Origin of the sequence: Megasphaera elsdenii DSM 20460 (assembly GCF_003010495.1) — a bacterium.
GTDB classification, from domain to species: domain Bacteria; phylum Bacillota; class Negativicutes; order Veillonellales; family Megasphaeraceae; genus Megasphaera; species Megasphaera elsdenii.
Genome location: NZ_CP027570.1, coordinates 575831 through 633501, shown reverse-complemented (window position 1 = coordinate 633501; position 57671 = coordinate 575831). Strand labels below are relative to the sequence as shown.

Here is a 57671-nt window from a genome sequence, read left to right as displayed (position 1 = left end):
CTCCCTGGGCAAAAAAGAACAGATATTCTTGTTCACCTGCTCCGACGCCACCTTGAAACTGGCCGAAGAAGTCCAAAAACAACTGGCCGGAGAAACAGACACGATCCACCTCTTCGAAATCGAAAAGGGGACCATCAAAGAACTCGCCAATCGTTTGTAGTTCATCGTTCATCGTGATGGGTTGATATTAAAACCATCCCCATCAACATCAAATTTTCAACTTAAATTCCGGCTATGCACAGGATTCACGGCGGTACGCCTTTTAGGCATCCCCTACGGAATCGCATATAGGCGACGAAAAATAAACGCAAGCCGCAATTCGCAGGTGGCCGGTCGCTGTAGTCCTGCAGACTGCAAAAAAATACACGGCCTGTGGCCTTGTGCGTAGGGGCTGTCCCAAAGGGCAGCCCGCTGAGAAATTCCATCACCGCCCATTCTGGTATAATGGCAGGCTTTTACGAACTACGAACCACGGCCATTTCCACGAGCCGAGGGCTTTTAAAGTTAAAACCATCCGCTAACCCCTAATCACTAGCCACTAACAACTCAAAAAGGGCCTGTCGTCATGCGACAAGCCCTTTTTTTACGCCCAGACGAATCCGGTCATAGCCATGGATCCCAAGGTGCAGGTATTATTGAATGGCGTAGCTTTGTCCGTTCCGGCTGCGCCCAGGCAATAGAGCAGGGGCAGGTAGTGTTCCGGTGTCGGCACGGCGTAGGCTGCGTGTTCGTGGTTTTCGTAGTGGATGACAGCGTCGAGGTTGCCCTTTGTGACGTTATCGACGATGTCTTGGTTGAAATGTTTGGCCGCTTCAGAGCCGCCGCGCTTGTTCCATTCGACGCGGCGCAAGTTGTGGACGATGTTGCCGCTGGCCCAGATGAGATAGCCTTCTTCACGGAGCGGGGCGAGTTTCTGGCCGAGTGCGAAGCATTGGTCCGGCGTAAACAGGCTGTTTACGGAAAGCTGGACGACTGGGATGGGCGCGTTAGGAAACATATGGACCATAACACTCCATGTTCCGTGGTCGATGCCCCAGGAATCGTCGATGGAAACGGCGTTGCCCAAAAGCTGGCAGACGTCCTGGGTCAGTTTCGGGCAGCCCTTGGCCGGGTATTGGAGCTGATAGAGTTCTTCCGGAAAGCCGTACATGTCGTAGATTTGCCGCGGCTTTTTGGCACTTTGGATGTACGTGCCCGGGACATACCAGTGGGCCGAGATGGCCAGGATGGCTTTGGGCTTGTCTTCGCTGGTTAGAACGTCTGCGCCGACGCGCTGCATTTCACGCGTCAAATCGTTTTCATCGATAGCCAGCATCGGACTGCCGTGACCGGTGAAGATAACAGGCGTTTTTTTCATTATGATGAATCCCCCTTTGCATAGAACCATAAAGATAAAACCATCTTTAGTATATCATGAAGTTACTTTACGTCAACAAACTTCCATTTTTCACATATTTAATAAATCATGGGGGAGCTGCAAAAATTTACGAATGTTATAGTGTTGGATTCCATCGTGACTAAAGTCGAGTTCATCCATAGAAACGACGTATTTGGGGTAATTGTCCTTTATGTCTTTATTACGGTATCGTTAGAAACTTTTCGATGTTCACTCTTCAAGTATTTTGTGATGTTAGAAGCACTGAAAACGTGGCCGATACTGCTAAGGGCATATCCGATAATGCGTTCTATTCCATAATTTCAACTAGTATAGTAGTAGGATTTTCCGTTTACTTGTGAGGATACGCTTCTTTTGTTATAATGGACGGGTAACGTACAGGTTACGGACTTGAGTTTTTAGAGATAACGACTGTGCGTCCTTTTGGGCGCCTTCGTTATCTCTTTTTTGTTGGGAGGAATTAGCATGGAAGTTCGTCATTATCATTGGAAAGATGGAAAATCGCTGACCGTTGGGGAACGGACGCTGGTCATGGGCGTCCTCAATTATACGCCCGATTCTTTTTCGGATGGCGGGAAATGGAATAACGTCGATGTGGCCTTGAAGCATATGGAAGAGATGGTAGCTGACGGCGCCGATATCATCGACATCGGTGCTGAATCGGCACGTCCCGGCTTTACGCCGATTTCGGCAGCTGAAGAAATCGCCCGGCTGGAAACGATTTTGCCGCGCCTGGTCGCAGCCTGCCCAGTGCCCATTTCTGTCGATACGTACAAGGCGGAAACGGCTGAATATGCCATGAGTACGGGCGCCCATATCATGAATGATATCTGGGGCCTCCAATACGCGCCGGAACCGGGGAAGATGGCTGCTGTCGCCGCCAAATACGGCGTCCCTGTCGTCGTCATGCATAACCAGGAGGGTACGGAATACGACGATATCATCGAAGATATGAAACGCTTTTTCATCCGCTCGGCCATCATTGCTGACCAGGCAGGCATGAGCCAGGACCAGATCATCACTGACCCGGGCATCGGCTTTGGCAAGGATTTTGACCAGAATGTCTACGTTATGAAACATTTGCAGGAACTGACGGCCCTGCCTTATCCCATGCTCCTGGGAACGAGCCGGAAAGGCTTCATCGGCAAGATCCTGGACCTGCCGGTGACGGAACGGATGGAAGGGACTGAGACGACCTGTGTAGCCGGCGTTTTGGCAGGCTGCACCATTGTCCGGGTCCACGATGTCAAACCCATCGTCCGCATGTGCAAGATGGCCGACGCCCTGCGTCCGGAAAAGTAGTTGAGTAAAACCTTTTACCGTATAAATATGACGAAACTTCCTTGACCACCGTGGCCTGGCGGCGGTATAATAGCCCCAATATGTAAAGGGTTATGGGGAGGTTTTCATATGGAAAATAAGAGTCTGCGCGGCCTCGTCGTGTGCCGCAATTTTTTAAATGATTCCGTCATCAAGGCACTGCTGGCGGTCCAGGAACAGGGGGATAATCCCTTTGGCAAGCATGAAGCAGCGGCTGTCCTTTTGGAACGGGCTGAACAGCTGGGCCTCAGCGGCAACATCCTGCGCCAGTATTTCCTCTACCTCTTGGGGGAAGGCAATACCGTCGCTGCCGAAGCCATCGAACGGTCGGGGAAGGCCGGCACGGGCATGACCAAGGCCCTGCTGCTGGACATGACCTTACTCTGGCCGTATCTGCAACAGTCCGCTTCGGATTTCCTCGATGTCGATTTCCTCGACAACTATGAGCCGGCTGTCCCCAAAGTCTATGGCTATGTCCAGACTTTGGAAACGGCTCTCATGACGGCATCGACACCGGAAGAAGCGACCAAGGCTTTACTGCATCATTATGCAGTCTATGGTCGGGGCAAACTGGCTCAGTTCATGGCCTTCCGTATCGGCGACGACGGCAACCTCATCGGCATCGAAAACTTCCCGCATCTCGAATGGGATGACCTCATCGGCTATGCGGCCCAGAAGGAAAAGCTCCTGGCCAATACGACGGCCTTTTTGGCCAACCGGTCAGCCAATAACGTCCTCCTGACGGGCTCCCGCGGGACGGGCAAGTCGACGGCGGTCAAGGCCCTGGTCTGCCGCTATCACGAACAGGGACTGCGCCTCATCCAGGTCCAGCGCGGCCAGCTCCATAACCTGCAGCAGCTCATGGAACGGCTCGGTGACATCGGCAGCAAGAAGTTCATCCTCTTCCTCGACGACCTGTCCTTTGATGAAAATGAAAAAGAGTATAAATATCTCAAATCGGCCATCGACGGCGGCGTCACACCGCAGCCGAAGAACGTCCTCATCTATGCGACGTCCAACCGCCGCCACCTCTTGAAGGAAACGTGGCGTGACCGCAATGATGAACTGGATGAAGTCTATCGCGACGACAGCACGAACGAATCCATTTCCCTGTCGGACCGCTTCGGCCTCATCCTCCATTACTCGGCACCGACACAGGACGAATACTTGCAGATCATCGCCCATGAATTGAAAAAAGTCGGGATTACCTTGGATCCGGAAGAACTGCGCGTCGAAGGCGTCCGCTGGGAAATGGAACACTCCGGCCGCAATGGCCGCATTGCCCAGCAGTTTGTGAAATGGTATCTTGGCAATCGTCGGGCTTAATGATTTTAGGTAGAAAAACGTTTAACCAAACTTTTTTCGGAAAATTTCCCCAAAGCCATTGACAAACGGCGCAGGTTTTTGTAGAATGTGTTCAAGCTTTTCAAACGGGCCGCAACGATAACGGCTCGCAAAAGCATATAGTGAAATCTGATGACGGGAAAGAGTAGTTCGTCCGGACATTCCCAGAGAACCGGCGGCTGGTGCGAGCCGGTAATGAATGGCGATTGAAAATCATCCCCGAAGAGAAGTGCTGAAGCAAGATTAAGCACTGACGATTTTTCCACGTTATAGGAAACGCGTATGTTGGTACGTTGTAGAGAGCCTGGTTGCAGCAATGCACCGGGAATCAGGGTGGTATCGCGGAATAGTACTCCGTCCCTCAGTGAGGGGCGGAGTTTTTTTTGTTGGCCTCTTTCGACGAATCTCTAAATCCCAACGAGATAAATTATTTTATACTCAAGGAGAGATGTTATTATGGCAAAAGTATTTTATGATCAGGACGTAAATTGGGACGTTATGAAAGGCAAAAAAGTGGCTGTCGTTGGTTATGGCAGCCAGGGTCATGCTCATGCCTTGAACCTCAAAGACAGCGGCGTCGACGTTGTCGTTGGCTTGTATGAAGGCAGCAAATCGGCAGCTAAAGCCAGAGAAGCCGGCCTCGAAGTCAAGACCGTTGCCGAAGCTGTCAAAGATGCTGACGTCACGATGGTCCTCATTCCGGACGAAAAACAGGCTGACGTATATGCAACGGAAATCGCTCCGAACTTGAAATCCGGCAGTGCCCTCGCTTTTGCACACGGCTTCAACGTTCACTTCAAACAGATTGTTCCGCCGGCTGATGTCGACGTCTTCATGGTTGCTCCGAAGGGTCCGGGCCATCTCGTCCGCCGTACGTTCGTAGAAGGCGGCGGCGTCCCCGACGTATTCGCTGTTGAACAGGATGCTTCCGGAAAATGTTTCGACCTCGCCCTGGCTTATGCCCGCGGTATCGGCGGTACGCGTGCCGGCGTCATCCAGACGACCTTCCAGGAAGAAACGGAAACGGACCTCTTCGGTGAACAGGCAGTCCTCTGCGGCGGTATCTGCCAGCTCATCACCAACGGTTTCGAAACCCTCTGCGAAGCTGGTTATCAGCCGGAAATCGCTTACTTTGAAACCTTCCATGAAATGAAATTGATTGTCGACCTCATGTATGAAGGCGGAATGGCTAAGATGCGCAAATCCATCAGCGACACCGCTGAATATGGCGATTACACCGCTGGTCCGCGTGTCGTAACCCAGGAATCGAAAAAAGCCATGAAAGAAGTCTTGAACGACATCCAGTCCGGCGCCTTCGCCAAAGATTGGCTCCTCGAAAACAAAGCCGGTGGCCGCGCTCACTTCCTCGCTATGCGCCGTCAGCACGCTGAACATCCGCTCGAACAGGTCGGCGAAAAACTCCGTGCTATGATGCCGTGGCTCCATAACAACGACCAGAACGACTAAAAGATAGTTTTAAGTTTGATGTTTGGTGTTTGAAGTTGGAGATAACTTTTAACATCAAACATCAGACATCAAACCCAAGAAGCGGGTTGAGTGAAGAATAGCTTCTTTGTAAGTATGCGTTATGTTTTATGATGAGGTGAATGAGATGAAAATGACCGGAGCACAAGCAGTGATCGAATGCTTGAAACGTGAACAGGTACAAGTCGTCTTCGGCTATCCCGGCGGGGCTGTCCTGACGTTATATGATGAATTATATAAAGCCAAATTTCCCCATATCCTGACAGGACACGAACAGGGAGCTGTCCACGCCGCTGACGGCTATGCCCGTGCCACGGGTAAGCCCGGTGTCTGCTTTGCTACGTCCGGACCTGGCGTCTGCAACATGGTTACCGGCATTGCCACGGCCAACATGGATTCCATTCCTCTCGTCGTCATCAGCGGCCAGGTGGCTACGCCTCTCATCGGGCGCGACTCCTTCCAGGAAGCTGATATTTCCGGTATTACCACACCGATTACGAAACACAACTATTTAGTAAAGAACGTCAAGGAATTGCCCCGGGTCTTGAAAGAAGCCTTTTACATCGCAACTACAGGCCGGCCCGGGCCGGTCCTTGTCGATATTGCCAAGGATGTATTCGATACACCTTTTGAATTTGAATATCCCGAAGAAGTTCATCTGCGCGGCTATCAAGGTTGTCACGTCGGCCGTGAAGCCGATGTCGACCGCGCTGTCGAAGCCATTGAAAAGGCCAAGCGCCCGGTCATCCTTACCGGTGGCGGCGTCGTCCTTTCCAACATGTCGGATCGGTTGAAACACATTGTCCAGCAAATGCATGTCCCTGTCGTGACGACGCTCATGGGCAAGGGCTGCGTCCCCGACACGTATGACGCCCACTTGGGCATGGTCGGCATGCACGGCTCCTATGCGGCCAACATGGCTGTTACCAAATGCGACCTCTTAGTCGCTATCGGCGCCCGTTTCGACGACCGTGTCACAGGCGACGTCGAAAATTTCGCACCGAACGCGCAGATCGTTCACTTCGATATCGATAAAGTAGAAATCAACAAGATTGTCCACGCTGACATCAGCGTCAACGGTGACCTCCGCTGGTCCCTGCCGCTCCTCGACGAAAAGCTGGCGGCCCATGAAACGCACCTGGCTGACCGCTACGAAGCATGGCGGATTTTCGTCCTCGATATGAAGGCCGCTCATCCCTTCGCCACGCGGGACCTTGCCGATGCCGTTTCGCCGCAGAAGCTCTTTGAAGAAGTCCAGAAATGGACTGATGATGACACGATTGTCGTCACCGACGTCGGCCAGCACCAGATGTGGGCGGCTCAGTTCTTTGACCTGAACAAGCCCCGCCGCTTCGTCACCTCTGGCGGCTTAGGCACCATGGGCTATGGCCTGCCGGCTGCTATGGGAGCTAAATTAGGCTGTCCCAAGTCGAAAGTCGTCTTATTCACTGGTGATGGCAGTATCATGATGAACTGCCAGGAATTTGCAACCCTCCATAAATATGGCGTCGATGTCAAGACCATCGTCCTCCACAACAATGTCCTGGGCATGGTCAATCAGTGGCAGCGCATGTTCTACAACGGCCACTGTGCCGAATCCGTCATCAACGATAATCCCGATTTGACGGCCGTATCGGCATCCATGGGGGTCCCCGGGACAGCCGTCCATAAGCCGGAAGACCTGGCCAAAGCCGTAGAAAACTTGTTCCAGACAGAAGGTCCGGCACTGCTCGATGTCTTCATTCCGGCCGATGAAAATGTCTATCCCATGGTTCCCGGCGGTAAGCGCCTGGACCAGATGGTGTTGGGAGGTGAAGGGAAATGATGAGACAACATATCGCCATTCTCTGCGACAACAAACCGGGCGTACTGACCCACGTATCCGGCCTGATCAGCCGCAGAGCCATCAATATTGAATGTATCAACGCCGGCTATACTGAAGAAGCCGACGTCACGCGGATCAATATCGTCGTTTCCGTCGAAAACCGCTGGGAACTCGACCAGGCTGTCAACCAGCTGGCCAAGCTCATCGACGTCATCAAAGTCGTCAATCTCGACGACGCGCCTTTCGTCAGCTACGAACTGGCCATGATCAAAGTCAAGAGCCCGACGCCCCAGACCCGCGAAGAATTGACAAATATCGCTCAGCTGTTCAACGCCAAGATTGTCGACGTCCAGCGCCGTTCCCTGGTCCTGCGCCTGACGGGCCGGGAAGACCATATCGAGGCCCTTCTGGAAATGCTGAAAGATTATGATATTATTGAAATTGCCCGGACCGGCCAGATTTCCCTGTCTCGCGGCGAAGAAGCTGTTAAAGATATGTAAGAGAAAGGATGAATACCATGCGCAGTGATGTTGTTAAAAAGGGCGTTACCCGAACCGCCCATCGTACTTTGTTCCACGCTATGGGCTATAGTGACGAAGATTTACAGAAGCCGTTGATCGGCATCTGCAATGCCTTCAATGAAATCATTCCCGGCCATATCCATTTACGCGATATTGCCGAAGCTGTCAAACTCGGCGTAGCCGCTGCCGGCGGTACACCGATTGAATTTCCGTCCATCGGCGTCTGCGACGGCATCGCCATGGGGCATCGCGGCATGAGCTTCTCCCTTTCGAGCCGCGAACTGATCTGCGACTCCATCGAAGCCGTTGCCACAGCTCATGCTTTCGACGGCCTGGTCCTCATCCCGAACTGCGATAAAATCGTACCGGCCATGCTCATGGCTGCCGGCCGTCTCAATATCCCGACCGTCGTCGTCAGTGGCGGTCCTATGCTCGCCGGCCGCCACAACGGCAAGAACATCAGCGTCAGCACCATGTTCGAAGCCGCTGGTAAAGTGGAATCGGGCCAGATGACGCCGGAAGAAATGCACCAGATGGAATTTCAGGCCTGCCCGGGCTGCGGTTCCTGCTCCGGTCTGTTCACGGCCAACACCATGAACTGTATGACCGAAGTCCTCGGCATGGGCCTTCCCGGCAACGGCACCATTCCGGCTGCCTACACGGGCTTGCGCCGCATGCTGGCTAAGAAAGCCGGCCAGGTCGTCATGGATTTGGTCCGCAAGGATATCAAACCGCGCGACATCATGACTCTCGAAGCTTTTGAAAATGCCATTGCCGTTGACATGGCTATCGGTGGTTCGACCAATACGGCCCTTCATTTACCGGCTATTGCCCATGAAGCCGGCGTCGACCTCTCGCTCGACGAATTTGACGAAATCAGCCGTAAGGCCGCCTATATCTGCAAGATGAGCCCTGGCGGCACCTACCATATGCAGGACCTCGATGAAGCCGGCGGCATCTGCGCCGTCATGAAAGAAGTCTCTAAATTAGGCCTCATCCATACCGATGCCCAGACCATTACCGGTACGGTCGGCGACCGCATCAAAGACGCGAAGATCCTCAACCACGAAGTCATTCATTCCGTCGAAGATGCTTATATGCATAAAGGTGGCATTGCCGTCCTCAAAGGCAACCTGGCTCCCCTCGGTTCGGTCATCAAAGAAAGTGCCGTCGAACCGGACCTTTTGGTCTACAAGGGCACGGCTAAATGCTATGATTCGGAAGAAGCTGCTATTGCCGCTATCATCGGCGGTGAAATCAAAGAAGGCCACGTCGTCGTCATCCGCTACGAAGGCCCGAAAGGCGGTCCGGGCATGCGCGAAATGCTAAACCCGACAGCTGTCATCACCGGTATGGGCTTGAAAGTCGCTCTCCTGACAGACGGCCGCTTCAGCGGTGCCAGCCGTGGCGCCTGCATCGGCCATATCTCGCCGGAAGCCATGGAAGGCGGTCCGCTGGCCCTGGTACACGACGGGGATACTATCTCCATCGATATCCCCAATCGTAAGCTGGAATTGGAAGTCAGCGACGAAGAATTGGCAAAACGCAAGGCTGAATGGAAACAGCCGGAACCGAAAGTCAAGACAGGCTATCTGTCCCGCTACGCCAAACTCGTCACGTCTGCCAACACTGGCGCTGTCATGAAATAAACCGTCTTTGATTTCACCTCTTGCCCCGGCAGGGCTTCTTCGGAACTTCGGAGAATTCCCTTCTGGGGCAGGAGGTTTCTTTTTCTGCATTTATAAACATACTGTGTTAAAAGAGGTATTCATTATGAAAAAAGTCTGTGCCCTCATCGGCAAATATTTCGGCGTCCTCGCCGTCATCTTCCTCATCATCGGCATGACCCTGCCGACGAGCTTTTCCTGGGTCCTCGGAAAAGTCGGCGGTGTTTCCGTCCTCTCTGTCCTTCTCGGCATCATCATGTTCGGTATGGGCATGACCATGAGCGTCCACGATTTCGCCTTGGTCCTCAAGCGGCCGAAAGATGTCTTTTTTGGCGCCTGTGCCCAGTATCTCGTTATGCCTTTCCTGGCGTACGTCCTTTCGACGCTGTTCCATCTCGACCCGGCGCTGACCGTCGGCGTCGTCCTCGTCGGCACCTGCCCGGGCGGTACGTCGTCCAATGTCATCACCTTCATGAGTAAAGGAGATGTCCCCCTGTCGGTTACGATGACCAGTGTGTCGACGCTCATTTCGCCGATCATGACGCCGCTCTTGACGTACCTTATCATCGGTCAGCGTATTTCTTTTGACCCTGTGGGCATGTTCTTATCTATCTTGCAGATCGTCATTGTCCCCATTGCCCTGGGCCTCGTCGTCAAGAGCTTCCTGCCGAAGCTGGCTGATACGGCGACGGACTACTTGCCGGCCGTTTCGTCTCTGGCTATTTCCTTCCTCATTGCCGGCATCATCGGCGCCAGCCGCGATGCTATCCTCAACAGTTCGGGTATCATCCTGCTGGTCGTCATCCTGCACAACTGCCTGGGCTATGCCCTGGGATTCTTCATCGGCCATCTCTGCGGCATGAGCTGGAAGAAAATGGTCGCCTTGTCCATCGAAGTCGGCATGCAGAACTCCGGTTTGGCTACGGGCCTGGCAAAAGCTCACTTTGCCTCGCTGCCCATGGCTGGTGTCCCCGGGGCTGTCTTCAGTGCATGGCATAACATTTCCGGCGCCGTCCTGGCTTATCTTTACGTCAACTATCTGAACAAACGCTTTGATTCTAACTACGAAGCCGACCAGAAAGCCGCTGCCGTATCACCCACAGCAGCCCATTAAATTCGATTATCCACATCAAACTTTCAACTTCAAACTTCAAACTCAAAAAGGGCTTGTCGCACATGCGGCAAGCCCTTTTTTCTGCTATAATAAATATAAATTCACTTGTCAGGAGGAAATTTACATGTTTGCTGTCATCGTCAATGCCGTGACGTCTTCTTTGGGAGCGTTACTGGGATTTTTTTTGAAGCGCGGCATACCGGAGCGCTTTACCAAAGCTATTTTTGGCGTCATTTCGCTGTGTGTGGCCATCATGGGGATACAAGGGGCCGTCCAGAGTCAGAACCTGCTCCTGGTCCTGGCCAGCATGGTCATCGGGACCCTCGTCGGGACGCTCATCGGCATCGAAGATGGCATGAACCGCTTCGGCGAATTTCTCAAGAAACGAATGGGCCGCGGAGATGACTCGCGCTTCGTCCGGGGCTTCGTCACCTTATCCATCATGCAGGTCATCGGCGCCATGGCCATTATCGGTCCAGTCCAGGCAGCGCTGGGAAGTAACGACCTTTTGTATTTCAAGAGCGCCCTCGATTTTACATCGTCCTTTATTTTCGGGACTCTTTATGGCTTAGGCGTCGTCCCCGTCGGCATCGTCCTCTTCCTCTATCAGGGATTTTTCTACCTCTTGGCGACCTTCGTCATGCCCCTCATGACACCGGATGTCGTCCGTGAACTCAATGCCGTCGGCAGCGTCATGATTCTGGGCATCGCTCTCAACATGTTCCAGCTGACGAAATTGAAAGTAGCCGACTTCCTGCCGGCCCTGTTCATACCTATCATATACTATCATTTAATCGTATGATGAGGGTATTGCGATTATGTGCCCCCTCATCATACATGCTTTGGCCATTTACAGGATTGCACGCGGGACGCCCTTTGGGCGTCCCCTACGAAATCGCATACAGGCGATGAAAAATAATGCGGCTATATGCCGCCTGCGTAGGGGCCGTCCCGGCCAGGGCGGCCCGCTGTGATATTCCACCACAGCCTATCCGTGTATCAAGCGGGACGCCCTTTGGGCGTCCCCTATGGCATCGCATATAGGCGATGAAAAATAATGCGGCTATATGCCGCCTGCGTAGGGGCCGTCCCGGCCAGGACGGCCCGTTGTGATGATTGACCACAGCCTATTCGTGTATTATGGTAAGCTTTTTACCCTTTAGGAGGCGTTTTATGCATTTGCAGGAGATCATTGATCAATTAAAAACGGACGAACGGAACGCGGCGTATACGGCCCGCGGTATCGGTCCGATTTTTCAGATTCACGAGGAAGCGAAAATCCTGATTATCGGCCAGGCTCCGGGCAAAAAGGTCGAAGAATCGGGTATTCCTTTCCATGATAAATCCGGCGAAAAGCTGATGACCTGGATGGGCATCGACAGTCAGATTTTCTATTCGCCGGCCATCTCCATCATGCCCATGGATTTCTACTATCCCGGCAAAGCCAAAACGGGCGACAAACCGCCGAGACGGTTCATCGCCCAGGAATACCATCGTGAAATTCTGCAGCTCATGCCGGACCTGAAACTTACTATCCTCGTCGGCAAGTACGCCATCGACTATTATCTAAAAGGCCGGAAAGAGCGCAATTTGACGGAAACCGTGCGGAATTATCAGGCCTATCTGCCGGACTATTTTCCCATCGTCCATCCCAGTCCGCTCAACTTCCGCTGGCAGGCCAGGAATCCCTGGTTCGAGGCCGACGTCGTGCCGGAATTACAAAAACGAGTCCATGAAATATTGTAAAATTTTAAGATTAAACCTTTAACTTAATCGGTGTAACGTATAACGAACCTAAAATCTTATTGACAATTCAGAGGTGACGCGATATAATAAGCACCAACAAATACAAAACAGTGTTGAATGGAAGTAGTAAGGTTTGGGAAACTATGACAGAGACCTGCTGGTGGCTGAGAGGCAGGATGGGATCCCGGCGTGAAGTCGTCCAGGAGCTGCTGCCCGAACGCATTTTGTTAGTAGACGCAGCCGGCAGGCAACCGTTACCTTGCCAGGCATTACATGGGCTGTCCCGGAGATGCTGGAAAAGTGGTCGTTACGACAATGAGAGTGGTACCGCAGAGTGAATACTTTGTCTCTTTTTAGAGGCAAAGTTTTTTTTTGCTCCATCAAAACCGTTTGCGTATTTGTATTTATCAGGTCTTATTTTGGAAAGGATGTGCATGACTATGATGGATTTCATTGGAAAGTTAAGCGGTTTTGTTGGGAAAAATTTGACGTATATCGTCTTTCTCGTCGTCATCTGGGCGTATTTCATGCCCAATGCCTTTCTCTGGGCCGTTCCGCATACGGTCTTGTTGCTAGGCGTCATCATGTTCGGTATGGGCATGACGCTCCACGCCCGGGATTTCAAGTTGATCGTCCAGCGGCCGAAGGAAGTCCTCATCGGCTGTACGGCTCATTATACGATTATGCCGCTGCTGGCGTATGCCCTGGTCCTGGCTTTTGAAATGCCGCCGGAAATCGCCGTCGGCATGATCCTCCTCGGTTCTTGTCCCAGTGGGACGGCGTCGAACGTCATGGGGTTCCTGGCCAAGGCGGATGTCCCCTTGTCCGTTTCCATTACGACTTGTTCGACGTTGTTGGCGCCCATTATGATGCCTTTCATCGTCTGGGGCCTGGCCGGCCAGTGGGTCGAAGTTTCCTTTATGGCTATGGCCATGACGGTCATGAAAGTCATCCTGGTTCCCCTGGTCCTCGGCTTGTTGACGCACCGCCTGATGGGGGAAAAGCATATTGCCTCCCTGTCGAAGGTACTGGTCCTCGTATCCGCTTTTGGTGTCCTGGTCATCGTCGGCGGCGTTATTGCCATCAATGGGGCTAAGATCCTGGACATGGGCATCTTTATCATTCTCATGGTCCTCCTGCACAATCTCGGTGGTTTCCTCATCGGTTATTTTGTTACGGGGAAATTGGGCTTAGGGAAAAAGCAGCAACATTCGGTTACACTGGAAGTCGGCATGCAGAACGACGCCCTGGCCATTTCGCTGGTTTCGGTCTTCTTTGCGCCTGCCGTCGCCATTCCTGCCGCTGTCGGTGCCGCTATCCATCAGGTAACCGGCTCTATCCTGGCGGGTATCTTTGCCCGTCACATGGAAGCCCATGAAGCCAAGGAACGGGCTGCTGAAGCGAAGCCCCTTATCGAAGCGGTACCAGGAAATCATTAAGTTCATTACATGAGCCCTTGCAAGCCCCCATTTGTTTTGATACGATAAGTATATACAATTGGGGGCTTTTGCATGAAATTTATCATATATTTACAAAAATATATCCAGCAGCTGTTCCAAAGGACGCTAGGGGATTTTCAAGATATCCAGGCTATTTTATCGGACCCGGAATTTAAAAAACGGAAAATCCGGGATAATCTCTATGCTTGCAGCTTTGTTGCCTGTTTATTGTGTATCATTTCCATGACCGGTTTTGTTGGAACCTATGCGCCAAGGGCAGTAGGCGCCGTTTTGACGACTATTAATTCGACGACTGTCTATTTGGTGATTTTTGGCATCAATCTCGTCTTTTTGGCCTGTTTCTATCAATGTCTTCGGGAAGTCGTAAAAGATGAGGAACTGTTAGATGACTTGGTCTACGTTTTTTTGCTCATCGATTCGTCGCTGGCGTGTCTTTCCTTTTTTACGACCCAGAACGGGAGCAGTTTCTTCTTTGAATACCTGCTCATACTCATCCTGGTCTATTTACTGCCTATTTATGATAATATCAAGGTCTTGATTCCCATCATCGCCGTCAATCTGGTCACGACGTTCGCTGTCATCGATGTGACGGGGCATGAAGTGCCCTGGCAGGATCAATATGATATCGTCTTATTTTACCTGGTCTGTCTGGTCATCATCTTTTCCAGGCGTCATCTGGCTTTATCTTTTGCTCAGGTCCGCATGACTCTCCGGTCCCGCAATGAAGAGTTCTATCAGCGTAGCCGGACCGACGAGCTCACGGGCCTTCTGAACCGCGAAGCACTGCGGGAAGATTTTGAACAGTATTTTGGCAAGGCCCTTTGCGTCATGATCTGTGATATCGACCAATTCAAATTCTACAATGATACCTATGGTCATATCCGGGGCGATGAGATTTTATCCGTTGTCAGCCGGCTCTTTCAAAAGCACTTTGGCTATACCGGCGTCTACCGCTATGGCGGCGACGAATTTCTCATTATCTCCTTTATGCCCCATGACGGCTTCCAGCATTATGTCGAAATCTTCCAGAATCAGCTGTGTAAGCAGCCCTTCGAGGCCGTGCAGCGCCATCCCACCGTCAGCGGCGGTTATACCTGGGGATACTGTGAAGGAGCTGTTTCTTTGCGGACGATGTTCGCCCGGGCCGACCAATTGCTCTATAAAGCCAAAGCTGCCGGGCGGAACCGCGTCTTTGGTGAGCCCTTCGATATGGAAAAAGCCGAAGCCGGCCTGCACGAAATGGCAACATGGATCAATAAAAGTTCGTAAAAAAAGAGGCTGTCGCACGTGCGACAGCCTCTTTTTTTACGAGCCACGAGCCACTAATCCCTAACCTCAAATGGCCTGCGGGAAGGTGTTGGTCAGGATTTTTGCTCCGCCTTCGGTGGTCCGGGTCTGCAATGTCGTGCCACCGGCAGCGATGTCTTCGATGTCCGTCGGGATGCGCTTATAGGGCAGCTTCTTCATAATGCGGTCCATCGATTCCGTCAGGATTTCGTTGGGGTCGTTCAGAATCGATGCCGATTCGACTTCACGGCCTTTGTCGCTATAGCTCCTGAAAGTATCGCTCCGCTTATCGTAGGCATATACCGTCAGGTGATAGAGACATTCCGTGATGATTTCGTCGTCATCATAGCGCCAGAATCCGGCCATGTGCTGCCGCCAGTACCAGGTCTGGACGACCGGGACCAGGACGACGTCGGCTTTATACTGAGCCGCCAGGGTGCGCAGCGTATCGATATTGACGTCGGACGGCGACAGGGCGGTATCCGTTTCGATGCGGTCCCAGTAGGGGATGCGGAAGGGCTGTTTCAGCCGGCTTTTCATGAAACGGGCCGCATAGCTGTCCTGGGTCGTATCGGCGATGACGACGGTCCGCATGTTATCGAAGCGCGGGCTGTCAGCCAGGGCCGTCGTGACCGACAGGAAACAGAGAAGGAGCAGGAGACAGAGTTTTTTCATGAGGCAACACCTCCAGCAAAAAATCAGAAATTGCCGTTATCGTTGAGTAGTGGCAGCGTGTCATCGACTTGCGGGATGTAGCGTTCCAAGGCGGCCAGCATCTTTTCCTTGTCCATCGGCAGGGTGCCGCCGACAGGCAGGAGATTGGAAACGTGGTTGCTGCGGAAGATACAGGGCTTGGTCATTTCCGTATGGCGCAGGATCATGTCCAGTTCCTTGAGGAAACCCCGTGCCGTCAAGGGCGTGAACGTCCCTTCGACGACATCCTGATAGAGCGGGACTTCGTGAGGAATGATGAGCGACAAGGCGCTGAGCATGGTCGGATTGATGGCCGATACGACTTGGGCCGTATGCAGGGCGTGTTCTTTCGTCCGTTCCTGACCGCCCAGGCCGAGGAGGATCATCGTCGACAGTTTCATGCCGGCAGCCAGGGCTTTTTTCCCGGCTTCGATGGTGAGGGCCGCTGTCGTCCCCTTATCGACGAGTTTCAGGACGTCATCGTCGCCGCTTTCGATGCCCATGTAGACGATGGCCAGACCGGCTTCGCGAAGACGTTTCAATTCTTCCGGGGTCTTGCGGACCAGGTCGGCCGGCGTCGCATAGGCGCCGATGCGGTTCAGGTTGGGGAATTTTTCGTAGCACTTCTTCATGATAGCGATGAGCTTGTCCGTTGGCAGGACCAGGGCGTCGCCATCGGCCAGAAAGATACGGCGGATAAAGGGCATGGCATAAGCGCCGCGCTCGATGATCCCTTCGATTTCCTCCATGGGACGGATGCGGAACTTAGAAGCTTTGTACATATCGCAGAAACGGCAAGTATTGTGAGAACAGCCGATAGTAACGCGCAGAATGAAGCTGCGGGCTTCACTAGGCGGGCGGAAGACAAGGCCGCCAGCATCATCAATAATCATAAGTAACACACCTTTCTTCAAAGATGAAAAAAACATTAGTCGTTCATCTCTTATTATACACGAAAAGTACGTATTACGAAATAGCTGGTTTCTTCTGCAAGATGATGATGAAGACCGTCGCGATGATGCAGGCATAACCGATGAGTTCAACCGTATGGAAGGTCGTGCCCAAGGCGATAGCCGAAACTACGGAAGCGATGACCGGTTCCAGCGTTCCCAGGAGCGTCGCTTTCATCGGTCCGATTTCGCTGATGCCTGTGACGAAAGCCGTAAAGGACAAGGCCGTGCCGATGATGATGATAAAAGCGACGGCCAGCCAGCCCGTCAGGTCCAAAACAGGCCAGAGTGTCCAGACCTGACAAGATACGCTCAGGAACAGCCCGCCGATCATCATGCCTAACCCGTTGGCGACAGCGGCGCCCCAATTCGCGGCCAGCCCTTGAGACAAGACGGGATAGGTGACACAGGCAACGGCGCCAATAAGCCCCCAAGTCAGTCCTAAAGGGGAAATGACCATTGCCGATGGAGTCCCATCTGTTGCGGCTAGATAGACGCCGCCAAAGGCCAGGAAGACCGATATGATTTCCCTGGCTGTGGGCCGTTTGTGAAAACGGACGGCTAAATAAAGAGACATGAAAACGACACTTAATGTTTGCAAGACCGTCGCCGTGCCGGCATTCGAGTTCTTTATGGCTGATAAATAAGAAAACTGGCTCAAAATAAGACCGAAGAGGGCAAAAAGAATTAATTGGCGCAGGCTGATCGGGTCATGAAGCATAAGACGTATTTCGGCCTTCTTTGTCGGCCAAATCATGAGGGTCAGGAACAGGCCGGCCAGGCACATGCGTATCGACGCCAGCCACGACGGTTCTACGGTATAATGAGAAAGCAGGAACTGGCTGACGACCCCATTGAAACCCCATGATGTCGCCCCGATGACACAAGCTATGATACCATGCTGCGTTTTTGTCATACTAAGACCTCCTCTGCCTGCGGCTACCTATTTGTCCCTATAGTATACACGAGGGAAAGGAGGGGTGCAAGGGCTTATCCCACCAGGCTAAGTGGTCGTTAACTGATAGCTGGTGTTGATGAGCTCCCCAATCTTTTCATCCGCTAAGGTTTCATCCAGGACCACAGAAATCCATGTCTTGTGATTCATGTGGTAAGCGGGATAGATGCCGGGGGTTTTCCGTAGCTCTTCTCCCTGTGCTGGGGAAATCTTTACATTTAGGATATCGATGGGAGACGTGTTTCCATCTTTATTCAGCACATCTCTTGTTACATTCATGATGAGGGCAAACCATTTCCGGTTGGACCTATGGCGAAAGGCTCCGTATGACTGATACCGGGCGGAATGTTCCCAGGGAAAATCCGGTTTGACCTGGAAATGGTCCAAGATGGCCTGGGTCAGCCGGTTGGCCTGAGATGAAGCAAACAGGACGTCGCTGCAGCAGGAATCTGCAATATCCGTGAGCAGGGAGCGATAGGCAGAACGGACCCGGTTCACATAAGGCCCAGTAGCCGTTTCCTGTCGCAGCTGATAGTACTCATCCTGGGTCATCGAATCGATGACCTTGCCCGTCACCTGTCCTTTGGGGGTAACGGAAAGGACGGTTTTGAAATCTCCGTCAAGAAATGGTTTTTCAAGAATATAAGTTTTGTTTGCTTTATGAAAGCCATAGGCGAGCATTTTACTTTCTATCCACCGTTTGCGGGAAAAGACAGTTTCCTCGATGGGAATCATCGGGCCAGCACCTCTTTTTCTAAATACTATCTCCCAAAAATGAAGCAGCAAACTCAAAGAGAATTTGTTGTTTCATTAATTATATATCAGAAAAATCCTTATATCAATTTATTATTAGTATAGCAAATCAAGTCGGATGCCTGGCCCCTGGCTGGTGACATTGCGGGAACGACCTCGGCCTGCACGGTCATTATGGACCGTGTAGGATGCCGTGCGTGCTATTTGCGTCCGGCGTGCTGCTTTGTTTGAGCGTAGCGAGTTTCAGCACGCCAGAAAATGGCACTCTCGGCAAGAGGAGTGGAGCACGCGAACCAGCCAGGGGCCAGGCGGCCGACGGTAACCTCTCCAGAAGAACCTCTCAGACCGCCGTTGGCGGCCAGCTCCCCTAGTATGGGAGCCTTTTGTATTCCTGCACTTTATCCCGAACAACGAACAATTTAAAAAGAATGTCACACGAAGGTTTGGCCATCCGCTAACCCCTAGTCACTAGCTGCTAACCACTAAAAAGGCGCTGTCGCATCGCGACAGCGCCTTTTTTTTATTTCTTTCCGTTCTTTCCGTGTTTCTTTTCGAATGCAATCATGTGTGCTTCTTGGTCGGTATGGCCTTCGGCTTCCGCCTGGGCGATGAGGGCGACCATTTCTTCATAGGCTTCGGGGATGACTTTGGTCAGGTGAGTGACGGTGTCGTCCCAGTTTTCTAAGAGGATATGGCCCAAGTTGCTGTCCGTGTATTTGACGTGTTTTTCCAACATCGTCTTGACGGCCGCTTTTTCATCGTCATCCGTGAGCGGTTCCAGTTTGACCAGGTCTTTATTGCATTTGTTCGGATCCAGGTCATAGACGTAGGCGATACCGCCGGACATGCCGGCAGCAAAGTTGCGCCCTGTCTGGCCGAGGATGAGGACCCGGCCGCCGGTCATGTATTCGCAGCCGTGGTTGCCGACGCCTTCGACGACGGCGCTGATGCCGCTGTTGCGGACGCAGAAGCGTTCACCGGCCGTGCCGTTGATGTAAGCTTCGCCGCTGGTCGCGCCGTAGAAGGCGACGTTGCCGATGATGATGTTGTCTTCCGCCGGGAAGACCGATTCCCGCGGCGGCGATACGATGATCTTGCCACCCGACAGGCCTTTGCCGAGGTAATCGTTGGCATCGCCTTCCAGGGTCAGTGTCAGGCCATGGGGGATGAAGGCGCCGAAACTCTGGCCGGCCGAACCGACGAAGGACAAGATGATCGTGTCTTCGGCCAGGCCTTTTTCGCCATAGCGTTTGGTGATTTCACTGCCCAGGATGGTCCCGGTGACGCGGTCCGTATTCTTGATGCGCAGGCGGGCGCGGATATGTTTCTGTTCTTCCAGGGCCGGACGGCACATGCGGACCAGTTTGGACATATCCAGGGTCGTGTTGATCTTGTGGTCCTGAGGTGTTGTGAAGTGCTGGCCGACGGAAGCGTCGGTGTACGGACGGTACAGGAGGTTCTTCAGGTTGACCGTCTTGGCTTTCCAGTTGCCGAAGTGATCGCGCTGTTTCAGGCAATCGTAGCGGCCGACCATTTCGTCGATGGTATGGAAGCCCAGGCGGGCCATGATTTCCCGCAGGTCCTGTGCGACGAAGCGCATGAAGTTGATGATGTATTCCGGTTTGCCCTTGAAGCGTTTGCGCAGTTTTTCGTCCTGTGTGCAGACGCCGTACGGGCAGGTGTTGAGGTGGCAGACACGCAGCATATGGCAGCCGATGGCCAGGAGCGGCGCCGTACCGAAACCGAAGACTTCAGCGCCGAAGAGGGCGGCGATGGCGACGTCGCGGCCGGTGAGCAGTTTGCCGTCGACTTCCAGGGTGACGCGGTCGCGCAGGCGGTTGAGGAGCAGTGTCTGCTGGACTTCGGACAGGCCGATTTCCCAGGGCAGGCCGGCATGGCGCAGGCTGGTACGCGGCGAAGCGCCGGTCCCGCCGTCATAGCCGCTGACGACGATGTCGTCGGCTTTTGCTTTGACGACACCGGCTGCAATCGTGCCGATGCCGGCGCCGGACGTCAATTTGACGCCGATCGTAGCCTTGCGGTTGGCGTTCTTGAGGTCGAAGATAAGTTCGGCCAGGTCTTCGATGGAGTAGATATCGTGATGAGGCGGAGGTGAAATGAGGGCGACACCGGTCGTAGCATGACGGGTCTTGGCGATGTCCGGGTAGACTTTATTGCCCGGCAGATGGCCGCCTTCACCCGGTTTTGCCCCCTGCGAGCATTTAATCTGCAGTTCGTCGGCGTGGATGAGGTAATCGCTGGTGACGCCGAAACGGGCCGAGGCGACCTGTTTGATGCGGTCGTTCGTTTCCGTATTGAAGCGGGCCGAGTCTTCGCCGCCTTCACCGGTGTTGCTCATGCCGCCTAAGCGATTCATGGCCGTAGCGACACATTCATGGGCTTCCTTGCTGAGGGCGCCGTAACTCATGGCACCAGTGCGGAAGCGCTTGACGATGGAGTCGACCGGTTCGACTTCTTCGATAGGGATGCTGCTGCCGGCAGGATATTCGAAATCCAAGAGGTCGCGCAGGCGGAAGATAGTCTGGCGGTTGACGTGGTCGGCGTATTTCTTATACGTCGCATAGTCGTCGTTCTGGACGGCCTTCTGCAGGAGCTGGACCGTTTCCGGGTCGATGATGTGCGGCTGGCCGCCTTTATGGTACTGATAGAAGTCGCCCCGTTCCAATTTATCGCCTGTGCTGTACGCTTCTTCGTGGCGCAGGGCGTTTTCTTTGGCGATTTCGGCAATGCCCAGGCCTTCGATGCGGGACGGCGTGTTGCAGAAATATTTGTCGATCAAGTCCTGCTTGATGCCGACGGCTTCAAAAATCTGTGCGCCGTGGTAGCTGTGGACTGTAGAAATGCCCATCTTGGACATGACGGCCAGGATGCCTTTGACGGCGGCGTCGATGTAGTTCTGTTTGGCCGTTTCATAATCGATTTTCTGGAGCTTCTTGTTGGCAATGAGTTCCTTGATCGATTCCAGGGCGATGTACGGGTTGATGGCCGTAATGCCGTAGCCGATGAGGGTGCAGAAGTGATGGACTTCGCGCGGTTCGCCCGATTCCAGGATGAGGCCGACGTCGGAACGGACGGCCTTGTCGATGAGGTAATGGTGCAGGGCTGCCGAGGCCAGGAGGGCCGGGATGGCGGCCATGCGGGAGTTGACGCCGCGGTCGGACAGGACGAGGATGTTGGCGCCGTTCTTGATGGCCTTCAAGGCGTCGATGCACAGCGATTCGATGGCCGTTTCCATGCCTTCGGCACCGCTGTTGACGGGATAGAGCATGGACAGCGTGGCTGCACGCAGTTTCGGCGTCATGAGGGACTTGATGACCGACATCTGTTCGTTGGTCAGGATCGGTCCTTTGAGGTATAAGGCTGCCGTCGATGCTTCGTTCGGTTCCATGATGTTGGCGACGTTGCCGGCCATGACTGCCGACGACATGACCGTCTTTTCGCGGACGCCGTCGATAGCCGGGTTGGTGACCTGGGCAAAGTTTTCTTTGAAATAATCATAGAGGAGCTGCGGACGGTCGTTGAGGACGGCCAAAGGTACGTCGACGCCCATGGAGTCGATGGCGTGCTGGGCATCGCGGGCCATGGGCAGGATGACTTTGTCCATGTCTTCCTGGGTATAGCCGAAGACCTTTTCCTGTTCCTTCAGGTCATAGGGGATGATGGCATCGCTGTTGGCGATGTTCTGGCCCGTCATGAGATCGTCGAGGTTGACGATATGTTCTTTGTACCATTCATGGTAGGGGTGTTCCGTGGCGATTTCATGCTTGATTTCGTCGTCGTCGATGATGCGCTGTTTATTCGTATCGACGAGGAGCATCTTGCCCGGTTCCAGGCGGCCTTTATAGAGGACGTCTTCCGGCGGGATGTTGACGACGCCGACTTCGGAACTTACGATGACCCGGTCGTCGCGGGTGACATAGTAGCGGGCCGGGCGCAGGCCGTTGCGGTCGAGCATGCCGCCGATGACCGTGCCGTCGCAGAAGCCGATAGCTGCCGGGCCGTCCCACTGTTCGAGCATGAAGTTATGGTAGCGGTAGAAATCACGTTTTTCATCGCTCATGAGGGGATCCCGTTCCCAAGGTTCCGGAATCATCATCATCATGGCGTGGGGCAGGGAGTGGCCTGTCATGTACAAGTATTCCAGGCAGTTGTCGAACATGGACGAGTCGCTGCCCGTATCGTCGACGACGGGGAAGACTTTTTCCATATCCGGGAAGAAGTCCGATTTCGACTTGCCTTCACGGGCGTTGAGCCAGTTGATATTGCCCTGGATAGTGTTGATTTCCCCATTGTGGACGATATAACGGTTCGGATGGGCCCGGGCCCAGCTGGGGAAGGTATTGGTACTGAAACGGGAATGGATGAGAGCCATGGATGTGACGAAATCCAGGTCCGACAGGTCGAGGAAGAAGTGGCGCAGCTGCATAGACGTCAGCATGCCCTTGTAGACGATGGTCTTCGACGACAGGCTGGCGATGTAGAAGTCCGTGCCGTTCTTCTGGCTTTCCGGGACGATGGCTTTTTCGGCCAGTTTGCGGATGACGTACAGTTTCCGTTCAAAGTCCATTTGGGTCTTCATGGTCGGGTCTTTGCGGATGAAGACCTGCAGGAAATGGGGACACGTCTGTTTGGCGATATTGCCGATCAGGCTTTCATCGACCGGGACGTCGCGCCAGCCGAGGATGGACAGGCCTTCGGAGCGGACGATGTCTTCAAAGGCTTCCATCTGTTTCTTGCGGAACGTTTCATAGCGGTGGGCAAAAATCATGCCGACGCCGTATTCGCCTTCGTCGGGCAGGGAAAAGCCCAGGACTTCACATTCGCGTTTAAAGAACTGGTGTGGAATCTGGACCAGGATGCCGGCGCCGTCGCCGCTGTTGGCGTCGGCCCCTTCGGCACCGCGGTGACGGAGGTTTTCCAGGATGGTCAGGGCATCGTCGATGATGCCGTAGGACTTCTTCCCTTTTATATTGGCAACGATACCGATGCCACAGGCATCGTGTTCATATGACGGATCGTACAGGCCCTGCGGGCTCGGCAGATCGCGCATTTCTTTATTCATACGTAATCCCCCTTTGGGTATACAAAAACGAGCCGTCACTGTATGAGAGAGAAGGCTCGTATATACTGTGGTGTACCTATGATTATAAACAATTTGTGAAGTCGATGCAATGATTTTCTTGCATGTTTTCGTAAAAACGCTGATAAATTTAATGTAAAAATCAAATTTAACCGATTTTTTAAAGGAATTATTGGGAAAAACGTGCGAACTGTTCCCGGAAGAGGCTGGCACCACCGTTTGCCGGATGGCGCATGGCCAGGGCCGGGAAGCCGGCATTTTGCAGGGTTTCTGCCGATTTCCTGCCGATGGCGGCCAGGCGGATATCGGGACGGCAGTACTGCAGCAGGGCTTTGGCGTATACGAGGCCTTCGGCCAGCTCGCTGTCCGTCGGCGTGCGGTTGGAAAAAGGCGAAGCCTTATAAGGATGGAAGGGAAAGATGTTCCATAACAGGACGTCGCGCGGATCCAGGCCGTTATCGACAACGGCACCCCAGACATAGGTGTCCGTCGGTTCATTCATGCCTTTTTCCCGCTGGGGCCGGCTGGTCATGTAAGGGCTGTCGGGCCGGCTCGTGCGCTGGCCGCGATGGCCCAGGATGATGGCGGAGCCTATCTGTTTATGCTGGTCCAGGAGCATGCGTTCGCAGGTGATGGGGATGCCTGTGAAGCGGCAGCCCTGGTAGCCAGCGGCTTCGGCGACGAGGACGATGCGGGCCTTGGACAGGCGCGGCGCCAGGTAGTCACGCAGCTGCTGGCAGCGGATGGCCGGGGCGTCCGGACCGAGGTCACAGGATTCGTCGTATTCGGACCAGGGATTGAAGACGCCTGGGCGATGATAGGTGCAGAGTTTTTGGATGAGTTCTTCCATGGGAAATCCTCCTGTCCTAAGGAATGGGCTTGAAAACGTGGTATGGGCCGGATTGGCCGGTTTCATGGGTCAGATTGAAAAATTTCGAGGCTTTATAATCCTTATATTTCCCTTCCGGGACGACGATCGTCAGGGACTGATGCTGGGTCAGTCTGGTCAAGACCTGAGCTTCTGCCTCTGTCGGGTAGACGTGTTTCTTGGCCCAGACGGCATCGCGCTGGAGCCGGGCGCTTTCATCGTAGTCCGCCGGTGCCGTCCAGTATGCCGGCTGTCCCGTATAATAGGGATAGGACGTGCGGTATTCTTCAAAGAAATAGACCGGGCCCTGATTGGCCAGGCTCGTCAAGGTCTGGGCCGACCGGTACTGATAGAAGGGCACCAAGACCTGGAAGGTCACGATGAGGTAAGTGACGGCTGTCGCCGTGACGAGGAAAAAGGGCAGGGCCAGATAAGCTTTCTGCCACCAGGCCAGCCAGGTCAGGATGGCCATGATGATCAGGAAGACAGTCAACAAGAGCAGGCTCGGGACCGGAAAAGGAGTTTTTCCCGTAAAGGCCGTCAGCGAAGCGAAGAGCAGGCCGTAAAGGGAAGCCGGGATGAGGGCTGCCAGCCAGGCATAGCGGGCGTCTTCGTCGAGCCAGTCCTGCATCGTGCAGGCGCCGAGATATAAGAGGGGCCAGTTGGCGATGTACGCGTATGTCGGGTATTTCGTCGCCATGAGGCTGTAGAACAAAATCGTCCCCAAGGCCCAGAGTGCCATGAAGACGTATTCATCGTGATGGCTGCGCCGCCGCCACAGGCCGTACAGGCAGGGACCGGTCCATGGCAGGAGGCTGACCGGGACGAGGACGATATAATAATACCAGACATCGTATTCGGGATGTTCCGATACGGTGGCCCGGACGACGTTGTTGAAGCCCAGCAGGCCGTCGATGAAGTCCATGCCATGGCGGTTGTACATGGGACCGTACCAGCTCAGGCAGAGGAGGAGAAAGAGGACGATGCCGACTGGCGGGAAAAGTCTTTTAAGATAATCGGACCGGCGCTGGATGGCGATAAAGAGCAGCAGGAACAGGCCGGGCAGGACCAGGCCGACCGGGCCTTTGGTCAGGACGGCGCCGGCTGCCATGACATAAGCTGCCGTGACGTAGCTTTTCTTTCCTTCGGTCAGGCCGATGTAGGCGAAGAACAAGGTAGCGCCACTGAAGAAATACAAGGGCTGATCGGTGATGACAGAACGGCTGATGAACCAGCCGATGAGGGACGTGCCTGTCATGGCGGCGAAGAGGATGGCTGTCAGGCGGCGTCCTGTCTGGCGCAGGGCGAACCAGGCCGCCAGGGTGCATGAAGCTGCGCCGAAGAGGACGGCCGGCAGGCGGGCAGCCAGGTCGGTCGTACCTAAAAGACTGTAGGACAGGCTCAGGAGCCAGTACAGGAAAATGGGCTTATCATACCAGTAGGTGCCGTAAATCTGCGGAGAGAGCCAGTCGCCGCTGCGGACCATTTCTAAAGCCGTCAGGGCGTAATTCGATTCGACCGGGTCGGTGACGGCCAGCTGGGAGATGCCGGCGGCCAGGAAGAGGAAAGCCGCCATGAAGATGACGGCCAGGAAGGTGCGCTGTTTCATGGGATACCTCCTAGGGATGATTGATGAGGATGACCTGCGTCGGCGTTTCGGCGGCGATACCGAAGCGGTCGATCAAGTGTTGGGACTTGGCCAGTTTGTGGAACGTCGATTTCGACATGATGAGGAAAATCTTATCCTTTGTCTGTAATAAGGCTTCCAGGTCCGGGTCCTTGACGGGGTCCCACTCGCGCCCGTACATACCGCTGTAATAGGAGATACCCGGGCGCAGGAACTTTTCGATATAGAGCATGGAATGGCCGTCGTAGACGTCCGGCAGGATCTGGGCCGTGTCATAGGAGGTGACATGGTCTTTGAACTGGGGAATGATGAAGCCGAAAACGGCCCAGGAGAAAGCGGTCATGGTCACGATGCCGGCGATGAAAGCGGCCCGATAATAATGGCGCCATAAGCAGACCGCCGGCAGGAACAAGGCCGCTGCCAGCAGGCAGGAACCCCAGAGGATGGCCGGACGGAAAAAGGACGCTTCCTCGTGGAGGGGGATGGCATTACAGGCTAGGACGGCCAGCCCCAGGAGATATAAGGTCAGGAGCAGGGGCCGTGAGAATTTTCGTTCGATATAGCAGCGGTAGCCGTACCAGCCCAGCAGGTAAGCCGTCGGCGGAAACATGGGGGCAATGTACGTGACCAGCTGGGTCTTGGAGAAGGAGAAGAAGAGGAAGATGAACGCGGCCCAGACCAGGCAGTACTGCAGCGTATCCCGGAAGGGGTCCCGTTTTTTGAACAGTCGCCAGAGCGTCGGGAACAAGGCCGCTGTCCAGGGCATCATAGCGGCGAAGAGGATGGGGATGAAGAAGAAAATACTGTTCTGGCCCGGATGTTCCGGCGCGGCGAAGCGGGTGATGTTGTGATAGCCGATGAAGGTGTCCAGGAAGACTTCGCCGTGGACCTTATACATCAGGAAGTACCAGGGCAGGCCGACGGCAAAAGCCAGCAGGATGCCCTGGGGGATCTTCATGTGTTTCATGAGCGTCCACTGCCGTGTCCAGGCCAGGTAGATGAGCATGATCAGGGCCGGGAAGGCATAGCCGACGGGGCCTTTGGCCAGGAGTGACAGGCCGCAGAAAATATAGGCTATATAATACTTTTTACGGTAAAAGGAAATCATCGTCACCGTCAGGGTGAACATGAGGGTCATGTCGGTGACGGCGGCCTTGCCGATATACATGAAGCCCGCACTGGTCACCAGGAGCAGGGCTGAGAGGAAGGCGATGGGTTTATTGAATAATTCTTTCCCCTGGACATAGACGTACAGTGTCGTGGCCAGGGCCATGATGACGCTGGGCAGGCGGGACGAGATGTCGGAAATGCCGAAGAAGCTGTATGACAGCATTTCAAGCCAGTAGAAGAGTGGTGGTTTATCGTACCAATATTGGCCGAAAATGCGCGGCGACAGCCAATCCCCGGCCAACAGCATTTCCCGCGCCGTTTCGCCGTAGACCGGTTCGTCCGGGTCCATGAGGGGCGCAGCACCTAAAAATGGCAGCAAGATGATTGCTGCCACTAAGGCGACGGTCAAGCCGTACCGATTTTTTAAGAACCATTGTTTCATGCTACATTTCTCCGGCGGCGTTTATGCCATACGAATACGACGGCGGCGACGACACAGAGGGCAGCGACGGCCATGAGGAAGATGTGGTTGTACTGGATGAGGTCGCGCCAATGGCTGCCCAAGAGAGAGCCGGCCCATACGAGGAGCAGCGTCCAGGGGATGGTACCGATGATGGTGAAAATGACGAAGCGCCAGAAAGGATAGCGGGCTACGCCGGCCGGGAAGGAAATGAACGTGCGCACGCCGGGCAGGCAGCGGCAGATAATGACGGCGATGCCGCCGTACTTGTTGAACAGGTCTTCGGCCATGCGGAATTTGCGTTCATTGAAGAAGATGTATTTGCCATACTTTAACAGTAACGGCCGGCCACCGTAAGAGCCGAGCCAGTAGCTGATGATCGAGCCGACGACACCGGCGATGCAGGCTACGGCAAAGGTCGTCCAGAATGAAAAAATCTGCTGGGAAATGAGGAAACCGGCGAACCCGAGTACGACTTCGCTGGGAATGGGGATATTGGCATTTTCCAATGCCATAGCCACGAACATAGCGATATAGCCATACGATTCCATGAGTTGTAATAATGTATCCAAGTAGGCACACTCCTTATCCATAATGTAAAGAAACAAACTTGCTATCTATCATAGCACAGATGGCTTGCCGGGGCTAGTATTTCGGACCATTATCCCTTGCTTTTAAAGCATGGGATGTGGAGCAGGGCATAGCGGCAGAGCAGGTAGCCATAAATCGCCAGGACGAGGGCCGTAATGACGATTTTCAGCCATAGGGCGACGGCCAGAGGCTGTAAGAACCACATCGAATGGATGATGATCGGTTCGCTGACGAAGAACAGGCCGTAGGAAATGCGGTGCAGCGTGTGGGACCAGGCCGTATGCGCGTTGAACTGCTGGCGGAAGCAGGCCGACAGGCCCAGGACAGAAGCGATGAGCAATAACGTCGGTGTCAGCGCCGTCAGGATCGTCGCGCCTTTGCCGGGCATCCAGGCCGCGTAGACGCCGACCATGATGGCAAAGCCCAGGAGCCCGTTGCCCTTGGGCTGATAGCCGGACGGCGTGAACCAGCGATGGCGGAAGGCATAGACGCCTAAGCCAAAGGAGAAGAAAGACAGGACCAGCCAGTCCGGACGGACTTGGGCGATATAGGGGATAGCCAGGGACTGGGGCAGGCAGGCCTGGCAGAAGAAGAGGGCCGCTGCCAGGATGACGATGAAAGCCAGCAGGAACGGGACGGAGGGCTTCGAGGCGATGCGATGCTGCAAGATGTTATGGTTGAGCTGTTTGACCAGGGCTAATCCGGCAAAGAGCAGGAAGAGCCAGGGCAGGACCCATGACGTGACCGGCAGGCTGGCAGTCACCAGTTGTTCCTCCATGCCCAGGAGCAGCAGGACCAGGCCCGGCCAGCCCAGGCGTTTCCCTTTATTCTTGAGGAAGAAGGATATCGTGCGGATGCGCAGGGCCGAGGCTCCGAAGTAGGCACTGATGAAAAAGACGATGGAAATGGCGATGACCGCACTTTCCTCATAGAAAGCGTGCCAAGGCTGAAGCAATAACGCGGCCAGCGTCAATACGACGGCGGCACTGCGCAGATTATCGAAATAAATGAAGCGGTTCATGGGAATGACCTTCTTTCTTTGAGGCGGAGAAAACATTTTGCTTGTTCTTTCCTTCCTCTCTATACTATAATATCATTATAACGTTTTCTTAACGGATGTAAAAAATATTTTGAAAGAAGTTGAGCCTATTATGATTTCTACGGAAGACAGCATCATCCGCCTGATTATAGCCCTTATCCTGGGCGGACTCATCGGTTATGAACGGCAGGCCCAAAGCAAGTCTGCCGGCCTTCGGACGCATACCCTGGTCTGCGTCGGTTCCTGCTTGTGTATGATTATATCCATCAACATCGCCATGGATTACTATTTCACCTTCGGCTACAACAATTCCGACCCCGAACGGATTGCGGCCCAAGTCGTATCCGGTGTCGGTTTCATCGGTGCCGGTACGATCCTGGCCAATCAGAAGGACCGCAGCGTCCGCGGCTTGACGACGGCTGCCGGCCTCTGGGCTGTTTCGGCCATCGGCCTCGTCGTCGGTGCAGGCTATCTCACCATTGCCTGTGTGGCGACGGCCCTGATTTTCCTGGTCCTGACGGTCTTCGTCCGCCTCGATGCCCGCCTGGAAGGGCGCTTCCACAAGAAGTATGTCATGCACCTAGTCATGAAGAACAATATCGGCCAGGCCCGGAAATTATCGACGTTCATCCACGATCATCATATGCATATCAAAACGTTCCATTCGCATAATGATGATGACGCGCCTTTGGCAGATATCGACATCGAATTGAAGGCGGCCCATCACATGGATGAGACGGAAATCATCAGTCAGCTCCTGGCGATGAAGGGCATCAAACAGGCGACGTTCCATGTCGATGACGGTAGTCAGGGACAGGAAAATCATGGACACTGAATTTTGTATACAAGATACTTTTTGTGTATACAGTATTTTATGCTTTTCGCTATATAAAAACTCTTTTCATAGTGCTATAATGTAGGACGTCAGGACATTTGGGGAGAACAAGTGTCCACGGAGTAAACACTACATGCAGAGAGGGGTTTTTCATTATGACGATTATGGCAGCATCGAGCCGAGAAGGCAAGACTTTACGTGACGTGGTATTCGCCGCTGGAGCGGCAGCCCGGGAGGCGGCAGCGCGGTATGGAGAAGAGAAAGTTATCAACGCGACTGTTGGCTGTTATGCCGGTGAAGATGAAAAACTGGCTTGTCTGCCTGTCGTCGAACAGTTATACCGCTCTTTGCCGATGAGCGATTTCATCACTTATGCGCCGCCCATGGGGCTGGAAGGCTACCGGAAAGCCGTCATCGATGAAACCTTTGAAGGCTGTCGGCCCGACGGCTATGTCGATGCCGTAGCTACGTCAGGCGGCACCGGTGCCATCCACATTGCCATTGCCAACTATTCGGAAGTCGGCGATGCCGTCTTGACGACGGACTGGCGCTGGAACATCTATGACTGCCTGTGCCAGGAAATCGGCCGCGATCTGCATACGTTCTCGATGATGGATGACCAGGGCCATTTCAATACGGCCGCGTTCTCGGCAGCTGTTTCCCATATCCTGCACCGCCAGGATTCGCTGCTCATCATCCTCAATACGCCGGCCAACAACCCAACGGGCTTTGCTCTGTCCGATGCAGAATGGGCCGATGTCCTCGAAGTCTGCCGCCTTCATGAAAAGAACGGCAAGCGCATCAGTATCCTCGTCGATATCGCCTATATTGCCTATGCCGGCGAAAAGAACCGCGTCCGCTCGTTCATGACCCAGTTCGCAGGCCTTCCGGAACATATCTTTACCATGTTTGCTTTCAGCATGTCCAAAGGCTATACGATGTACGGCCAGCGCGCTGGGGCCCTCGTCGGCTTGTCGTCGAGCCAAGCTGTCATCGAAGAATTTGCCAATCTGGGCAAATATTCCGCCCGCACGGCCTGGTCGAACATCAACCGCGCAGCCATGACGCTCCTGACCCGGATACGCAGCGACCGCGACCTCATGGCCCAGCTCGATCTGGAACGCCTGGCCTTCGCCAAGAGCCTGCTCCGCCGTGCCGATATCTTTACATATGAAGCCGACCGTTGCGGTCTCTCTTATGTGCCTTATAAAGGGGGCTTCTTCATTTCCATCCCGACCCAGAAATCAGCTGCCGTCTGCCAGGCCCTGGAAGACGACCTGGTCTTTGCCGGCCCCCTGGCTCAGGGCGTCCGCCTCGGCGTCTGCTCCATCCCGGAAATCAAGATGCAAGGCCTGGCCGCTATCGTAAAGAAAGCCATGGACCGCGTAGAAGGAAAGACCGATCTCCTCGTAGCCGGAAAATAAATGTTAGTAGTTCGTAGGGGCCGTCCCAAAGGGCGGCCCGTTTTTTTTATTTGCAAATTCCTATCGCAACCTGTATAATGGATATATAAACTTTTTATTATATACTACTTGAACGAAAATGTAAAATTTTTTTCGAGAAAAAGAAAAGCAGGATTACGGATAGGAGGATGCTACATGGATGGGCTAGATCGGTTTATGGGTTGCATGTTTGGTGGCGCTGTAGGTGACGCTTTGGGTTTCGTCATTGAATGTGATGATTTGAAGACGATTCATAAGAAATATGGTCCTTATGGATTGCGTACTGTTTTAAAATCGGCTAAAAATGGCAATAAGAGCCTGATTTCGGACGATACGCAGCTGGCTTTGTTCACGGCTGACGGCATGCTGTGGGCTGACCACGACGGACTGGAACCTTCAGATGGACTGTATCGGTCGTACATGCGCTGGTACTATACGCAGACAGAACGCATCATTCATCCGGAACAGGAAAAATGGATGAAGCGCCAGCCCCATGAAGTCGATTGCGACTACGACATCATGGGAGAAGAAGAACTCTTTGCCCGCCGCTCGCCGGGAAAGACCTGCCTGACATCCCTGGCCTCAGGGAAAAAGTTGTCCCGTCAGGAACCGATGAACCACAGCTGTGGCAGCAGCACGGTCATGCGGGCGGCGCCCATTGGCTTGTTTTACGCCGGTGACCCGGAAAAGGCCTTTGCCGTCGGCTGCCAGGCTGCCAGCCTGACCCACGGCGGTCCGGAAGCGTATTTGCCGACGGCGACACTGGGTGCCATGATCGCTTTCCTGGCGGCAGGAAAGGATATCAGCACGGCCCTGGGAGGCGCCTTGCGCATCTTACAGGGGGACCCGGAAGGGACGCCGCTCATGAAGACCATCCTGCGGGCTGTTGACGAAGCCGTGACCGACCGCAACCCGGTTCACTCCATGAAGAAGCTGGGACTGGGCAAGAAAGGCGATGAAGCCTTGGCCCTGTCCGTGTACTGCGTCCTCAAGACGGGGCATCTGAAAGATGCTGTCCTCATGGCCTGCAATCAGGATGGTGACAGCGATACGTGCGGCGCCATCTGCGGGAATATCATGGGCGCTCAGGATGGAGTCCAGGCCATTCCGAAGAGCTGGCGCGGCCATTTGGAATGTGAAGCGTTGATCCGCAAGCTGTCACAGTGCCTGTACGACCATAGCCAGGCTTCCCGGGAGGCCTGCCATTGATGGGTTTCAGGAGACTGCCTGGCCTTCCCTCTTGACATTATAGGAGTATTCCCTATAATAAGTATATTATTTCTTGGCGTCGTGAAGATGCCGGATCGGGGGAACGAGGATGATTGAATCGATTGACCGGGCCCTGGCCGTTTTACAGCTCTTTTTAAAAGAAGAAAGGCCCCTCAGTGTGACCAGTATCAGCAAGATGATGGAACTTCATAAGAGTACGGTCAGCCGTACTATGGATACGCTGGAACGGCGCGGATTCGTCCAAAAAGACAACGAAACGGGGAAATACTGGCTGGGGCTCCAGGTCTATGCCCTGGGGATGCTGTTCCGGGAAAAGGATAAATTCCCCAAAGTCGCCTATCCCTATGCCAAGGCCTTGTCCCTGCAATGCAACGAAGGCGTCCACATCACGACGTTTGCCCATAACGGAGCGCCTTATCCGCAGCACATCATTTTAGAAAAGATAAAGTCGCCCAGGACGATTGATACGGCACCACCTGTCGGTGCCGTCCGTCCGGCGTATTGTTCGGCGTCGGGCAAGTGCCTGCTCGCTTTTTCACCGGAATACCTGCACACCTACACGGGATGTACGCTACAGAAGTTTACTGAGTATACCGTGACCGACTGGGGCGATTTGCTCCAGGAACTGGAAAAAATCCGCCGCCGGGGCTATGCCGTAGAACGGGAAGAAGTGGAACTCGGCATGGCCTGCATTGCGGCGCCTATTTTTTATGGCGGCCATATCACGGCAGCTATCAGTCTATCCGGACCGGCGGAACGACTGGCTGGGGAAGAACGGAACATGGCCATTGAGGCCGTCAAAAAGACGGCAGCTGACATCAGCAAGGCCCTCGATTGAAGGAAAAAACAATAAAAAAATAATAAAATTAAATATTTCCCTATATGAATTGTTTTTATATGAAAATTATGCAAAAGGGGAATATAGAATATGCATTTGCAGAACTGGACTTTTATGGTACAATAACCGTGGATACTACATTCGGGTCACAAGATTGTCTGCTGTAAGATGAAAAAATATTTTCCTTTTCGTCGGCAGCAGTGTGGGAACAGCTTGGGATCTTATCCACGATTCGAGGCGAAAGAAGAATGAAAACAACAATCAGCATGGCCGCAACGACTGTACCGCGTGTGGTCCACCCGTATAAGACACGGAATGGCGGAGCTACCGTCACGGTTTTCGTGCCTTACAACTGTCACAATCATTGTCCGTTCTGCATCAACAAGGCAGAATATGAAGACATGACTGGTTTTTCCGAAGAGGCTATCTGCCGGAGCATCCGCCTGATGGATAGCATTACGCCGTTCTGTGACTTTGTCTTCACTGGCGGCGAACCTTTTGCCAATATGGAATCGCTGCAGCGTATGCTGGACTGTATTCCTGTGACACATAAGGTATACATCAATACGACCTTGCCGGTCTTTGAAAACCAATCGGAAGACGACATCGTCGCCTTTACGGAACGCAACCGCCATAAGATTACCTGCATCAACGTATCGCGCCATATGCAGCATTATGTACAGGAATCGAATGACGCTCTCTTGAGCCGTCTGGCTGTTCCTTTCCGTATCAACTGTGTATTGTATAAGAAATATCCGGCTGACCAGCTCAAGCCGTACCTGGAACGGTTCCGCCACATCGACGGGGCATCGATCCAGTTCCGTTTCGACTATACGGAAACGACGCCGGACAATCTCTATGAAGAAGGTCACGACCATATCCTTCACGACTTGAAGAAAATCGCCGATTATACCGGTCTTGATGGCTGCCGCATGCGTTGTGGCTTCCATTTCGACTACAAAGGCATGGAACTGACCTATCATAAGACCCTGCCGTACAGCACGGTCATCGAACGGGATAGACGGGATGACAAAGAATACGACATCCTCTACGATATCCTCATCAAACAGACCGGGGACATCCATTCTGACTGGGATGGCACGCCCTTGGATATCGAAGCCTATAAGCGCGTCGTCTTTGAACCGTATGACCTCAAGTGGATCCAGCGGTCGCGGACGGGCCTGAGCAAACGCCTGCCCTTCCTCAAGACGGCCTGCGCCATCTTCCATTGATTTTTGCCGCGTGAAGGCTTTGGAAACTACAAACTGCAAACTTAATACGCCAAAAGAGGCTGTCTTCATGCGACAGCCTCTTTTTACTGTTCTTTTCCAGTGGAAATCAGGTATAATAGAGATAATCGATTTTTATGTAAGGAGGTACGTCCATGGCTGTTACCGTATTATTGGGCAAGGCCGGAAGCGGCAAGTCGACGCAGTGCTATCGGGAGATACAGGCCTGTGCGGCTGCCGGCGGCAAGGCTTTGCTCCTTGTCCCTGACCAGGCGACATATGGCGCCGAACGGCATCTGGCTGAACATTCAGAGGGACAGGGCTTTATAGGGACGCAAGTCGTCGGTTTTTCCCGCCTGGCTTATAACGTGTTCCAGGAACGGGGCCTGGCCCATGCGTCTCTGTCCGAACTGGCCCGGAAGATTATTTTACAGCGCCTGCTGCACAAGGGGGAAAAAGAGTTTTCCGTCTTGCAGACGGCGGCCAGACAGCCGAATTTTGCCGATACGGCTGGCCGTTTCTTATGGGAATGTCGGTCTTTCTGTGTCACACCGGATGCCTTGCGTAAAGCTGCCGAAGCCGTCCCCAATCCGACGCTGTCGCATAAGCTGGAAGATATTTCCCGGCTCTACGGAGCGTATCAGGATTTTCTGGCTGATCATTTCGGCTCGGCAGACGATACGATGACCCTGCTGGCCCGGGAAGTCGGTCATTATTCCTTCCTCCAGGGCGCCCATGTCTGGGTCGACGGGTTTCAGTGGTTTACACCGCAGCAGATGGAGATTTTGCGGCAAATGGAACGCGTGACGGCGCAGGTGACGATTACCCTGACCATCGACGAGGAACACCTGGAACAGCAGCGGCGGGAAACGGCTTTGTTTCACCGGGCTTATGAAGTCTATCGCGATTTAAAGACCCTCTTTCCTCATCTGGAAACGACCAAGGTAGCCAAAAGGCCGGACGGCCCGCTGACGGTCTTTCGCGACGCCTTCTTCCGGCCTGTACCGGCTGAAATGACACAGCCCGTATCGGCCCTGGAAATCTGGGAATGTTCCGACCGGGATGGCGAAATCGACAGCGTTGCCCGGAAAATCGCCGCTCTCTGTCATCAGGGCTATCGTTATCGTGACTTTCTCGTCCTGGCCAGGACGAGCGATTTGTACCACGACCGGGTCGAACGCATCTTCCGGCGCTACGGCATCCCCTGCTTCAGCGACTATCGCCGGCCCATGACCAGCCATCCGGCGGCCGAGGCGATTTCGGCCCTGTTCGGCGTCTTCCGCAGCCGCTGGTCCCATGAGTCGATCTTTCGCCTGCTCAAGACGGACCTCTTTCCCGTGAGCCGCCACGATATCGACGATTTGGAAAATTATTGTCTGGCTTACGGTATCCAGGGCCGCCATTGGCTGCGGGATGGCGAATGGACCTATGGGCGCCGGCAGGAACAGCCACAGGTCGTGGACGAACGGGAAGAAGCCTGCTTGCAGCGCATCAACGACATCCGCCAGCGCGTGCGGGATATTCTCTTCCCCTGCTGGAACGAAGCCCAGGAATCCCATTGCCTGCGCGATTGGTGTACCCTGTTGTACCGATGGCTGTGCCGGCTGGGCATCCCCGACGCCTTGCGCCAGTGGCAGGAAGAAGATGAACAGTCGGGCCTTGCCGAAGAAGGCAAGGAACACGAACAGGTCTGGAAGCGCATCGGGACCTTCCTCAATGAAATCGTCAGCCTTTGCGGCGACGATGAAACGGATCTCGATGAATTTTCCCGCATCGTCGAAGATGGCCTGGGCAGTCTGAAGTTCAGCCTCATTCCGCCGACGCTGGACCACGTGACGTTGACTGCTGTGGAACGGGGGTATACGATGCAGGCGAAAGTCGTCTTTTTATGCGGTGTCAATGACGGCATCTTTCCCCAGCACAGCCAGGAAGAAGGGCTGTTCAGCGATAAGGAACGCCACCGTCTGGCCGACCTGGGTATCGTCCTCGGGCCGGGGAGCCGCTTCCGTTCGTTCCAGGAACGCTTCTTGTTCTATTTAGGCGCGACCCGGGCCAGTGAACGATTCGTCGTATCTTATGTCGTCGCTGACGATGACGGCAGCGCCCTGGAAAAGGCGTCGTGGATCCATCAGCTCTGTGATAAGGGCTATACAGCCGGCATCATCCGCAAGGATACGAAAGTGCCGCCCGGTCAGGAAGCCGAGTATCTGCTGGCTTTGCCGGCAGCGCTGGACTACCTGCCCGGTCATTTGCGGCCGGCTGCGGAAGGCCAGGCCGTCGATTCCGTCTGGTGGGCTCTCTATGACTGGGCCTGGCAGCATGGCTGGCGCCATCAGGCTGTCCGCGCCGTGCAGGGCCTGTTCCACACGAACCTGCCCGTCACCTTGCCGGAGGCGCTGGTCCGCCGCCTGTTCGCTCCCGATGGGACTTTGCGGGGGTCGGTCACGAAGTTTGAGCAGTACCGCAGCTGTCCCTTTGCTTACTATTCCCGCTACGGCCTGGGGCTGGAAGAACGGCCGCGCTATCAGTTTGCCGCCCCCGACCTGGGCATGCTGGTCCATGGGGCCCTGCGCATCATCGGGGAAAAACTGCTCCGCGAACAGAAGCAGTGGCATGACATCCCGGACAGTGAAGTCCCGGCTATCTGCCGCCAGGCAACGGATGAACTGGCCCCACAGGTCCAGCACGATATCCTCATGTCCAATGCCTATTTCGCCCAGATCAAGGAACGGCTCATCCAGACCCTGACCCGGACGGTACGCCGTCTCAGTGCGTTCAGTGCCGTGTCCGATTTCCATATGGAAGGGCTGGAAAAATCCTTCGGCCGCCCGGGCAGTCCCTGGGAAGCCCTGCGCTTCACCTTGAAGAACGGCCTCCACGTCGTCGTCACCGGGCAGATCGACCGCATCGATACCCTTCGCCAGGGAGACCATAAGTATGTCGTCATCATCGATTATAAATCGGGGCGCAAACAACTCGACATCAGCCAGATTTTCACGGGCCTGGAACTGCAGCTCCTGACCTATATGTTCGTGGCCCTGCTCAATATTGGCGGCGATGCCATTCCGGCTGCCGTACTGTACTGCTACGTCCGCAATGACCGGGTGTCCCTGGAATACCGCGTCAGCGACGAGAATAAGAAGAAGCTCTATGAGTCTAAGGGAAAATTGACCGGCTTCTACCTCGATGACGGCCAGGTCATGCAGCAGCTGGATACGTCGATGCAGGGCTTTTCCGATTTCCTCAACTTGAGGCTGAAAAAGGACGGTACCTTAAGTGATGCGTCCCACACTCTCTATAATGAAGCGGGCTGGAGCCACCTGCTCGACTGGGCGGCCCGGCAGATTGAGGATATTGCCGGCCATATCGGTGACGGCGATATTTCCATCCATCCCGTCCTCCTGGGACAGAATGCACCGTGCAGCTATTGCCCGTACCGACCGGTATGCCGCTTCGATGTGGCCATGGCCGGCAACACCTATGATGCTGCCGGACGGGAAGATAAAGACGATATGATCCGCAAGATGTTTGATGAAGGAGATGACGAACATGGCCTGGACAAATGAACAGCAGGCAGCCATTGACAGCCGGGGACAGACGCTGCTCTTGTCGGCAGCTGCCGGTTCCGGGAAGACGGCCGTTTTGGTGGAACGAATCATCCGCCGTCTCCTGGATAAGGAATATCCCGTCGATATTACCGAATTATTAGTCGTTACCTTTACCAAGGCTGCCGCTGCCGAAATGCGCGACCGCATCGGGACCGCCCTCATGAAAGCCTTGTCGGAAACGCAGGACCCCCGCGTCGAACGGCAGCTGGCCCTGCTGCCATCGGCCCAGATCTCGACGCTCCATGCCTTTTGCCAGCATGTCATCCGCAAGTATTTTTATACGATTGACCTGGACCCGGCTTTTTCCATTGCCGGTGAAGAAGAATTGAACCTCTTGCGGCGTCAGGTCCTGGAAGACGTGTTCTTGTCCTATTATGAAGACGATGAAAAGGCATCGGTTCTCTATCCGCTGGCCGATATGTTTGGCAGCGACCGCGGTGACGACGTGCTCATGGATACGGTGAGCCGCATGTATACCTATGCCCGCAGCATGGCCTGGCCGGAACACTGGCTGAAAGCGGCGGCCCAGGCCTATGACGTGGCTCCCGATGCCGTCATCGACGATATGGTCTGGGCGGAACCGGTCAAGGATGCCGTGCGCCGTATCCTGGAAGAAGATGTCCGCCGTTATGAAGGCGTGCTCTACCACCTGCGCCAACGCGAGGCCTTTGCGCCTGCCTGTGACCAGTTCACGGCGGAACAGGCCGCCCTCCGGCAGGCTGTACAGGCGCAGTCCTGGAATGATCTGAGCCGCTTCGTCCGGGCCATTGATTTCCCGCGCCTGAAAGGGCTGCGGAAATTATCCGATGAAGATAAGGCTGTCTGGGAACGGTGCAAGAAAGTGCGGGATGACGTCAAGAAAGATATCACCAAGACGCTGCAGCCCGTTTATTTCTCGGCGACGCCGGAAGAATGGCTCGACGGCATGCGGACCATGAAACCGGTCATGGCGGGTCTGGTGACGCTGACCCTGGATTTTGCCAAAGCCTATGGGGCAGCGAAGAAAGAAAAGGGCTGGATCGACTTCAGCGACTTGGAACACTTTTGTCTGCAGATCCTCCTGGCACCTGACGCATCGCCGGAGCATCCCGTGCCGTCAGCAGCGGCGGAAGAACTGCGCAGTCAGTATGAAGAAGTCTTCATCGATGAGTACCAGGATACGAACGGTGTCCAGGAACTCATTACCCGTCTCGTCTCGGGCGACGATAACCGCTTCATGGTCGGCGATATCAAGCAGAGCATCTACCGCTTCCGCCTGGCCGACCCGACGTTGTTCCTCGATAAATACCAGTCCTTCAGCCGTGATGAAAAGGCCGTGCAGCGCTGTATCGACCTGGGGCGGAACTTCCGCAGCGTCCCGGTCATCCTCGATGCGGTAAATGACGTCTTTTTGCGGGCCATGACGAGGGATGCTGCTGGCATGGACTATGGAGAACGAGAAAAACTCTATGCCGGCCGGCAGGCTCCCGATGATGACCGCTGGATTGGTGGTCCTGTTGAGGTCGATATCGTGCCGACGGCAAAGGACGACGAAGACGATGACGGCAGTACGGCCTTTGAAAGGGAAAGCCGCTTCATTGCCCGCCGCATCGGCGAGCTCCTGGCCAGCGGCCGTATGGCAGCCCGCAAGGACGGTACGCTGGAGCCCTTGTCCTATCGCCATATCGTCATCCTACTGCGCTCCATGGCTGGCAAGGCCGACGTCCTCATCCAGGCCTTGCAGGAAGGGGGCATTCCGGCCTATGCTGAACAGAGCGGCGGTTATTTTGCCGCCGTCGAAGTCCAGGTCATGTTGTCTCTCCTGCGCTGTATCGATAATCCGGAACAGGACCTGGCCATGGCGGCGGTCCTGCGGTCGCCCCTGGTCGGATTGGATGAAACGGCCCTGGCCGATGTCCGCCTGGCGGGGGACGGGACGCTGTGGCAGAACCTGCCGGCCTATGCGGCAGCCCTGCCCGAAGGGGACGATAAGAAGGAAGACCTGCTGCAGTTCATGGAGACCTTTGATTCGTGGCGCACGTACAGCCGCCGCCATGGTGTAGCAGAGCTCTTGCAGCGCCTGTACGATGATACGGCCTATGTCGATTTCGTCGGGTCCATGCCGGGCGGTGAGGTGCGCCAGGCCAACCTGAAGGCCCTGTACGACCGAGCCCAGCAGTATGAGGATGCCGGCTTCCGCGGCCTGTTCCGCTATTTGCAGCTCATGGACAAGATGAAAGAAGACGGCCTCGACCTGGCACCGGCTAAAGTCGTCAGCGAAAATGAAGACGTCGTGCGCATCATGAGTATCCACAAGAGCAAAGGCCTGGAATTTCTGGTCGTCTTCGTCGCCGATCTGGGTAAAGCCTTCAACCGGCGCGACATGCAGGAACAGATACTCTTCCACAACCGCCTGGGCATCGGCCTCAAGCAGTATGACCCGGAATGGCGCATGTCTTACCCGACGCTCATCTGGAGCGGCATCGCGGCCCAGCTGCGCTGGGAAGGGACGGCCGAAGAAGAACGTATCCTCTATGTCGCCATGACCCGCGCCAGGGATCGGCTCATCCTGACAGGCCACAGTACACATGTTGCCGATGACTGGCAGCGCTGGACGAGCCGCCTCAACCCGGCCCAGGCCAAATCGTATTTCGACTGGGTCATGCCGGCGGCGCTCGACACTTTCGGTGCCCGGGCCGATACGGAATATGTCCGGCCCGGGGCAGCTTGGCAGGGCGATATCTGGGACGTACACATTACGCCGGCTGGGACGGCGGCTGCGGCCGATGACGAGGCCTGTGAACAGGAACCGCGGCTGGAAGCTTTGCGGCGCGGCGATGCGACGGGGACGCCCATCCCGGACTGGCTTGACGCACAGCTGTCCTGGCAGTATGCCTATCCCCAGGCCGTCCGGACAGCGGCTAAGTTTTCCGTATCCGAAGTCAAACGAAAATACCAGGAACTGCATAGTGATGAACTGGCCGAAGAAGAGGGCCTGTCCATCTCGGCCGGTGCCGTCATCGCTGCCGCACCGGGCGAAGACGATGCCTTTTCCGAACTGCCGCCCTGGCTGGCCGAAGAAGAAGAGAAAGTCAGCGGTGCCCAGCGCGGGACGGCCCTGCACAAAGCCCTGCAGTATATCACGCCGGCTGCGGACCAGACCGTGGATACATTGCGCCGTGAAATCGAAACCTTTGTCCGACAGGGGTTGTTGAGCCGTGACGAAGCAAAGCTGGTCTACGTGCCGGTCTTAGCCGCCTTCTGTCAGTCTGACCTGGGCCGGCGCATGGCCATGTCGCCGGAGCTGCATCGTGAATATCCGTTTACCGTGCTTTTGGCCGGCGGCGATCCCCTGCCTGCTGTGGAAGGGGGAGAACGCATCTTGATCCAAGGGGTCATCGACTGCCTCTTCCGCGAAGACGATGGCTGGATTCTCGTCGACTACAAGTCGGACCGGCTGGAAAGGGAGGACGCTTTCCGCAAGCGCTATGCCGTCCAGCTGGCCTTATACAAACGGGCTGTCGAACAGATTACGGGCAGGCCCGTCAGCGAAACTTACATTTACAGCTTGCATTTACAAAAAGAAATCAGAATATAAGGAGGTTTTCTCATGGGAGTTTTTGATGTGGTCGGTCCCGTCATGATCGGGCCTTCCAGTTCCCACACGGCCGGAGCGGCCCGCATCGGCCTCATGGCCAGGGAGATTTTAAAGGAAGAACCGAAGAAAGCCGTCATCACGGTCTACGGTTCGTTTGCCAAGACCTATAAGGGCCACGGCACGGACCGGGCCCTCGTGGCCGGCCTGCTGGGTTTTTCGGCCGATGATGTCCGGCTGCGCACGTCTTTTGCCCTTGCCGAAGAACAGGGCCTAGCTATTGAATTTCATCGGTCTGATGAAGAAGTGGACCATCCCAATACGGTACGCATCGCCATGACCGGCGCCTCGGGACGGCAGATGGAAGTCCTCGGCGTCTCTTTGGGCGGCGGCAAGATCGAGATCCGCGAGATCAATGGCTCTGAAGTCGCCTTGAATGGGGAAGAACACACGCTGATTACGGTCCATAAAGACCAGCCGGGCATCATCGCCCAGGCGACGACGGTCCTGGCTATCGGCCATATCAACGTGTCGAATATGCGCGTCTTCCGCAGCGCTAAGAATGAAACGGCTGTCATGATCGTCTGCACGGACAGTCCCGTTCCCAACGAAATCGTCCACATGATACAGAATATTACGGCCATTGAGAGCGTCGTCACGCTGCTGCCGCTCTAGGAGGAACACATGTATAAATATGAATATAAGACCCTTCATGATTTACTGGCCCTGGCAGAAAAAGAAAAGACGACTCTGTCAGACATTGTCGTGCGTCATGAAGTAGAGTCGTCCGAAGAAATAGAAGAAAGAGTACGGGCCGTCATGGCCAGCCGTCTCGATGTTTTCCAGGAATCCATCGATGCCGGCATGAAGGATCCGGGAAAATCGGTCAGCGGCCTCGTCGGCGGCGATGCCCATAAATTGGCCGAAAAGGCGCCGCAATTACTGGGATCGCTGACCCATAAAGCCGCCGTTTACGCGCTGGCCGTCAGCGAAGCCAATGCCAAGATGTTCAAAATCGTCGCCTGCCCGACGGCCGGTTCCTGCGGTATCGTGCCGGCCGTCATGATGGCGGCAGACGAAATCTTGAAAGTTCCCCGCAAAGCCTTGGTCGACGCCTTGTTCACGGCAGCCGGCATCGGTGCCGTCGTGGCCCGCAATGCTTCCGTCGCCGGTGCCGTCGGCGGCTGCCAGGCCGAATGTGGGACCGCCGCTGCCATGGCTGCCGCAGCGGTCGCTGAAATGGCTGGCGGCGATAACGATACGATATTGCAGGCCTTCGCTTTGTGTATGAAAAATACCCTGGGCCTGGCCTGCGACCCTGTCGCCGGCCTCGTCGAAGTGCCCTGTGTCAAGCGCAACGCCATCTTTGCCGTCGAAGCCATTACGGCTGCTGAAATGGCTTTGGCCGGCATCCGGAGCGTCATCCCGCCGGACGAAGTCATCGCGGCCATGGCTGAAATCGGCCGCCTCATGCCGGTCGCCTTGAAAGAAACGTCCGACGGCGGCCTGGCCCGGACCGAAACAGGAAAGACCATCGCAGCCAGACTGGAAAAAGCAATGGAAGAGTGAGGAAAAGGCGCTGTCTTCATGCGACAGCGCCTTTTACGACTCTCACTCTGCTCCCGGCTGGCTCTGTGCCAGTACCGGCTGGCCTTCGAGCCGGCGGTATATCATGCGGCATAGGCTGGCAGATACGGGCGCATCTTTTGGCTGGCAGGCAAATTCGAGGATCAGTTCGGCTTCAAAACGGTTCAATTCTACCCAGCGTACCTTCAATGTGATTCATCCCTTTGATGTTAATATAAGTCGTTCTATGTACTCTTTATTTTACTATACCGACCTGGCTTTTACAAGGAGCGCCGGGCCGGTGGGATTTGACATTTTTCTCATTTATTGTTATGATATATCCCGTCAATTGAACAGGCGATGAGATTCTGTGAATCCCTCCGGCACGGACGCTGAGGGCAAAAAAGTCTATCGTCATGATAGTGGAGAGGGGCGTCGCGTTCGCGGTGCCTCTTTTTGGTTGCGCAGGTCCATTTTTCGCTTATAGTATGATATAATGAAGCTGAATCGAACGAAAAGGGAGGGGATTCTATGAGCTCTTTGACCCGGACAGCCCCGGCATGGCCGCGGTTCTTTTCCTTGATGGACACGGAAAAGATGACGCCTGTCCATCCAGGCTATGGGCGCTGTGTCCAGCAGTACTTCCACAGCCTCTTTCCGCACCGGCAGTGGAAAGTCTTTCACGATCCGGATGGGACGCCGCTGGCTGTCGATGTCGAACTCCTGTACCCGACCGTTGAAGAACCTTTTTATTTGCTTCATACCATGGGCATGAGTGCTGCGCCTATGCACTATCCGTCCGGTGAATTTGTGACCGGGAAAGAAGGGTACAGCGAACTCTGCCTCATCTTGCCGGCCGACTGGCCTTTCCGCAAGGACCGGGACCTTTCCCTGGCTGATGAACAGGCCTGGCCTATTTGGCTGCTCATGGAGTTAGGACGGTTTCCTCACGTCCATGATATGTGGATGGCTTATGGCTTTCTCCTGCCCAATACGGAGGCCAATGAGCCCTTTGCTGCAGATACGGCTTTATCCGGCCTGGTCATCGTCCAATTCGAGGGGCAGCTGGGCGGCGTGAAGATGCCCGATGGTACGGCTGTCGAATTGCTCATGCCTATTTTGTTGTATAAAGAAGAAATGGATTTGTGCAGCGACATCGGCGTCGATGCCCTTGTCGATGCCGTCATAGATGAGTGTGGCGGTTCTTTTTTACTGGATAAGGACCGGCCGAACGTCGGCCTTGGCGATTATCCGTGTATGGGAATCCCGCTATGAAAAGGAAAGGGGTAAGTGCTAGTGATTACCAGTACGACGACCCTTGTCCCAGATAATCCGGCAGCGGCCTATGCTGCCTATCGGCAGGCTGCATCGGCCGTCTTTTTAGCTGGGACACAGGGATTGAAATATAAAAAAGACCATTATGACCTGGCTGTCGATTTGTCGAAAGCCGGCCTGACTTATATCGACGAAAGGGCCGATGAAATCGTCATCGGGGCCATGACGCCTCTGTGGCAGATCAAGATTTCCCAGGCCATCCAGAATTTTGCTGGCGGAGCCATCAGCAAGGCTATCAGCGACGTTGCCGATAAGAATATCCAGCGCTATGGGACCCTGGGCGGTGTCATTTCCAGCAAGGCGCCCTTTTCCGTCCTGCTGCCGATCCTCTTGTCCCTCCACGTCGATGTACAGCTCCAGGACAAGGGCTGCATGAGCCTCGATGACTACTTGCACTGTCCGCCTATGGGCGAGCTGGTGACGGGGATTTCCATTGCCAAGGAAGCGGTCTATACGGCCTATAAGGCTTATCGCAAGCTGCCTGTCGATGAACCGTACCTGGTCGGTGCCGTAGCTATGCGGGACGATTCGTGGCGCATCGTCGTCGGCGGCCGTCCCGGCCTGGCAGCGATTGCCCGTTCGGCCAGTGAAGAGCTGACAGAAAAGGGCATGGCTGTGAAAGAAAATGTCGCCCATCTGGCCAGTGAAGAGCTGGATTTCGGCAACTTCGGGACCTGTTCTGAAAGTGAACGGCGGGCGCTGACCATCGAAATGGTCCGCAGCCTCATTAAATCGGCCTGGAAAGGCTATAATCGTTATGTTGTGAAGAAGTGAATTTCCAAAGGAGGTACTTTCATGTTTGAAGATAATCGTTGGCGGCGTATGCTGAAACCGGGTATTACGGCTATTGTAGGGGCCGGCGGCAAGACGACTGTATTGGAACGCCTTGGAACCTATGGTCACGGCGGTCACCTGCCGATCATGGTCAGCAGCATCGTACCGATGGACAGCACTCGTGTCGACAATGTCGAACCCTTTGACGTCATCTGCACGGAAGACATGGAAAAAGGCGAATCATTCTGCGCTGAACGCATTGCTGCCGGTCACGTCCCGGCCTGGTTCGCCGGGCTCGACGACCAGGACCGCTATATCGGGCTCCAGCCCAAGGTCATCGATGACATCAAGATGCGCCATCCTGCCTGGTATATCCTTATCGAAGGCGATGCAGCCGGCAATAAGTGGCTTAAAGCGCCCTTGGCCGACGACGTGCCCTTGCCGGCTTCCTGCGATACTGTCATCGGTGTCTTGAACCTCCAGATGCTGGGCAACGTCATCAGCGATGAAAAAATCGAAGGCGTCGAAACGGCAGCGGCTATCATGGGCCGTCCCTGCGGGGCTGTCATTACACCGGCTATGCTGGCCAAGCTCATCAAGCATCCCCGCGGCTTGTTCCGCGGCGTGCGCTGCCCGCGGATCCTTTTCTGCACGGGCTATAATGCCGTTCAGCACCGCATGACCGAAGCCCTTCTCGACGATTTGGAAGACTTCGACCTGACGGCCAGCGTCCTGGCCGATGGCTATCGGGAAACGTGTACGATACGCCAGTATATCCACTATGGTAATGTCAAAAAGAAACGGATGTAAGCAAAAATGAAACAAAAAGGCAGATTGTTTTTGGGATGTATCTTACTGTTCTTCCTGGCTTCGCTGGGGCTGTTCCTGAACTTTGACCGCGACCGCGTCCTGGCGGCGGCTGAATCCCGGCATATCCCGGTTCCGCAGGTCCTGTCCGGCAAGCCCGATGTGGCCTTTGTCGGCGATGATTTTTCTTTGCCGCCTGTCGATAATGATAAACCTGTCTATGATAAATATACGACCCGGCAGCGCCAGGAAAAAGGCCTGCCCACGACGTATGGCAAGACGCGGGAGTATTATTACGGCGACAAGGTCGTCTATCTGACCTTTGATGATGGCCCGAACGATAAGAATACGTCGCGCATTTTGGACATCCTGAAAAAAGAAAACATTCATGCTACCTTTTTCCTGACCGGCCAGAATGTCGTCCGTTATCCCGATGTGGTCAAGAAAATCTATCAGTCCGGCAATGCCATCGGCGTCCATTCGTATACGCATGATTATAAGAAAATATACGTTTCGCCCAAAGCCTATACGGATGAACTCTTGCAGACGGAAGAAGAGATTTATAAGATACTCGGTGTCCGGCCCATCATTTCCCGGGCTCCTGGCGGTACGGAAGGCCACTTCACCAAGGATTTCTGGACGGCCATCAACGATATCGGCTACATCGAAGTCGGCTGGAATGCTCTGACTGGCGATGCCGACGGGACGGGCAAGACGGCCGATAAAGAAGTGGAAAACATCAAGCAGCAGCTGCAACTGCGGCCTTATCTCCATCGCCACCTGGTCATCCTCATGCACGATGCCTATGGTCATGGTGCCACCGTCGATGCCCTGCCGGACATCATCCATCTCCTGAAGGATCAAGGCTATTCGTTCCGCGTCGTCACGACAGCGATTCCACCCTCCTGGTAAAATGCATGGGATATATGCGAAAATAGTATACAATATATTTACTGGTAAAACGATTGTCCATGGGGATTCTCATATATATACAGAGAATCCCTGTTTTTTTGTCTTGACAATATTCTCCCTGAGGTATACAATGACGACAACGAATTTTAAAAAGTTGTACAAGGAGATTCCTATGAATACGTCATTCTTACATCACGTAACTGAATACGTCTTTACTTATTTTAGCTGGGGCTATCTGTATTTTAGCGCTGGCTATTTTGGCTACGACAAATTCCATAAAGATGATGTAAGCATGAGAAGACTTCCACCTTTTCTGAAGACGGCTGCGGCCGCCTAAGGAAGACGCGCGGAAAAGGCGATAACTGAGAATCTTAGGAGCAGGCTCATGTGGGCCTGCTTTTTTTATTACTGAAATGGAGGAAAACGAGTTATGATTATTGTATTGAAAGCCAACACACCGAAGGAAGAAGCGAAGCAGTTAATTGACCACATTAAATCCAAGGGGCTCCAGGTCGATATCAGTAAAGGCGCCCGTCAGACCGTCATGGGCCTCGTCGGCAATACGGACGTCATCGATGTCGAACAGATCCAGGGTTACGAATGTGTCGACAAGGTCATGCGCGTCGAAGTGCCGTACAAACGGGCCAGCCGGGCTTTCCATCCCCAGGATTCGGTCATTCCCATCGGCAATGGAGACGTCACCATCGGCGGCAAGAAGCTGGCTGTCATCGCCGGTCCCTGCTCCATCGAAACGCCGGATCAGATCGAAGGCGTTGCCTGTGACGTCGCCAAAGCCGGCGCCAACATCCTTCGCGGCGGCGCCTTCAAGCCGCGTACTTCGCCGTACTCCTTCCAGGGCTTAGGCAATAAAGGCCTGGATATGCTCCGCGATGCCGGCCGCAAAGCTAAACTCCCGGTCATTACGGAAATCATGTCGGCCGATAAATTGCCGGTCTTCCTCGAAGATGGCGTCGACATCATCCAGATCGGGGCCCGGAACATGCAGAACTTCGACCTCCTCAAAGCCGTCGGCAAGACGCACAAGCCGGTCCTCCTCAAGCGGGGCCTGAGCGCGACTATCGAAGAATGGCTCATGTCGGCAGAATACATCATGGCTGAAGGCAACCACAACGTCATCCTCTGCGAACGGGGCATCCGTACTTTTGAAACGTACACCCGCAACACCCTCGACTTGAGCGCCGTCCTGGCCGTCAAACGCCAGAGCCACCTGCCGATCGTCGTCGATCCCAGCCACGCTACGGGCAAGCGCTGGATGGTAGCCGACCTGGCCAAAGCCGCTGTAGCAGCCGGTGCCGACGGCTTGATGATCGAAGTCCACAACAACCCGGATAAAGCTTGGTGCGATGGGGCACAGTCGATTACGCCGGCTATGTTCGCAGACCTCATGGATTCGCTCCGCAAACTGGCTCCTGTCGTCGGTCGGGAAATATAAGGGATACAGAGGGGGAGACTATCATGGATAAGGAAGCTAGTGGTTTTAATACGAAGCAGACGGTAGCTATCGTCGGATTGGGGCTCATCGGCGGCTCTTATGCCCGCGGCCTGCGGCGCCTCGGCGTCGACCATATCATCGCCGTCGATCCTGACGAAAAGGCCCTGCAGCAGGCCAAGCAGGAGGGCATGGTCGATGATATCTATACGGCAGGGACGGAAGCCTTGAAACAGGCAGATCTGGTCATCTTCTGCACGGCTGCCGATGTGATGATACGATTCCTGGCAGAGAATAAAGCCTTCTTCACGCCGGGAACAATCTTGACGGACGTAGCCGGCATCAAAGGTGATACGGCGACAGCCATTGCGGCCCTGCTGCCGGAAGGTGTCGATTTCGTACCGGGTCACCCTATGGCCGGCCGCGAAGGTCGGGGATATGCCATGGCTAGTGCCGATATCTTCAACGGCGCCAATTACATCCTCGTCCCCATGGAAGGCAATGACGAAGAACATATCCTGGCTGTGAAGAACATGGCCAGGGCCTTGGGCTGCTCCCATGTCGTCCGGGTGACGCCTGAAGACCACGACCGGTTCATCGCCTATACCAGCAGCCTGCCTCACGTCCTGGCGACGGCCCTGGTCAACAGCGAATCCATGAATACGCTGACCAAGTATTTTGTAGCCGGCAGCTTCCGCGACGGGACACGGGTCGCCGACATCAACGCCCCGCTGTGGACGAAACTGTTCTTATCCAATAAAGACAACCTCTTATATGAAATAGACCGCTTCAGCGCTGCCTTGCAATCTTTCTCGACGATGCTCGCCGAAGAAGATACGAAGGGAATGACCCGTTTTTTACAGCAAGCCGCTATGCGGAGAAGGGAATTAGTTCATGAAACACATTCACGTTGAGTTAGGAAAAGATTCTTATGATATTCATATTGAAAACGGCCTCCTCGACCGGGCTGGCGATTATATCCGCAATCTGACGAAATCGCGGACCCTGGCCGTCATTACCGATTCGAACGTCGATGCTCTCTACGGGCAGCGATTGGAAACGGCCCTGACCGGCGCTGGCTTCCGCGTCCACCGCCTGGTTTTCCCGGCCGGGGAAGAACATAAATGCGCAGCGACCCTCCTCGACCTCTATCAGCAGCTTTCTGACGCCGGCATTACCCGCAGCGATTGTATCTTGACTTTCGGCGGCGGTGTCACTGGCGATCTCGGCGGCTTCGCAGCAGCGACTTTCTTGCGCGGCGTTCCCTTCATCCAGATTCCGACGACCATCATTTCCCAGGTCGACAGCAGTGTCGGCGGCAAAGTCGCCATCGACCTTCCTAGCGGCAAGAATCAGGCAGGCAACTTCTATCAGCCTAAAGGGGTCCTCATTGACCCGATGTTGTTATCGACCCTTCCCAAGCGCTTCATCCACGACGGCATGGGTGAAGTCATCAAATACGGCTGCATCCGCGACTTGGCTCTCTTTGAACTCCTGGAAAAACTCGATGACCAGTCTATCTTTGATCATTGGGAAGAAATCATCGAACGCTGCTGTCAGAGCAAGGCCGATATTGTTGAACACGATGTCTTCGATATGGGCGAACGCATGATTCTGAACTTCGGCCATACTATCGGCCATGCCATCGAAGGCTGTTATGGCTTCGGCCACTATACGCACGGCGAAGGCGTCGCTGCCGGCATGTCCATGCTGACCGGCGTCACGGAAGCCATGGGGCTGACGAAAGCCGGGACGACGGCACGGCTGCGCAAGGTTATCAAGCAGTACGGCTTGCCGACCGATGTCGATGCGTCGGCAGAAGACCTCATTCCTTACATCAGCAATGATAAGAAGATGCGTGGCAATCATATTACTTTAGTCATTATCGAAGAAATCGGCAAGGCCCGCCTGTTGCCACTGGTTGCGGAAGACCTGCCGAAATATATCCGAAAGAAGGACGCTTAATGAATGTCATTATTACCCCACATACCTTGCAAGGGACAGTAGAAGCGCCCTCTTCCAAAAGCATCGGCCACCGCGACCTCATCTGCGCCGCCTTGGCAGAAGGAGAAAGCCTGGTTGACAACATTTCCTTGTCCCAGGACATTGAAGCGACGTGCGACATTCTACGGGCTTTGGGGGCAGATATTACGCCGGTCATGTCGTCTCATCCCGGCCGGGCGGCTTACCGCGTCAGAGGCGGTCTGAAGAAACAAGATGGGCCTATCGCAGTCAGTGCCAATGAATCGGGGTCGACGTTGCGCTTCCTCATCCCCGTGGCCATCTTCAGCGGCAATGAAGTGACTTTTTCCGGCCAGGGCCGTCTGGCCAAACGGCCGCTGACACCGTATTATGAACTCTTCGATGAAAAGGGCGTGGCTTATGAAACGACAGAAGGCGCCCTGCCCCTGACCGTGTCCGGGACTTTACAGCCTGGAACGTACTCTCTGGCCGGCGACGTCAGTTCCCAGTTCTTTACGGGCCTGCTCATGACCTTGCCCCTCCTCGATGGCGACTCGGTCCTGCGCAGTACGACACCGCTGGAATCGGCCAGCTATGTCGACATGACCCTTGACTGTCTGCGCCAGCACGGCATCGTCATTGAGAAAGAACAGGATGGCTTCTACCGGATTCCTGGCAATCAGCACTATCGGCCCGGGACTTACGTCGTCGAAGGCGATTATTCGCAAGCTGCTTTCTGGCTCTCTGCTGGCAGTCTGGGCCGGGCCATCTGCTGTACGGGCCTGCGGTCGCAGTCTTCCCAGGGTGACGAAGTCATTGTCTCCCTCATCCGCGACATGGGTGGCCAAGTCGAAGGCAAGACAGAATTGACGTCCAGCCCATCGGAATTGGCTGGACGGGTCATCGACGTCGAAGACTGCCCGGACTTGGTTCCGGTCCTGACCGTCCTGGCGTCCTGTGCCAAAGGCATTACCCGCATTATCCATGCCGGCCGGGTCCGGCTCAAAGAATGTGACCGTCTGCACGCCATGGCCACAGAACTCAATAAAATCGGCGGCGATATCGAAGAAGAAGCAGAAGGCCTTATCATTCATGGCGTCGGCGGTTTCACTGGCGGTACGGTTAGCGGTTGGAATGACCACCGCATCGCCATGGCCCTGGCCGTCGCATCCCAGCGCTGCAGCCAGCCGTTGCGCATCGAAGGTGCTGAATGTGTCCGCAAATCGTATCCGGAATTCTGGCAGGATTTCCAGGCCTTAGGCGGCATGATCCAAAAGGAGGGGGAAGAATAAGATGAATACCTTTGGAAAGACAATTGGCCTGACGATTTTCGGTGAATCCCACGGCCTTTCTATCGGTGCCGTCCTCGATGGCCTGCCATCGGGCGAAGCCATCGACTGGGATGCTGTCCGGACCGAGATGGCCCGGCGGGCACCGGGGAAGAATCCGATGTCGACGGCCCGGGCCGAAAAGGACGCCTTTGAAGTCCAGAGCGGCTTTTTCAACGGCTATACGACGGGGACGCCCCTGTGCGCCATCATCCGCAACAGCGACCAGCACTCGCGGGATTACGACCAACTGCGCCATATCATGCGGCCTGGCCATGCCGACTACTCCGGCAAGGTGCGCTACGGCGGGTTCAATGACTACCGCGGCGGCGGTCATTTCTCGGGCCGCCTGACAGCGCCCCTGGTCTTTGCCGGGGCCGTGGCTTCCCAGATCCTGGCCCGCCACGGCATTACCGTCGGCTCCCATATCCTGCGCCTGGCCGGCATCGCCGATAAGCCTTTCAATGCCGTCGGGGAAACAGCAGAAACCTTGCAGGCTTTGAAAAAAGAAACGCTGCCCGTCCTCGACAAGGCCCAGGCCGGACCGATGGAAGCTAAAATCCTGGCCGCTAAGAACGACCTCGATTCCGTCGGCGGCGTCATCGAATGTATGATCACCGGCCTTCCCGCCGGCATAGGCGACCCCTTCTTCGACTCCGTCGAAAGCCAGCTCAGCCATATGATGTTTTCCGTCCCGGCTGTGAAAGGCATCGAATTTGGCGACGGCTTCGCCCTGGCAGACCTCCGCGGTTCCCAGGCCAATGATGACTTTTATTATGACGGCGATGTCGTCAAGACCCGGACCAATCACAACGGCGGCATCAATGGCGGTATCACCAACGGCATGCCCATCATCTTCCGCCTGGTCGTCAAGCCGACGGCTTCCATCAGCCAGAAACAGGAAACGATCGATACGGATACGAAGGAAAATTGCGACCTCGTCATCAAAGGCCGCCATGATCCCTGTATCGTCCAGCGGGCCATTCCCGTCATCGAAGCGGCCGCGGCCTGGGCCATCCTCGACGTCTGCCTGTCAGAGAAAGGGCGGTGCTGGTAATGGATGCTTCTGAAGATATGCCCTTGAACATCGCCTGTTTCGGCCAACCCGGCTCCTATACATATGAAGCCATGAAGACCTATTTTGCCGGCAAGAATATTTTGCCTACGTATGGTTCGCATTTTGAAGACGTCGTCCAGGCTGTCGCCACCCGGCAGGCCCGCTACGGCGTCCTGCCCATCGAAAATTCGTCGACTGGCGGCATTACCGACGTATACGACCTCATCCACCGCTACGACTGCTGCGTCGTCGGTGAGAAATACGTCAAAGTCGAACACTGCCTGCTGACCTTGCCGGGGGCGAAGCTCGAAGATATCCGCGAAGTGTATTCTCATCCGCAGGGTCTGAACCAGTGCCGGAGTTACCTCAAGCATCACAGCGAATGGCAGCTCCACCCGTATTTCAGCACTTCCCAGAGTGCCGAAGAGGTTCAAAAAATGGGGGATCCCCATATCGCAGCCATTGCCAACAAAACGGCAGCCTATATGTACGGCCTCGATGTCCTGGTGGAACACATCAATGATAATACCATGAACTACACGCGGTTCTTCATCATCGCCGCCGATATGGAACAGTCGCCGGACGCCGATAAGATTACCCTGGTCCTGACGACACAGCACCGGCCAGGCGCTCTGTACCACGTTTTGGGATACTTCTTCTATAACGGCATGAACATGACGCACCTGGAATCGCGGCCCCTTAAGGGAAGGCCCTTTGAATACTTTTTCCACATCGACGTCATGGGCAATCTGCGCAATCCGGCGACAGCCCGGGTCCTGCGAAACTTGGCAGAACACTGCAATTATTTTAAAATCTTAGGGAATTACGTATCCGATCAAGGAGGGAATGTAGATGAAATTAGGCGTCATCGGGGCTAAGTTAGGTCATACGGCTTCCCCGGCCATCCACGAAAAACTGTTCAGAATTTTACAGGTCGAAGGGCAGCATCAGTACGGCGTCCTGGAAATGGACCGCAACGATATCCCCAATGAACTTCAGCGCCTGCGCGACGAAGGGTACACAGGAGCGAATGTCACCATTCCCTATAAACTCGACGTCATGCCATACTTGACGGAAATTTCCCGCGAAGCCCGCATCATCGGTGCCGTCAATACACTTCATTTCACAGACGATGGGATTTTCGGTTATAATACGGATTACAGCGGCTTCGGCCGCTCCCTGGACCATGCCGGTATCGGTGTAAAGGCGAAGGAGTGTGTCGTCCTCGGTTCCGGCGGCGCCGCTCGGGCCATCATCCAATACTTATCGGATGCCGGGGCCCAGTCGATTACCGTCGTATCCCGTCATCCTCACTCGAAGACGGAATTCGATGCCTTTATTCAACGGATTGGCGCCGACACCATCGATTACCAGGATTTGGAACACTCCCAAGGCGGTGACGTCCTGGTCAACTGTACGCCTGTCGGCATGTTCCCAGATGTCAATGGCTGTCCCGTATCGGAACGGATTATCGCCGCTTTCCCGGCTGTCGTCGATATCGTTTATAACCCGAAAAATACACCGCTTTTGCAGGCAGCCCGCCGTCATGGCGCCAAGACCCTAAACGGTATGTACATGCTCGTCGCTCAGGCCATCGGCTCAGAAGAAATCTGGATGGGCCGGACCATCGATTCGTCTGTGATTGAACAAATCGCCAAGGAGATGGAACATTATTATGAATAATAAACAGAACATCATCCTCATCGGCATGCCCGGATGCGGTAAGAGTACGTTAGGGAAAGCTTTGGCGAAACGCTTAGGCCGTGATTTTTACGACGCCGATGATGTCATTGTCGAACAGGAAGGCAAGACCATTCCGGAACTCTTCGCCAGCAGTGAAGACTGCTTCCGCGACGCCGAAGTCCGGGCCAGCCAGTTCCTGGCCCATAAATCGGGTATCGTCGTAGCCTGCGGTGGCGGCGTCGTCAAGCGCTCGGAAAACATGGACATCTTCAAGAAAACCGGAACGGTCTTTTTTCTTGACCGTTCCCCTGATGACATTGTCAGTGACGTCGACGTATCGACACGGCCTTTGCTGAAAGACGGCAAACAGAAAGTCTACGACCTCTACGACGAACGCATTGACCTTTACCGCAATGCCGCTGATTACTGCATCCCCAATAATAAGCCAATGGAAGCGGTTCTTGATGATTTTGAAAAACTCATAAAAGAGATAGACTAAAAAGCTGCTGCATTAAGTGTTTTTAGCTTAATGCGGCAGCTTTTTCGTTAAGAATCGGAAGTCCCGTATGGGCTATGTGTCTTGGGAAGGCGAGGTTAGGTTCGCTGGGCGGAGCGAGTAAAAAGAAAATAATATAATATCATAGCTGCAGCCGTAACGGCCGTACAGATTCCACCGTATAACAGCATGTATCCGAAGAGCTTGGCTACAAAGCCGAGCAACATGGCCGCCAGTCCGACGAAGATGTCAAGGAACCAAAAGTACGTCGCCGTAGCGGCACCGGCGCGTTCGGCCGGGACACTTTGGATGGCCAAGGTCTGGAAGGCTGGGCTCAAGGCGCCGAAGCCGAGGCCGAGGATTGCCGCGGCAATGAGGAGCGTGACCTGAGATGTTACCTGGCTGAAGACAATGAAGCCGGCCATAAAGATGATGAAGCCAGGGTACACAATGGCGCTGGCTCCCATTCGGTCAAAGACATTGCCGACGACAGGACGGCTGAGGACGATGACCAGTGCGAAGATTGCGAAGAAAAGTCCTGTGCTGTCCGACAGATGTAGGGATGCGGCGTATAAGGGAATAAAAGTGAGGATACCGCCGTAAGCGAAGAAGACCAGTCCTCCCAGCAGGGATGCAGGCAGCGACTTTTTTTCTACGATATGGGACCATATCGGCTCGTCATGTGTACGGGGTACTGGCTTTACGACTGCCTTTGGGAGCGGGACTATAGCGGCAATGACTAAGGTCAGGATGGCCAGGGCTGTCAAGGATAAAAACAGGCCAGACATACCCAGACCGTTATATAACAGCAGACCGGCTAAGGGCCCAATGACCATGGCTAAATTCGTCGTCACTGAAAAATATCCAATGCCTTCACCGCGGCGCGAAGCGGGGATGACCAGGACGGCAATGGATGCTGCTGTCGTCGTCGCTAAGGCGAAGATGATACCGTGGAGCAGCCGCAGCCCATAGATTTCGGCTACATTTTCAATGCCATTGAAAGCACCGATAATGATGAGGAAGACGATGAGTGAAAAAAGCAGCAGGTGCCGTTTATTTTCCTTATCGACAAAATACCCGGCTGCCGGGCGGAATAGACTCGTACCGATTTGGAAAAAAGTCATCGCTAGGCCTGCTTCTATTTCGCTTCCTTGGAAAGAATCGATAATACAGAGCGGTAAGGTCGTTACTAAGATATATTGGGTCATCAGTTGGAAAAAATTCGTGCTGCCCATAGATAAAAATGGGCCTGTCCACAGCTTTTCTTTTGCCATTATTATCGTCCCCTTTGAGGCTCTTTTTTGCGGATACCCTATCATTACTTCCGTATGAAGACATTGAGGCAAGCCCTTTGCCTATGTGAACTGCATCCTGATCAGAAATGGAGGGCACGCAAGATTTGCTGCAGTGTCGTGACTTCCAGCTGACCCGGTGCAGAGGCCTTTTTGGCCGAACCAAAGGTCAGGGCGGAGCCGAAGATTTCCCCGCTGATGCGGCTGATAGCGCCGAGTTTACCCATAGACATGGTAATGAGTGGTTCATCAGGATATTGGGATTTGACGGCTTCCGTTGCCGACAAGAGGGTCAGGACGTCTTTGGCCGAGTTCGGCATACAAGCCAGTTTAGCCACGTCAGCGCCGAGTTTCTTCATGCCAATGAGACGGCCCGTGATTTCATCGAAAGACGGTGTCTTGTCGAAGTCGTGGTTGCTCATGATGACTGTGACACCGTGTTCTTTTGCGATGGTCAGGACTTTTTTTATGCTGGCGCGGTCGCGGAAGTATTCGACGTCGATGGCATCGATTTTACCGCTTTTGACAGCATAATCGATGAGATCGAAGTAGTAGCTTTCAGGAACTTCCATTTCGCCGCCTTCTTCTTTAGTGCGGAACGTGAACAAGATTGCGCTGTCAGGTAATTCCTGGCGGACAGCGGCTAAGGCATCACCGACAGCGTCGAGGGATGTGACATCCTTCAGGAAATCGATGCGCAGTTCGACGACGTCATAGATCTTGTCTTGGAGATAGCGGCACTCCTGGACGAGTTCGTCCGCAGAATGACCGACCAGGGGAACACAGATTTTAGGCATGCCATTGTCGAGGGCAACCTTGCCGATTTTTACCATAAGTTGAATTCCTCCTCTTGCGAGCAAATTGCAGTGGATTTTTCTTTCATGACGCTATTATAGCGCAAAAATGATAAGTTGTTAGCCCCTTAATAACAAAAAGAGGGG

At 54.6% G+C, this 57671-nt stretch carries 47 protein-coding genes and 2 other annotated features (1 of these 49 cut by a window edge); of the genes, 33 read left to right on the top strand and 14 right to left on the bottom strand.

What is annotated here, in order from left to right; genetic code table 11:
* Nucleotides 1-160: the end of an ATP-binding protein gene (locus C6362_RS03020; protein ID WP_014015289.1), read on the top strand. It extends 2837 nt beyond the left edge of the window; only the last 160 of its 2997 coding nucleotides appear in the window; its start codon lies off the left edge, out of view; it ends in the stop codon at nt 158-160.
* A 423-nt stretch (nt 161-583) separates the two neighbouring features.
* Here the strand turns inward: C6362_RS03020 and ygiD are convergent, their stop codons facing one another.
* Nucleotides 584-1357, bottom strand: a complete 774-nt coding sequence (ygiD, locus tag C6362_RS03015) for a 4,5-DOPA-extradiol-dioxygenase (RefSeq protein ID WP_014015288.1) — start codon at nt 1355-1357, stop codon at nt 584-586.
* Between the two features lie 504 nt (nt 1358-1861).
* Here ygiD and folP point away from each other — a divergent pair.
* The 11 genes from folP (at nt 1862) to C6362_RS12270 (ending at nt 15147) form a co-directional block, all read left to right on the top strand.
* Nucleotides 1862-2698, top strand: coding sequence for a dihydropteroate synthase (gene folP / locus C6362_RS03005; RefSeq protein ID WP_014015287.1), 837 nt, complete (start codon nt 1862-1864; stop codon nt 2696-2698).
* Between the two features lie 108 nt (nt 2699-2806).
* The gene (locus tag C6362_RS03000; protein ID WP_014015286.1) at nt 2807-4042 is read left to right on the top strand and encodes an ATP-binding protein; all 1236 of its coding nucleotides are present in this window, start codon (nt 2807-2809) and stop codon (nt 4040-4042) included.
* A 141-nt stretch (nt 4043-4183) separates the two neighbouring features.
* Nucleotides 4184-4425, top strand: a binding site (T-box leader).
* 91 nt (nt 4426-4516) lie between these two features.
* On the top strand, nt 4517-5527 hold the full coding sequence (gene ilvC, locus C6362_RS02995) for a ketol-acid reductoisomerase (protein ID WP_014015285.1): 1011 nt from the start codon (nt 4517-4519) through the stop codon (nt 5525-5527).
* Nucleotides 5528-5672: 145 nt separating this feature from the next.
* Nucleotides 5673-7370 (top strand): biosynthetic-type acetolactate synthase large subunit, encoded by a 1698-nt coding sequence (gene ilvB / locus C6362_RS02990; protein ID WP_014015284.1) that lies wholly within the window; start codon nt 5673-5675, stop codon nt 7368-7370.
* Nucleotides 7367-7870: an acetolactate synthase small subunit gene (ilvN, locus tag C6362_RS02985; protein WP_014015283.1), complete on the top strand. Its 504-nt coding sequence runs from the start codon at nt 7367-7369 to the stop codon at nt 7868-7870. Before ilvB ends, ilvN begins: the two co-directional genes overlap by 4 nt.
* 17 nt (nt 7871-7887) lie before the next feature.
* A complete protein-coding gene (gene ilvD, locus C6362_RS02980) occupies nt 7888-9540 on the top strand; it encodes a dihydroxy-acid dehydratase (RefSeq protein ID WP_014015282.1) in 1653 nt (550 codons plus the stop codon).
* A 124-nt stretch (nt 9541-9664) separates the two neighbouring features.
* Entirely contained in the window at nt 9665-10672 is a 1008-nt protein-coding gene (locus C6362_RS02975) for a bile acid:sodium symporter family protein (RefSeq protein ID WP_014015281.1), read from the top strand.
* Between the two features lie 124 nt (nt 10673-10796).
* The gene (locus C6362_RS02970) at nt 10797-11474 is read left to right on the top strand and encodes a DUF554 domain-containing protein (RefSeq protein WP_014015280.1); all 678 of its coding nucleotides are present in this window, start codon (nt 10797-10799) and stop codon (nt 11472-11474) included.
* A gap of 371 nt (nt 11475-11845) precedes the next feature.
* Nucleotides 11846-12418 (top strand): uracil-DNA glycosylase family protein, encoded by a 573-nt coding sequence (locus tag C6362_RS02965; protein WP_014015279.1) that lies wholly within the window; start codon nt 11846-11848, stop codon nt 12416-12418.
* Nucleotides 12419-12522: 104 nt separating this feature from the next.
* Nucleotides 12523-12772: a binding site (T-box leader), on the top strand.
* An 86-nt stretch (nt 12773-12858) separates the two neighbouring features.
* Nucleotides 12859-13857 carry a bile acid:sodium symporter family protein gene (locus C6362_RS02960; protein ID WP_022497949.1) on the top strand — a complete coding sequence of 333 codons (999 nt, stop codon included), beginning with the start codon at nt 12859-12861 and terminating at the stop codon, nt 13855-13857.
* A gap of 72 nt (nt 13858-13929) precedes the next feature.
* Nucleotides 13930-15147, top strand: coding sequence for a GGDEF domain-containing protein (locus C6362_RS12270; protein ID WP_014015277.1), 1218 nt, complete (start codon nt 13930-13932; stop codon nt 15145-15147).
* A 66-nt stretch (nt 15148-15213) separates the two neighbouring features.
* Here the strand turns inward: C6362_RS12270 and C6362_RS02950 are convergent, their stop codons facing one another.
* From C6362_RS02950 to C6362_RS02905, 10 genes are all read right to left on the bottom strand, one after another.
* Nucleotides 15214-15840 (bottom strand): hypothetical protein, encoded by a 627-nt coding sequence (locus tag C6362_RS02950; protein ID WP_014015276.1) that lies wholly within the window; start codon nt 15838-15840, stop codon nt 15214-15216.
* A gap of 23 nt (nt 15841-15863) precedes the next feature.
* Complete coding sequence (locus C6362_RS02945; protein WP_014015275.1) at nt 15864-16751, bottom strand: radical SAM protein; 888 nt, start codon at nt 16749-16751, stop codon at nt 15864-15866.
* 73 nt (nt 16752-16824) lie between these two features.
* Complete coding sequence (locus C6362_RS02940) at nt 16825-17724, bottom strand: DMT family transporter (protein WP_014015274.1); 900 nt, start codon at nt 17722-17724, stop codon at nt 16825-16827.
* Between the two features lie 87 nt (nt 17725-17811).
* Nucleotides 17812-18498: an MmcQ/YjbR family DNA-binding protein gene (locus C6362_RS02935; protein WP_014015273.1), complete on the bottom strand. Its 687-nt coding sequence runs from the start codon at nt 18496-18498 to the stop codon at nt 17812-17814.
* A gap of 538 nt (nt 18499-19036) precedes the next feature.
* Nucleotides 19037-23599, bottom strand: coding sequence for a glutamate synthase large subunit (gene gltB / locus C6362_RS02930; protein ID WP_014015272.1), 4563 nt, complete (start codon nt 23597-23599; stop codon nt 19037-19039).
* 187 nt (nt 23600-23786) lie between these two features.
* Nucleotides 23787-24467: a uracil-DNA glycosylase gene (locus C6362_RS02925; protein ID WP_014015271.1), complete on the bottom strand. Its 681-nt coding sequence runs from the start codon at nt 24465-24467 to the stop codon at nt 23787-23789.
* Nucleotides 24468-24483: 16 nt separating this feature from the next.
* Nucleotides 24484-26094, bottom strand: a complete 1611-nt coding sequence (locus tag C6362_RS02920; protein WP_014015270.1) for an ArnT family glycosyltransferase — start codon at nt 26092-26094, stop codon at nt 24484-24486.
* Nucleotides 26095-26104: 10 nt separating this feature from the next.
* Nucleotides 26105-27664 carry an ArnT family glycosyltransferase gene (locus C6362_RS02915; protein ID WP_014015269.1) on the bottom strand — a complete coding sequence of 520 codons (1560 nt, stop codon included), beginning with the start codon at nt 27662-27664 and terminating at the stop codon, nt 26105-26107.
* Entirely contained in the window at nt 27661-28254 is a 594-nt protein-coding gene (locus C6362_RS02910; protein WP_014015268.1) for a DedA family protein, read from the bottom strand. The genes C6362_RS02915 and C6362_RS02910 overlap by 4 nt, the downstream gene beginning before the upstream one ends.
* 89 nt (nt 28255-28343) lie before the next feature.
* Nucleotides 28344-29294, bottom strand: a complete 951-nt coding sequence (locus tag C6362_RS02905) for a hypothetical protein (protein WP_014015267.1) — start codon at nt 29292-29294, stop codon at nt 28344-28346.
* Between the two features lie 130 nt (nt 29295-29424).
* On the opposite strand from C6362_RS02905, the gene C6362_RS02900 reads away from it, so the two are divergent.
* The 9 genes from C6362_RS02900 to sdaAA all read left to right on the top strand — a co-directional run bounded on the left by C6362_RS02900 (nt 29425) and on the right by sdaAA (nt 43637).
* Nucleotides 29425-30147, top strand: coding sequence for an MgtC/SapB family protein (locus C6362_RS02900; RefSeq protein ID WP_014015266.1), 723 nt, complete (start codon nt 29425-29427; stop codon nt 30145-30147).
* 155 nt (nt 30148-30302) lie between these two features.
* A complete protein-coding gene (locus C6362_RS02895) occupies nt 30303-31571 on the top strand; it encodes a pyridoxal phosphate-dependent aminotransferase (RefSeq protein WP_014015265.1) in 1269 nt (422 codons plus the stop codon).
* 174 nt (nt 31572-31745) lie between these two features.
* Complete coding sequence (locus C6362_RS02890) at nt 31746-32798, top strand: ADP-ribosylglycohydrolase family protein (protein ID WP_014015264.1); 1053 nt, start codon at nt 31746-31748, stop codon at nt 32796-32798.
* Between the two features lie 109 nt (nt 32799-32907).
* Nucleotides 32908-33657, top strand: coding sequence for an IclR family transcriptional regulator (locus C6362_RS02885; RefSeq protein ID WP_014015263.1), 750 nt, complete (start codon nt 32908-32910; stop codon nt 33655-33657).
* Between the two features lie 248 nt (nt 33658-33905).
* Nucleotides 33906-34889, top strand: a complete 984-nt coding sequence (locus C6362_RS02880; protein ID WP_014015262.1) for a 4Fe-4S cluster-binding domain-containing protein — start codon at nt 33906-33908, stop codon at nt 34887-34889.
* Nucleotides 34890-35041: 152 nt separating this feature from the next.
* A complete protein-coding gene (locus tag C6362_RS02875; protein ID WP_014015261.1) occupies nt 35042-38452 on the top strand; it encodes a PD-(D/E)XK nuclease family protein in 3411 nt (1136 codons plus the stop codon).
* Nucleotides 38436-42071 carry a helicase-exonuclease AddAB subunit AddA gene (gene addA, locus C6362_RS02870; RefSeq protein ID WP_014015260.1) on the top strand — a complete coding sequence of 1212 codons (3636 nt, stop codon included), beginning with the start codon at nt 38436-38438 and terminating at the stop codon, nt 42069-42071. Before C6362_RS02875 ends, addA begins: the two co-directional genes overlap by 17 nt.
* A gap of 12 nt (nt 42072-42083) precedes the next feature.
* Entirely contained in the window at nt 42084-42743 is a 660-nt protein-coding gene (gene sdaAB, locus C6362_RS02865) for an L-serine ammonia-lyase, iron-sulfur-dependent subunit beta (protein ID WP_014015259.1), read from the top strand.
* A 9-nt stretch (nt 42744-42752) separates the two neighbouring features.
* Entirely contained in the window at nt 42753-43637 is an 885-nt protein-coding gene (sdaAA, locus tag C6362_RS02860; protein WP_014015258.1) for an L-serine ammonia-lyase, iron-sulfur-dependent, subunit alpha, read from the top strand.
* A 42-nt stretch (nt 43638-43679) separates the two neighbouring features.
* Here sdaAA and C6362_RS11770 read toward each other — a convergent pair whose 3' ends face one another.
* Nucleotides 43680-43844 carry a hypothetical protein gene (locus C6362_RS11770; protein ID WP_157868793.1) on the bottom strand — a complete coding sequence of 55 codons (165 nt, stop codon included), beginning with the start codon at nt 43842-43844 and terminating at the stop codon, nt 43680-43682.
* Between the two features lie 321 nt (nt 43845-44165).
* Between C6362_RS11770 and C6362_RS02855 the strand changes: the two genes are divergently transcribed.
* From C6362_RS02855 to C6362_RS02800, 12 genes are all read left to right on the top strand, one after another.
* Nucleotides 44166-44909, top strand: coding sequence for a suppressor of fused domain protein (locus C6362_RS02855; RefSeq protein WP_014015257.1), 744 nt, complete (start codon nt 44166-44168; stop codon nt 44907-44909).
* Nucleotides 44910-44930: 21 nt separating this feature from the next.
* The gene (locus C6362_RS02850) at nt 44931-45743 is read left to right on the top strand and encodes an FAD binding domain-containing protein (protein WP_027894964.1); all 813 of its coding nucleotides are present in this window, start codon (nt 44931-44933) and stop codon (nt 45741-45743) included.
* Between the two features lie 21 nt (nt 45744-45764).
* Complete coding sequence (gene yqeC, locus C6362_RS02845; RefSeq protein ID WP_014015255.1) at nt 45765-46553, top strand: selenium cofactor biosynthesis protein YqeC; 789 nt, start codon at nt 45765-45767, stop codon at nt 46551-46553.
* Nucleotides 46554-46583: 30 nt separating this feature from the next.
* Entirely contained in the window at nt 46584-47462 is an 879-nt protein-coding gene (locus C6362_RS02840; protein WP_230583074.1) for a polysaccharide deacetylase family protein, read from the top strand.
* A 430-nt stretch (nt 47463-47892) separates the two neighbouring features.
* Nucleotides 47893-48915 (top strand): 3-deoxy-7-phosphoheptulonate synthase, encoded by a 1023-nt coding sequence (gene aroF, locus C6362_RS02835; RefSeq protein ID WP_014015252.1) that lies wholly within the window; start codon nt 47893-47895, stop codon nt 48913-48915.
* Nucleotides 48916-48938: 23 nt separating this feature from the next.
* Nucleotides 48939-49826 (top strand): prephenate dehydrogenase, encoded by an 888-nt coding sequence (locus C6362_RS02830; protein ID WP_014015251.1) that lies wholly within the window; start codon nt 48939-48941, stop codon nt 49824-49826.
* Nucleotides 49807-50877, top strand: a complete 1071-nt coding sequence (gene aroB, locus C6362_RS02825; RefSeq protein WP_014015250.1) for a 3-dehydroquinate synthase — start codon at nt 49807-49809, stop codon at nt 50875-50877. Before C6362_RS02830 ends, aroB begins: the two co-directional genes overlap by 20 nt.
* Nucleotides 50877-52166: a 3-phosphoshikimate 1-carboxyvinyltransferase gene (gene aroA / locus C6362_RS02820; protein WP_014015249.1), complete on the top strand. Its 1290-nt coding sequence runs from the start codon at nt 50877-50879 to the stop codon at nt 52164-52166. Before aroB ends, aroA begins: the two co-directional genes overlap by 1 nt.
* A gap of 1 nt (nt 52167) precedes the next feature.
* Complete coding sequence (gene aroC, locus C6362_RS02815; RefSeq protein ID WP_014015248.1) at nt 52168-53259, top strand: chorismate synthase; 1092 nt, start codon at nt 52168-52170, stop codon at nt 53257-53259.
* Nucleotides 53259-54137, top strand: a complete 879-nt coding sequence (gene pheA, locus C6362_RS02810; protein WP_014015247.1) for a prephenate dehydratase — start codon at nt 53259-53261, stop codon at nt 54135-54137. The genes aroC and pheA overlap by 1 nt, the downstream gene beginning before the upstream one ends.
* Nucleotides 54112-54942: a shikimate dehydrogenase gene (gene aroE / locus C6362_RS02805; RefSeq protein WP_014015246.1), complete on the top strand. Its 831-nt coding sequence runs from the start codon at nt 54112-54114 to the stop codon at nt 54940-54942. The genes pheA and aroE overlap by 26 nt, the downstream gene beginning before the upstream one ends.
* On the top strand, nt 54935-55441 hold the full coding sequence (locus C6362_RS02800; RefSeq protein ID WP_014015245.1) for a shikimate kinase: 507 nt from the start codon (nt 54935-54937) through the stop codon (nt 55439-55441). The genes aroE and C6362_RS02800 overlap by 8 nt, the downstream gene beginning before the upstream one ends.
* Nucleotides 55442-55536: 95 nt before the next feature.
* On the opposite strand, the gene C6362_RS02795 is transcribed toward C6362_RS02800, so the two are convergent.
* On the bottom strand, nt 55537-56673 hold the full coding sequence (locus C6362_RS02795) for an MFS transporter (protein WP_230583078.1): 1137 nt from the start codon (nt 56671-56673) through the stop codon (nt 55537-55539).
* Between the two features lie 140 nt (nt 56674-56813).
* Complete coding sequence (gene aroD / locus C6362_RS02790) at nt 56814-57563, bottom strand: type I 3-dehydroquinate dehydratase (RefSeq protein WP_014015243.1); 750 nt, start codon at nt 57561-57563, stop codon at nt 56814-56816.
* Between the last annotated feature and the right edge of the window lie 108 nt (nt 57564-57671).

What these genes read in the sequence shown, in the direction of transcription:
- C6362_RS02965 (WP_014015279.1), top strand. Translation starts at nt 11,846, where the DNA reads ATGCATTTGCAGGAGATCATTGATCAATTAAAAACGGACGAACGGAAC.
- C6362_RS02940 (WP_014015274.1), bottom strand. Translation starts at nt 17,724, where the DNA reads ATGACAAAAACGCAGCATGGTATCATAGCTTGTGTCATCGGGGCGACA.
- C6362_RS02945 (WP_014015275.1), bottom strand. Translation starts at nt 16,751, where the DNA reads ATGATTATTGATGATGCTGGCGGCCTTGTCTTCCGCCCGCCTAGTGAA.
- C6362_RS02795 (WP_230583078.1), bottom strand. Translation starts at nt 56,673, where the DNA reads ATGGGCAGCACGAATTTTTTCCAACTGATGACCCAATATATCTTAGTA.
- C6362_RS02970 (WP_014015280.1), top strand. Translation starts at nt 10,797, where the DNA reads ATGTTTGCTGTCATCGTCAATGCCGTGACGTCTTCTTTGGGAGCGTTA.
- C6362_RS02800 (WP_014015245.1), top strand. Translation starts at nt 54,935, where the DNA reads ATGAATAATAAACAGAACATCATCCTCATCGGCATGCCCGGATGCGGT.
- C6362_RS02830 (WP_014015251.1), top strand. Translation starts at nt 48,939, where the DNA reads ATGGATAAGGAAGCTAGTGGTTTTAATACGAAGCAGACGGTAGCTATC.
- gltB (WP_014015272.1), bottom strand. Translation starts at nt 23,599, where the DNA reads ATGAATAAAGAAATGCGCGATCTGCCGAGCCCGCAGGGCCTGTACGAT.
- ilvN (WP_014015283.1), top strand. Translation starts at nt 7,367, where the DNA reads ATGATGAGACAACATATCGCCATTCTCTGCGACAACAAACCGGGCGTA.
- C6362_RS02875 (WP_014015261.1), top strand. Translation starts at nt 35,042, where the DNA reads ATGGCTGTTACCGTATTATTGGGCAAGGCCGGAAGCGGCAAGTCGACG.
- sdaAA (WP_014015258.1), top strand. Translation starts at nt 42,753, where the DNA reads ATGTATAAATATGAATATAAGACCCTTCATGATTTACTGGCCCTGGCA.
- ilvC (WP_014015285.1), top strand. Translation starts at nt 4,517, where the DNA reads ATGGCAAAAGTATTTTATGATCAGGACGTAAATTGGGACGTTATGAAA.
- folP (WP_014015287.1), top strand. Translation starts at nt 1,862, where the DNA reads ATGGAAGTTCGTCATTATCATTGGAAAGATGGAAAATCGCTGACCGTT.
- C6362_RS02885 (WP_014015263.1), top strand. Translation starts at nt 32,908, where the DNA reads ATGATTGAATCGATTGACCGGGCCCTGGCCGTTTTACAGCTCTTTTTA.
- C6362_RS02880 (WP_014015262.1), top strand. Translation starts at nt 33,906, where the DNA reads ATGAAAACAACAATCAGCATGGCCGCAACGACTGTACCGCGTGTGGTC.
- C6362_RS02915 (WP_014015269.1), bottom strand. Translation starts at nt 27,664, where the DNA reads ATGAAACAATGGTTCTTAAAAAATCGGTACGGCTTGACCGTCGCCTTA.
- C6362_RS02960 (WP_022497949.1), top strand. Translation starts at nt 12,859, where the DNA reads ATGATGGATTTCATTGGAAAGTTAAGCGGTTTTGTTGGGAAAAATTTG.
- C6362_RS12270 (WP_014015277.1), top strand. Translation starts at nt 13,930, where the DNA reads ATGAAATTTATCATATATTTACAAAAATATATCCAGCAGCTGTTCCAA.
- C6362_RS03000 (WP_014015286.1), top strand. Translation starts at nt 2,807, where the DNA reads ATGGAAAATAAGAGTCTGCGCGGCCTCGTCGTGTGCCGCAATTTTTTA.
- aroD (WP_014015243.1), bottom strand. Translation starts at nt 57,563, where the DNA reads ATGGTAAAAATCGGCAAGGTTGCCCTCGACAATGGCATGCCTAAAATC.
- pheA (WP_014015247.1), top strand. Translation starts at nt 53,259, where the DNA reads ATGGATGCTTCTGAAGATATGCCCTTGAACATCGCCTGTTTCGGCCAA.
- sdaAB (WP_014015259.1), top strand. Translation starts at nt 42,084, where the DNA reads ATGGGAGTTTTTGATGTGGTCGGTCCCGTCATGATCGGGCCTTCCAGT.
- C6362_RS02895 (WP_014015265.1), top strand. Translation starts at nt 30,303, where the DNA reads ATGACGATTATGGCAGCATCGAGCCGAGAAGGCAAGACTTTACGTGAC.
- C6362_RS02935 (WP_014015273.1), bottom strand. Translation starts at nt 18,498, where the DNA reads ATGATTCCCATCGAGGAAACTGTCTTTTCCCGCAAACGGTGGATAGAA.
- C6362_RS02890 (WP_014015264.1), top strand. Translation starts at nt 31,746, where the DNA reads ATGGATGGGCTAGATCGGTTTATGGGTTGCATGTTTGGTGGCGCTGTA.
- aroE (WP_014015246.1), top strand. Translation starts at nt 54,112, where the DNA reads ATGAAATTAGGCGTCATCGGGGCTAAGTTAGGTCATACGGCTTCCCCG.
- ilvD (WP_014015282.1), top strand. Translation starts at nt 7,888, where the DNA reads ATGCGCAGTGATGTTGTTAAAAAGGGCGTTACCCGAACCGCCCATCGT.
- C6362_RS02920 (WP_014015270.1), bottom strand. Translation starts at nt 26,094, where the DNA reads ATGAAACAGCGCACCTTCCTGGCCGTCATCTTCATGGCGGCTTTCCTC.
- aroA (WP_014015249.1), top strand. Translation starts at nt 50,877, where the DNA reads ATGAATGTCATTATTACCCCACATACCTTGCAAGGGACAGTAGAAGCG.
- yqeC (WP_014015255.1), top strand. Translation starts at nt 45,765, where the DNA reads ATGTTTGAAGATAATCGTTGGCGGCGTATGCTGAAACCGGGTATTACG.
- addA (WP_014015260.1), top strand. Translation starts at nt 38,436, where the DNA reads ATGGCCTGGACAAATGAACAGCAGGCAGCCATTGACAGCCGGGGACAG.
- C6362_RS02900 (WP_014015266.1), top strand. Translation starts at nt 29,425, where the DNA reads ATGATTTCTACGGAAGACAGCATCATCCGCCTGATTATAGCCCTTATC.
- ygiD (WP_014015288.1), bottom strand. Translation starts at nt 1,357, where the DNA reads ATGAAAAAAACGCCTGTTATCTTCACCGGTCACGGCAGTCCGATGCTG.
- C6362_RS02905 (WP_014015267.1), bottom strand. Translation starts at nt 29,294, where the DNA reads ATGAACCGCTTCATTTATTTCGATAATCTGCGCAGTGCCGCCGTCGTA.
- aroF (WP_014015252.1), top strand. Translation starts at nt 47,893, where the DNA reads ATGATTATTGTATTGAAAGCCAACACACCGAAGGAAGAAGCGAAGCAG.
- C6362_RS02855 (WP_014015257.1), top strand. Translation starts at nt 44,166, where the DNA reads ATGAGCTCTTTGACCCGGACAGCCCCGGCATGGCCGCGGTTCTTTTCC.
- ilvB (WP_014015284.1), top strand. Translation starts at nt 5,673, where the DNA reads ATGAAAATGACCGGAGCACAAGCAGTGATCGAATGCTTGAAACGTGAA.
- aroC (WP_014015248.1), top strand. Translation starts at nt 52,168, where the DNA reads ATGAATACCTTTGGAAAGACAATTGGCCTGACGATTTTCGGTGAATCC.
- C6362_RS02975 (WP_014015281.1), top strand. Translation starts at nt 9,665, where the DNA reads ATGAAAAAAGTCTGTGCCCTCATCGGCAAATATTTCGGCGTCCTCGCC.
- C6362_RS02950 (WP_014015276.1), bottom strand. Translation starts at nt 15,840, where the DNA reads ATGAAAAAACTCTGTCTCCTGCTCCTTCTCTGTTTCCTGTCGGTCACG.
- C6362_RS02925 (WP_014015271.1), bottom strand. Translation starts at nt 24,467, where the DNA reads ATGGAAGAACTCATCCAAAAACTCTGCACCTATCATCGCCCAGGCGTC.
- aroB (WP_014015250.1), top strand. Translation starts at nt 49,807, where the DNA reads ATGAAACACATTCACGTTGAGTTAGGAAAAGATTCTTATGATATTCAT.